Source organism: Bacteroides sp. AM16-24 (genome assembly GCF_003471885.1).
Taxonomy (GTDB): domain Bacteria; phylum Bacteroidota; class Bacteroidia; order Bacteroidales; family Bacteroidaceae; genus Bacteroides.
Genome location: NZ_QRKI01000014.1, coordinates 1 through 57671, shown reverse-complemented (window position 1 = coordinate 57671; position 57671 = coordinate 1). Strand labels below are relative to the sequence as shown.

Genomic DNA, 57671 nt, shown 5'->3' with positions numbered 1-57671 from the left:
TAAAATAGGGCCTTACCTCACCATCTGGTATCCATTCCACGGTAACAATCCCTTTCAACTTACCAGTTCCACCACATTGAGGACAAGGTTTCTTCACTCTTTCGGTTATAATTTCCGGATCAAGGACATACCCATTTCCATTACAACATGTACAGTCATAACCGGTAAAACAACCGACCGTCTCTTTTCCTACCCCGAAGAGAGGTGCTGTAATCAGCACCCCGTTCATTTTCTCGCTCATATCATTCAATATAATAGGTTTGCACAAGACTACGATTACGATATATGTGAATCACAGTTTTACCTTCATCTGTACGAATCTCAGTAGTAACCTTCTCCGCACGTATGCTACCGTGTGAACGTTGGACCGCTATCTCTGCATTAATGAAAGCCTGTAGATTCATAAAATCCCTTTCGTTTCCCTGCAAAGACATTTTTCCTGTAGCATTTTCCACTGCTTTTTGTACGGCAAGCAGCCAATGAGGCTTGTCATTTGGAATGATTGAAGTATACTTTATATGTGCCATAGCTTTACATCGCAGAAAGTGAAAGTGGAAGAGTCATGGCACTTCCATTTTCATCTTTTATTTCCACCTGGATAAATTGACAGGTGGGAACAGGACGGTAAGCCGCCTTGATAATATTTATGCCTTCAATAAAGCGGATATCCTGGGTCTTTACTGCAAGACGTTCCAGTTCCAACACTTTATTGGCTTTCAGCGCACCTTTTCGATCCTTGGCAAGCAGACTCATGACAGTTTCCACAAGATTGGCGGAGTTGTCGTCCTTAGCCAAGGTTCCCAGATATTCCTTCACTATTTCAATACCTGCTTCTACGGTATCGTCCCAGCCTTCATTAACGCGATTGCCCAATGTAATACGCATCACGCCGTCAGAAGTCGTAAAGGTGTCGCTTTGACGGTCTCCTTTCACTTTAAATAGCTCGTTCTTCATGTTGATGACTGCGGAAAATTCATTAAAAACCTCCTGTTTGTTGCGCATCATTTCGGACGATAGTTTCTGGAGTTTCGTCACGCATGCCTTTACCGTAGCATCCACCAATTGCTTGTATGCCTCACGTTCCTGTTCGATACGATTACGCTCTGCCTTTTCTTCGGCATCCAGTTGTGCCTTCAGGGCGGCACGTTCTTCTGATGATAATTTTGATAAATCCATATTTTTTATTTTTATTGGGTTAATAATCTTTTCTTTAAACAACGGCAACTTTTCTTTTTATATCCCTTAACTTTTACTTGTTCTGTGGACTGTTCTGTCACCTTCCCGACTTCATCACGCCTCACTCTATTCTGATATAGTTCAACCCGGTATTCAGCCAGCATTCTTTCATATTCAGAAATTGTTTGGGGAAGGCTAAGACGTTCTTCAAGATCATTTAAACGCTTATCACTTTCTTTGAGCCATTCTTTAAGATTGGCGCGGTGCTCGGCATTCGCAGAGCGTATTTGCTTACCTGTTTTATCCATCAATCGCCTCCTTTCCTCTTGATCCCTGTGATGATATCACGCATCTGTATCTTCACAGCGTACAACTCATCTACTGTCATTCGTGAAATGGGTTTACGGCATTTGGCATACTTCCGAGTCCATGCACTAATTTTTGCCTTATTCATTTCTATATCTTCCGGACTATCCAATTCTGAATAGTCCTTATTCAGAAAAGGTATTTTAAAGGACAAGGCATAAATTTCATGAACAAGATTACGGGCTTCAACCTGTAGCAAAGCCACCTCCGGCCTTCTACTTGCATACAAACCTGCAAGTAGACTTTTCGCTTCATCAAGAGTCAATTCCTTGGTACTTTCCACATTACGGTTTATCTGACTGTTGATATATTCTATGCGATCATTTCTGTCTGTAATGCCAATCTTACGAAAAGCAGCATGTAAAGCGGCAATCTGTTTATTACTGATTCCCCGGGTAATCGTTGTCTTCATACGCATTGTCTTTTAAAAGTTCCAAATTCATTTTCTGATATCCTTCTTCCCATATGATGTAATACCCCTTGGGACCTCCCTTGCCACGTCCCATATAGGTTGCCTTAAATTTGTCTATGTAAATCCGTTTAAAGGAGTCACGTTTTACGTCATAGGCTACCCGGCCGTCAACCTCCCTACCATCCACATGAGAGATGAATATAAATATCTTACTCCTGTACTTTTTACGAAGAGCTATCACATCCTCGGCACGTACACCAAATTGGGCGACAAAATACTGTATTGAATCGATAAAGATGACATCAGGACTGCGCTGACGACTCAGGTATTCATCCAGATCCTTAATACCGTCAAAGCTATCGCTAAGGATTATCTTGCTGATCCCACTTCGGATTCCTGCCTCCCATATTTCCTCCTTAAAGTCTTTGCTGTATCCCATTTCCAACGGAATGAACATCGTCCGGAATCCCATTCTGTCAAACTCCCGGGCCATAAGCAACGAAAAATGGGTCTTTCCTTGCCCCGATTTTCCATAGATTATCCAAATGCCGGACCTTTCCGGTCTTCCGAAGGCCTGATACCATTCACCTTCGAAAGGAATAGGATCATGTTTCATATCTTCGACGTTCTTCAAACTTAGCACTTTCATACAATCTCCCCATTTTGAAGCTGTTGATGTATCAGTTCATTTTCAATCATTACGGCAATCTCACGTAAGTCGTCACAGAAATACACTTGCCTACTCTTATCTTCTGAAGGCTGTTTCAACTGCTTATCCAGTTTCCCCCAGATATAAGCCAGAAGTGCTTTATCTGTGATTCCATTGGCTTCACACATGGCACAGGTATCTTTTTTGGTCGCCCCCAACAAAGAGATGTAATTACGGCCGAAACGGCTGTCAACTTCATCATATCCCTCAATTCTTCCTACATAGCGTTTGATATTGCGTTCCAAGGTCTCGGTTCCGGCAACCAAAACGCCCAGACGGTGTAAAGTGTCATCATACAAAGGAATAAAGGTACAGATTGCAGAATGGGACAATTTCCCGGCATCATCCAGTATCAAAACCGGATTCTTGTCCGCCATGCGGTTAAAATGAGAGACAACCAATTCCAATAGGTCATCATTATCCATGTAGCGGGTAACTGATTCTCCCAGGCATATAGCAAGCTTGGTAAGGAACTTGCGGGCTGTCCATTTACGACACTTAAGATAGATGACGGAGTTGTCCATGCTGAGATTATACAAGTCCACCAGAGACTGTGTCTTTCCACTTCCTGAACGAGAGGAAATACATATCCATTTCCGATTACGCTTTGCCACATTGAAAGCTGTACGTATCTGGCGGTAACTTGTAACACTGTCTACGATCTTCCATGTATTCTCATAAAAATTCAATGCGGAAGCTATTTTCTCGGCAAGAGCATTCTCTTTAGCACCGTACTTGCCACTTCTGAACTGGGACATTGCAGCATCAGAAACACCGCATTTACGCGCAATCTCCGCTGCCGAAGCTCCACGCTTGATAAGATTCTCGATATACTGTTTTAATCCTTGGTTATCCATTTTTAAACTGATTTTAAAAGTTATTTTAATTATCTTGAAAACTGCATGTCAGCTTGATTGAACTCATAATCATCGTCATCATAAACGGCTGCCGGCTGCATGTCCTGGGATGTGAGTTCTTCAAATTCTGCCTCGTCAGCCTCTTTTCTCATCCTTTCACGCTCATCCTTATGCTGGCCTCTGCTGTTTGTTATCAGGTAACGGTCAAGGAGAGTGTTGTTTATTAACTCGGGAATACGTTGATGAATACATTTGATGCGTTCGTCAACGCATTCCTCCTTATCCGCAATATGCTTTTTCAGCCTATCATTGAAGTCTTTCACCTTATTACGATATTCAAAATGTTCCGGTTTTTGGTCGGTCAGAGCCATCGGAACTTTCATACACCGCTGCATTATATAGCGAAGATTCCCAATTTCTTTACCCGCATCTTTCAGTCCCTTACGTACCGCATTGCTGATAAGTACCCGACTCATATCTTCGGGATCATAACGGACTATCCAGTCTTCGTTATAATGTTCTCGCAGGGAAATGTCGAAGGTATCGTAATTAATGCGCTCGCCCTGAATTTCCAAGCGAAGGCCGTCACCATTTACATGGTTGGTCCGCCCGCTGGTTTCTCCCATCAACAACAGGTATTCCTCATCGCTGAAAGGCAATTTGGAAGAATCCCCGGTTCTTTCCCAAGCTGCCATAAACTCTTCCAGATGTTTTGCCCGTTCCGCCTCAATCATGGCTTCTATCTGCCCGATGCAAGTCGCTTCGTCCGGAACCATCTTGCGATGCTCGTTCAACATCTCCAGGTTGGGCTGGTTCTCTTTTCGGGATGTGATTCCATAGCCGGACCAGTTAGCCTGCTTTTGGCAATACTCCACATTCAGATAGTGGAAATATGGCTCTATGATTTTCGCTTTTGCGTTAAACTTTGCTGCCGGCACATAGATATGGGACATAGCCTGATAAAAAGGCGTTATGCTTCCATTACCATAATTATCACTCTGCAAATTCAGAGGCTTGTAACGCTTCCCGAACAGTTGTTTTGTATGCCGGATGGCGTTGCGAAGCGCTTCACGGATCAGGTGGGAAGACTCATTGTCTCCAATAGCATATCCGACAGGGTACTTGCAACTGGCATCCAGCACAATAACCGCGGTCTTACGATGGGTGTAATTGGTAACTTTGTATCTTTTTTCGTTTCCATTCTCATTCTTTGCCCTGATGTCCTGTTTCTGGTACAACAGCTCAACCTTCCATCCGTCCAGCGTCCAATAAGTAAGGGCTTGCGTCGGAGCTGTACGATGTATCTGCATCATCCGGGTGTTGGCGACAACCTTCTTGCCACGACGTCCGGACATCGTGGTGAGCTCCATCTTCTTTTTATACCCATCTACAGTGACCGGGCTGCTGATAACCTTCAAACCCATAACTTCAGCCACCTTATTATACTCATCCATAATCTGTTTACTGTTAAGATTATTATGTAAAGAGATTAACTTGTGAAGTATTGCTTCTCCATCTTCATCCTGTACGATAGCGGCAGACTTATTCCCATAATTCTTATGGATAAGAGACCGATAGCCTTCTTCCTTGCTTATTCTCCGGGCAGCTTCATACTGGCAACATTTACGTCTGAGAGATGCGGCGTTCTTCGGCAATGTATGTGGGAAAAGAGGCTTTCCAAGAGGGTCCCGTAATGTAAGCAGGTCATTGCTGAGATTACAGAGACGTTCCCACACAGGTATCCGCTCCTTGCTGCCTACAGCCTGAGCACGATGACCTTCTTTCTCAGAAAGAATCGCTTCAATTACGCGAACATTCATGGTGTATTCATCAATCTTGGCAGGCGGAAGTTTCTTATCCTCATCGTAACGATAAGTATTTGTATAATACTCAAACGCCTCGGTGCTATAAACAATGGAATCCTCCAATACATTTCTGCACAATTGAGCTGCAAGCTGAGCACGAGGATCACCACTTTTAACTACATATTGTTTTTTTATATCATCTCTCATTGTATCGTAATCTATAATTGCGGATTTGCCAGGGGCGCTACGTTGTAAGACATAAAGCTGACCACGTTTAACCATTGATTGATATGTACCTTCTGACAAGAAACCATTTTTTCCTCCTCTATTTCTTTTAGGATTATAAATGATTAGCTCGTTGGCTAATACGCCAATTCTACCGTTATAAATTATAGCCATGTTAACTCCTCTATTTTAAGATTTTTACGAAAAGACTGTTTCTATCCTCACGAACCGAAACAGGTTCCTGCATTAAGCAGTTATTAACCAAAAATCGAGCAAAATATATCTGTATTATCCATTCGACTTGCCAGATTTCTCTGGAATAAACATGGATAGCATTATCACAAGAGACAAGGATACAATTACGAATGCAGCAGTTGCATCGTTATCTGTTGCATTTACATTGATACCAAGCCACAGGCCATAGATTATACCTATAGTAAAGGCTATTTTCTGAATTTTCCTAAAGGTTCTCATATTAAGTATATTAATCAATTAATTCATCGATTGCTTTTAAAGCCAGATGTTTACGTTCTATAAGAATATTCTCATCTTCTGAGGTAAGAGTCCATGATGGATGATATGCTTTCAATCGTTCATCATTTGTTGTATGAGATGTACTATATGCTAACACAAAACTATAAGCTACAGCATTCGATCCGTCACTTAGAGGTTCGTCAAAAGTGACTCCCCAATAAGAGTTTCTTCCACTTTTCATGCCTATAGCTTTAACAATAGTACGAATGGCAAACAATGGAATTCCACGGTCGTCATAACTATCGACAACTACTATTTCAGCATGATATTTCGTCAATTGTTGACATTCCTTTTTATAATAGACCATACTATTGCTTTTTGTTTTTTATTTCATCCAATGAATTTCCAATCCACCATAAAAGGATACATATTACAATCATCATTTATAGTTCCATTTTTGTTTGATTTCACTATATTTGTAGCTGATAATAAACCTTTAAATTATATAACCATGAATGATACTTATCAAGTAACTATTCTCTGTAAAGCTAAAAGTAAGGTCACCGTAAAGAAAGTATTAAAAATATTAGCTCAATATGGTGAAGCCTGGAAGCCAAACCTACTTTTCTATGATATTACCATTCCTGATAAGAATTCCTCCTCTAAATTCAAATTAGGAGAAATCGCTTTCTTGCTAAAAAAGAACAGCCATCTGGTACATACCTTCGTATTAGCTCTTGAACTTGTCCGGGAGAACTTACAATCATCTACCACGAACTGTGTTCTTGATCTTTACGAAATGGGGAATCTCGGAGAATAACGGTTCATTAGCCGGGGTTGTACCTATTACTGGAGTAATTGTGCGAACAATATTTACTATCTCAGAGGAATAGCCATAAATATCGTTTGGGGAGCCTTCTGTAGAGGCTACCTTATAAAGTTCTTGTGCTAATTTCTCAATCTTTTTAGCAACCCCGGCTACTTCTTTGTACTGAATGTCAAATTTCATAATTCCAGTTTTCATAATTTTGTATTTTTATGGTTATTATTCTATGATTATAAACGTGATACAGTCTCTTCAATGCATTTTACTACATTGCCTTTTGAATCAAGAATCTTTATAGATTTTACTTTTTCCTTATCTTCCACTAACTGTTTTCCACCGAGTTCACTAATAGCTACATAACGCATCTTTGCTGCCGTTAAGCTGTTGCGTTTAAAACTCATAGCAAGACTTACAGTACACTTGCTGGTATTGAACATTTTCATGAGTTGTTTATACGCCTCATTTTTCTTTTTAGGATCGCTCCATTCAATTTTCTTCATAAACTTACATTTAATAATACGCAATTTGTTAATTTGGAAATGCAGTTCCACTGTTAGTTGTATAATATAACCGAAAGAATGCCTAATATATGTTTTAAAACCTTCTTTCATATATTTGATTCTTAGGTTTAATTCGTAACTTTGGACGCTGAAAACCATTTTTTGAGTGCAAATATAAACATAATGAGAATTAAACGCAAACAAAATGAGAATTATTTCTCTATTTGTTTATAATGATATTATAGATATGGATAAAAAAAGAATGTTAGAACAGCTAATAGATTATTTCAATAACGGAAATAAGTCTCAGTTTGCCAAGAGATTAGGCATAACACCTCAAGGGCTTAGCACATGGATGACTCGTTCTACTTTTGATAATGAATTGGTTTTCTCAAAATGCGAAGGTGTAAGTGCTGAATGGTTATTAACAGGTAAAGGTCCTATGATAAATAATCAAGATTTAGTAAATAGCAGTACAGAAAATCAATTTATGATAAAAGACCAGGATGATTTAAGTGATAGTGATAAATACGAAAAAGACATAAAACTAAGTAATAAGACACTGGAAAAAATGATAGAAAGACTTCTGAAATTATTAGATGAATCAGAGAATGAAATAAACAATTTAAAAGAGCAATTAGCCAACTATACAAAGACCAATGAAGATACAGGGCATAAAAATAATAATTCTTGCGATAATTCTTACAATATTCACAATATTGCGTAAACAAATTAATGCGAAAAAGTGTTTGATAATAACTATGCGGTAGGAAAAATCTGTATTAGCAAAAAGTCTGTTATTATTTACCTTTTAATCCTTTTAATTTATGAAAATCAATTTCTATGAGCGAGTTCTTCTTCAGTTGGAAAGAAAGATTAGGAAATTAGAGAAAGAAAAACAGCTCATTATCGACCAATGCCCTCATTGTAATTCTTGCCTAATGTTCGAGTGTCCCATTGCACAAGCAAGGAGTAAATTCTTCGAAAAAATTTCATCTTAATTTATTAATTAACATAAACCCTCCCTTTCCCATAGGAGGGTTTATACTTATTAGCCATTTGAAAATAGGACTTAACGCTATTACAAGTTATCATTCCTTCATTATGTTCTAATTTCAGCTTATCGAGCCTTAAAAAAACAACAAAGCACGGTTTATTATATTTAAAAGGCTAATAATCAACATATTACCATTTTAAAAACTATTTTTACATGTATTATAGGGTATAACTCAACCTTAAAAACAATCACTTACTCCGTATTTTATGTATTATAGGGGCAAACTCAACACTACATAAACACATATTTTGAATGCGTGTTGAATGCGTGTTGTGACACATTTTGTTTTTTTTAATCATGCGTGTTGAATGCGTGTTTGTATGCCCATTGCATATTTTAACTATAAATTAACAATTAAAATCTGTTTTTGTTGGAATCCAATAATTACTGAATATTTCATATTTAAATTATGAGTTTTATCTATATTTTCTCATCTAAAAACTTCCATATTATTATTATTTGGAATATCTTTGCAATAAAAACACCCATATTATGGAATCAAACAAGGTAATTCATGTACATTTGATTTTTGAAAAGAAAGATTTCTATTTTGGCAGCATCAGTGCCATTTTTGAGGCTTTAGACGCGAATATAATTGGAATGACAAAGAATACCCTATTGCATGCAGGTCTTGCAGAAGGAAGTCCTGTATGTACTCGTAGAGCACTTATAAAGCAGTCTCATATTATTCGTAGCAAGTCAAAAGGCAGGAAATAATTTTTTGAAATGGAAAGAAATGGCTATATTTATAAATCATGTTATATTTAAAACATGTTTTGATGGACATTTGCTTTGATCGCGTTAGATAAATGTTCTATCATGTTACATTTTGTTTTGAATTTATAGTTTATACCCTAATAGCCTTCAATCGCCTTATTCATCGGGCTTTCAGCTATATTTTATATCTCTGTTCATAATGTACAAATCGTATTGAGCCCCATACTAATTAGTATGATTTTCATGTAAGAATTTAGTTTAATATCCAATTTCTTAGGGTTATAGAAGTCAGAATCTTAAATTTGCAATCTTCAATTTGATGACATGCTTGCGAAGTTACAAGGTAATGAGTCTTTATTTTTTTATAAGATAGTCACCGTTGTATTGTATTAATTATTACTTTTGTATAATTGGTAACCTCAAAAAGTCAAATCATGAAAAACAAGTTGTTTATATTTTATGTGTTTATTTTCTTGTGCTTTCCGATGGCTTTCGCACAACAAGCTACTACTGTAATTGAGCCTGATTTAAAGTATGGTAGACCCTCCAAGGAAGAGTTGGCATTGACTGCGTATGTCCCTGATACCACTGCGACTGCAGTTTATTTATTTCATAAGGGTAAGAGTGGCTTTACTTACGATGATGGTTTTCGGCTGTTTACGGAACATTGGGTGCGTATTAAGATATTGAAACCGCAGGGGGTATCGCATGCAGATGTGGCTATTCCTTACTATGCGCCTTCTGACAGAGATAAAGAAAAAGATGGTATTCGTGATTTGGACGGATGCTCTTATAATCTTGAAAATGGGAAAACTACCAAGACTCGTCTGAAGCGGGAACTGGTTTCCGATGAACGGGTGAATAGCTATTACAAAGTATTAAAGTTTTCGTTGCCTGCTGTCAAGGTTGGAACGGTTATAGAGTATCATTATAAAGTGGTTTCTGATTATTCTGTGCACATAGAAAACTGGATGATGCAGGAAGAACTTCCTGTAGTATACAACCAATATGAAATAACCATTCCTCATGTATTTGTATACAATGTTGAGTTCAGAGGCCGTCAATATATAGATGTCTTGGAAGAGAAAAGTTCGATGCAGGCTAAGCAACATACGACAAGTGGTGTAGCAAGAGTTGCCCATGACTTTTCTATTTCGGCACGGAAACTAACATTCACCTCCCGGAATTTGCCTGCTATCCGTCAGGATGAATCTTTCTGTTGGTGCCCGGAGGACTATAAAATACAGGTCAGTTTCGATCTGCAAGGCACTAATTATCCGGGTGAAGACTATAAGCCTTATAGCCAGAACTGGGAAGATGTGGACAAGCAACTGACCAGGGAAGAGAGTAAGAGTTTCGGTGCGAACTTGTTGTGGCGGAATCCATATATTGAAGAGATTCGGGAACTTAGCCGTTCAGGCAATTTGGATTTTAACAAAAAAGTAATAGGAACATTCCAATTGCTAAAGCAGAAGTTTTCATGGAATGGAGAATATAAATTGTATAGCGAAAATCTGGATAAAGTACTTAAGACCGGAACCGGCAGTAATGCTGATTTAAATTTTATATTTATCGGCATGCTCAAAAGCTTTGGTATCAAAGCTTATCCTGTTGTCATGAGTCGACGCTCTGCAGGAATGTTGCCGGTTAGTTTCCCTTCCCTTCAGAAGTTGAACACTTTTGTGGTTGCTATTTATGATGAGGTTAAAGGTAAATATGTTTATCTGGATGGCTCGATGGATATACCGGCTCTTAATGTGCTACCCGTTGAATTGTCTGTAACTAAAGCACGTATACTTTCTGCGGATATACCTGAAAATAAGAAGTGGGTGAATTTGCAGGAGATACCTACCAACCAGATTTTTATGAAGATTAGTGCGAATGCTCAGGGAAGTCAGATAACGGGGCGCCGGACTACTATTCTGAAGGGACATGATGCATTGGGATATAGGAAAGAGTACCAGACAAAAGACTCTCTTGTAAATAAGCAGGAATTGGTTAAAGAAAAGCTGGCTATCAGCAATCTGAAACGAACAGAGATGGAAGATGACTTTGCAACCATACAGGAAGATTTTGATTTTATACTTGAAGCAGAGAAGTCGGAGGACCACATCTATATCAATCCGATGCTTTTCCCGCAGTTGACCAAGAACCCCTTTATACAGTCGGAGCGAATACTTCCGGTTGAGTTCCCTTATCTGTATAGGTTGAATCTCTCTTGTGCACTGACGCTTCCCGAAGGATACGAAGTGGAAGAAATACCTCACTCGCAAGTAGTGAAGACTGAAGATGGTAAACTGCAATGCAAATATATGATTCAAAGAAACGGAAACAATGTCATTGTGAACTATTCATTCAGCTTGAATTCCTCTGTTATGCCTTCCGAGTATTATAGTCAGTTACAGGAAATATGGAATAAGGCAATTGAAATGAATCAAGCTCTCATTGTGCTAAAAAAACTATAACAGTGTACAAATGCAGATAATAAATCTTGCAGGGATTGTTATATAGTCATTGTTTTATGTGGCAAATAAATGATAATTTCATTAGTTTTGCTGCAAGAAAAAGAAAGTTGTATGGATAAGATAAAAACTGGATTGGCCGCTTTCGGAATGTCGGGGCAGGTGTTTCATGCTCCTTTTATTTCCACCAATCCCCATTTTGAGTTGACTGCGATTACGGAACGCAGCAAGGAATTGTCGAAGATGAAATATCCACAATCCCGTATTGTGCGTAGTTTTGAAGAATTAATAGGGATGGAGGAGTTGGAACTGGTTGTTGTAAATACTCCGGATAGTTCCCATTATGAATATGCCCGTCGTGCTCTTGAAGCCGGAAAACATGTTATTGTGGAAAAGCCTTTCACTACTACCGTAGAGGAAGGGGAAGAACTTGTGGCTTTTGCTGCGGAAAAAGGACTAACCCTGAGTGTTTACCAGAATCGCCGTTGGGATTGCGACTTCCTGACCGTGAAAGAAATATTGGACAAAGGACTGTTAGGCCGTCTGGTAGAATTTGAATCCACCTTTCCCCGTTACCGGAATTTCATCAAACCTAATACCTGGAAAGAAACCGGGGAGAGTGGCGGAGGCCTGACTTATAATCTGGGTGCCCACGTCATAGATCAGGCTGTGCAGTTGTTCGGTATGCCCAAAGCTGTATTTGCCGATATTGCAACTTTGCGTACCGGTGGCAAAGTGGATGATTACTTCATTATCCATTTACTGAAACCTGCCCATGCGCCGGAAGTGAAGATTACACTGAAAGCCAGTTATCTAATGTGTGAGAATGAACCTCGATTTGTACTTCATGGTACGGAAGGTTCGTATGTGAAGTACGGTCTTGATCCTCAGGAAGCAGATCTAACTAAAGGCATACAGCCGGATACTCCGCATTGGGGAGAGGAAGATAAATCCCAGTGGGGAATACTTCATACGGAAAAGAATGGGGATGTGGTGCGTGAATCCTATCCAACTCTTCCAGGTAACTATGCTGCTTTCTATGAGAATATTTATCAGCATGTCCGTAAAGGAGAGGTCTTGCAAAGTGATGCCTGCGGAGTTCTTGGTGTTATCCGGCTGATTGAAGCGGCTTGGGAGAGTAGTAGGACGGGAAGTGTTATCAGATTAATATGATATTCTTTTATAAGTTATACTTGATATAAAAGAAATTTATAGCATTTTTATAAGTCATAACCTATAAAAATGAAGTGTATGAAGAAATGGGAGCTATGAAAGAGAAAGCGATTGTTCTTTCCGTTGCCGGTTCCGACAGTTCCGGTGGTGCAGGCATACAGGCAGATATAAAGACTATCTCCGCATTGGGAGGATATGCTGCTACGGCAATCACTGCAATTACTGTGCAGAATACATTAGGCGTGCAGGCCGTCCATCCTGTGCCGGCAGAACTGGTAGGTGAGCAGATGCAGGCAGTGATGGAAGATTTACGACCGGATGCCATCAAGATAGGTATGACCGGAAATGTGGAGATTATCAGTGAAATTGCACGGTTGTTACATCAATATTCACCCCGACAGGTGGTTCTCGATCCGGTAATGGTTTCTACCAGTGGGCACAATCTGATGACGGATGAAGCAGTGGAAGCTATTTGTACGCTATTGCTTCCGGAAGTGTCTCTCGTTACCCCTAATTTGCATGAAGCAGCAGTATTGCTGCAACAACCCATCCATACGGTGGATGATATGGAACATGCCGCACATCTGGTGTATGAGAAATATCACTGTGCTTGTCTGGTTAAAGGAGGGCATCTGACAGGCAACGAAATGTGTGATGTGCTTTATGACGGGCATGAACTCCATCTCTTTGGTGCCAGACGCATTCATTCTGGAAACCTGCATGGCACGGGATGTACTCTTTCTTCGGCTATCGCAACCTTTCTGGCACAAGGATTCCCTCTGTATGAAGCGGTGGAGCTGGCTAAAACATATATAACCAAGGCCATTGAAGCCGGGAAAGATTTACATATAGGGCAGGGGAACGGACCTTTGTGTCATTTTCCATATTTGGTAAATCCGGTGAATCCCTTAACTGAGGAATAGAGATATGAAACTTATTGTTATTACGTCTCCGGATTTCATTCCGGAGGAAGCCCGAATCATCACCGGACTATTTGAAGTCGGACTGGACTTGCTGCACCTGCGCAAGCCGGATGCTACGGCTCATGAAGTCGGGAATCTTTTGCATGGGATTCCTATGGAATACAGGAAACAGATTGTTATTCATGATTTCTTTCCGCTGAAAGACGAGTTTTCTTTGGGGGGAATTCACTTGAATTCCCGTCATTCGGAAGCACCGGAAGGGTATCAGGGATTACTGAGCCGTGCTTGCCATAGCCTTGAAGAGGTGAAAACTATGGCTTCCCACTTTGACTATGTACTGATGAGTCCTGTTTATGATAGCATTTCCAAACAGGGATATCGTTCGGGATATTCTCAGGAAGCCTTACGACAGGCACAAGCAGAAAGGATTATTAATGAAAAAGTTGTTGCTTTAGGTGGAATAAGCGCGGCGAACCTTTCAGAAATAAAAGCCCTTGGTTTTGGCGGTGCAGCCTTGCTGGGAGATATCTGGAACCGCTACCGGACGTGGGAGGATGCAAAAAAAGTCCTTTCTCACTTCGGAAGACTGAAAGAAGCTGCCGGATAACGCTCCTATTTAAAATATAGTTTAATCAGGCAAGGGTTATCCTCTTCATTCCTGGATATTATTTTCTGATACTCTGCCGGACTTAGTATGGATTTGTATGCTTCGAAGTCGTCATACGAGGCAAACAGCACAATACATTCTTCTTCAAAAGCCTGTGGTCTGATGGATATATCCTCTTGGGTGTCTTTGAAGAAAAAGCTTTTCCCATCACTTTTGCGGTAGAAGAGATGTTTTATTGTTTGATTCGGGAACCATCCATACGAGAAGCAAACATAAAAGTATTTACTGTTCTGGTATTGCGATCCTAATAGATAAGGTATTGTGCCATTTTCCAGATAGTCTGTCATAAGTCTCCCCTCTTCTGCTTGGTTATCATCGGTTAGCGTAAAGTTATATTTGGAAATATCGATGTTGTCCTTCCCAAAATCCCATTTGTAAGCTAACTTCAAACTATCTTCCGTAATTTCTAAAATCTCGTTGTTGTGAAAAGCCGGAGCAAAGTAAGTTTTTCCATCATAAGTATAGAAGCTTCCTCCGGATAGGGAGTTCAATATGCGCGGGCCTTTCCATAAACTGCTCACTTCTTTACCGTTATCCGCATTTACGATGGTGATGCAAGGCTCATCACTGCTGACAGGAATAGTCCATGTCATGATATTGTCTCCTATCTGCTCCATTGCCTGATAATTACTTTTCTCCGGTAATTGGTTTTGTTTGATGAAGTTTCCTTCTAAATCGTAGGTATAAAGACTGCCGAAAGGAGAGAGTAGCCTTACCTGATTCTTACTTTCATCGACAATCATATCATATACTTCCCTGTATTCTCCGGGACCTTGTCCTCTTTTGCCTATTGTGTGCAGGTAGTGTCCTTTATCATCAAATACAAATACCTGGAAATTTTTCCAGTCAAGAATATAGTTCCGGTTGTTCCCGGTGATAACCTTTACGGGACCTCTTAGCAAACAACTATCTGTAGTCTCCAAAGGTATCACCTGAATACTATCGAAAATCTCATGGATGGATATTGTCGAGGGTTTTAAATCTACTTTTAGAATAAGTTGCTGAGCATCGTAGTTTGTATTGTTATGCTTGCATGAAGCTAATAATAAACAGAATATGATAAGAGTAGTGTATTTCATAATGTGCTGATACTAATTTGTCAAACTTCTACTGGTATATTAACTGAAAGCAAAGTTAGGCAAATTAATTATTCAGCAGATGATTGTCAGAAGAAAAATTGTGAAGTAATAAAGCAAAATAATGTCGGATCATACTCTTACAGGAAAGAAAGGTATACGGGCGAATAATCATTCGCCCGTATATACATAAGAAAAGGTAATCTGCAAAAGATTATTTCTTCAACTTCGCAATAATTTCATCAGCAACCTTCTTTCCTGACATTAACATTCCACCGAAGATCGGTCCCATGCGCGGAGTGCCTGAAACGGCAGATGCAGCCATACCGCAAACATACAATCCCGGATAGATTTCTTTCGTTCCGTTTACTACTTCATTTTCTCCTGCCACTACGTCCAGCGAACGTTCGCCAATCACGCCACCCGTTTCTGTTGCCAGACGGATACCATTTTTGCGTGCTACGGTGGCAGCTATTTCGCTGTCATGTCCTGTTCCGTCCACTACTATCTTGGCGAGAATGTTCAACGGGTCTACGTGCATGCCTTCACGCAATACGGGAGTCCAGTTTACTACCACTCCGTTCACTGTGTTGTTTTTGAAGATAACATCTTCCACAGAGTAGCAGTTGAAGATGGTGGCACCTGCATGAACAGCCTGATAGAGCAGGGCAGAAGTGCTTTCTACCGAGTCCATTACATACAGTCCGTCTTCATACTTCTCGTGGTTAATATTGAATTCCTTTACAATATCAATCGCTTCTTCTTGGATAACAATCTGGTTGAACATCATGGCACCGCCCCACATTCCGCCGCCGGGGGCAAGCTTACGGTCGAACTGTGCCACCTTTAATCCGGCCTTTGCCAGATAATAAGCTGCTACTATCCCTGAGGGACCGCCACCGACAATAGCAACGTCTAAGTCAAGATTCCTTTCTAATTTTTCAAAATAGGTACTGATGATACCTTTGGATACTTTAGTTTCAATCATAATATAATAAGTTTAAAAAGTAATATGTTATAAGCTACAAGCTACGAGCTACAAGTTACGAGTTACGAGTGGCTGCGCTATGAAACGGCAAAGCACTTGTAGCTCGTAGCTTGTAGCTTATAGCTCATTCATTGCAATCCTTCAACTGCTGACTAATGCGCATAGCACAGAAATTAGGTCCGCACATGGTGCAATACTTTCCATTCAGGTGATTGGCTTCTTTATAATATTGGAGTGCCCTTTCCGGATCAAGACTCAGGTTGAATTGGTCTTTCCAGCGGAATTCATAACGTGCCTTACTCAAAGCATCGTCCCGGACTTCCGCCCCCGGATGTCCTTTGGCTAGGTCAGCGGCATGTGCGGCAATCTTATAAGTGACTACACCTACACGCACATCCTCTTTTTGTGGCAGGGCAAGGTGTTCCTTCGGAGTCACATAACAAAGCATCGCTGTTCCGTACCAACCGATTTGTGCAGCTCCGATGGCACTTGTAATGTGGTCGTAGCCCGGTGCAACGTCTGTCACCAACGGACCGAGTGTATAGAATGGTGCTCCGTGGCACTTCTCTATCTGGCGGTCCATGTTCTCTTTGATTTTATGCATCGGCACGTGTCCCGGACCTTCGATGAATGCCTGTACATTCTTTGCCCATGCACGTTCCACAAGTTCTCCCATTGTATCCAGTTCGGCAAACTGTGCCCGGTCATTGGCATCCCGTATGGCTCCCGGACGCAAACCATCACCCAGTGACAGGGCTACGTCATATTGCGCACATATATCGCATATATCATCAAAATGCTCATAGAGGAAGCTCTCCTTCTGATGCATTTTGCACCATTGCGAAATGATGCTTCCGCCCCGGCTCACCATTCCGCAAAGTCGTTCGTTGGCGAAATGTATATTCTTCAGGCGAATGCCGCAGTGGATAGTGAAGTAATCCACTCCTTGTTCGCACTGTTCGATGAGGGTATCCCGGAATAATTCCCAGGTCAGGTCTTCGGCTTTTCCGCGCACCTTCTCCATGGCCTGATACATGGGAACTGTACCCACCGGAACAGGACAGTTGCGAATGATCCATTCACGCGTTTCGTGAATGTTCTCTCCCGTAGACAAGTCCATCAGCGTATCGCCTCCCCATTTGCAGCTCCACACAGCCTTTTCCACTTCCTCTTCAATAGTGGAAGAAGTGGCGGAGTTTCCTATATTCGTATTTATCTTGACGAGGAATTTAGAACCGATAATCATGGGCTCGGCCTCAGGATGGTTGATGTTGGCAGGCAGTGCGGCACGTCCTGCTGCAATCTCATCCCGCACAAATTCCGGTGTGATGTAAGTTTCTATGCCCAATTCCTTGCAGTTCATGTTTTCGCGAATGGCAACGTACTCCATTTCCGGGGTGACAATTCCTTTTTTGGCATAGTACATTTGCGTAACCTGCTTGCCCGCTTTCGCACGGTAGGGCAGGGTGATATGCTCAAAACGGAGAGATTCGAGGCTCTTGTCTGCCAGGCGCATCTTGCCGTATTCGGAACTGATTGCCGTCAGTCGTTCCACTTCCCGCTCCTGTATCCACGGTTCGCGGAGGCGGGGCAGACCTTTCTTTAAGTCGACTTTCTGGTTCGGGTCACTGTATGCTCCACTTGTGTCGTAGATGTACACGGGGGCATTTTCCGTGATGATTTTCTTCCCGTTTTCCACTACTACGGTAGGCGTCAGATTCACTTTTCTCATACCCACTTTCAGGTAAGGGAAAAGTTCACCCTGCATGTAGACTTTCTCGGAATCGGGATAGGTGATTTTTGTTTTATCTTCCATGGTTCAATAATTGATTGCTATTCGGTCAGTTGTATGATTGTCTCCATCTCACGCACAGGATTCCCGGCTTTCAGAATACCACCGCTCAGTGCTATCCCGCTTAGTCCTACGGCTTTCAATGCCGGGATATCTTCACGAGTAATTCCACCAATGCCGACGACGGGAATTGAAAGACCTTCTTCTTTCATCTGCGCCAGGATGGAGCGGTAACCATCCAGTCCCAGGATGGGTGATAATTTTTGTTTGGTGGTGGTGAAACGGAAGGGGCCGCAACCAATGTAGTCCGCGCCATCGGCAACATGCTGCCTGATGTCTTCAAAAGTGTTGGCGGTTCCACCGATAATGAAACCTTTACCAAGTCTCTCCCTTGCTTCTTTTATCGGCATATCCAATTTTCCTAAATGGACACCGTCCGCACCAATCTGTTTCACCAGGTCTACGTGGTCATCAATGATGAAGGTAGCCCCGTATTGGCGGCAGAGGTCCTGCACGCGTATGGCTGTGGCTTTCAGCTCATTTTCGGAAGCATCTTTCATCCGAAGCTGTACCCAGCGGCAGCCCCCTTCAAGGGCTATACGTGCGGAGTCCAAGTATGAAATAGATGCCGTAAAATGCGTAATGAATTGTACGTCAAACATTCAAACTCTGAATTTTTAGAGGTTCTACTTACAGAAAGGGATAGTAGTATAAACGAATAGTAGAATATAGAAAGAAAATTCCCTTCGACGGTACTAACCGTATCAGGTTCATTGGGTATAATCTCAGCTATATTTATAGCACCCCCTTTTCTGCCGGTAAAGTAAGGACGAATGTTTTTAACAGGAAAGAGACCGGCCTATCTTTTATGATTATTTAAACTTAACATAATTCAGCCGTGTATATTGCTTGTTTCCCGAAGCAAAGGTACATGAGATACGCGCTGAGACGATAAATACCGTCTCACCGGGTTGGAAAGCATGCTCTGTACCGGGTACTTGTCCCGATTCACGGCTTGCCGTACGGGAGCTTATCCGGAAAGTAACCAGATTACCGATAGAATCTTCCAGCGTCAGTATTTGTCGGACATAAAAATAGGGAGTTGTTCCTTTGACCATTGTTTTGTAAGGATCGTCTTCCAACCGTACACGCAGTACTTTCAGTGTTAGATTCTCTACTTTATCTCCTTCCTTGCCCAGGAAGCGGCTGGTAGAATATTTCTGCCTTGCCTGCCGTTTCTGAATATCCAGATGAACGGAATGGTATATCCGGGCTATTTCTGCGAAACGTTCCTGTTTAGGAATGCGGGGCGTGAATTTATAGGCAATCCAACTTACATAACTCGGGTCGATGCGGAAAATCTCGTGCAGAAAATGTCCGCGATACTTCCCGAAAGCAATGATATCGTCTCCCTTGCTTTGCATACGTTTAGCATTATACTCCACCAATAGCATGCAGCGGGGAGAGTAATAACATAGACTGCTTGCTACCCGCAGACTCTCATGGATATTTGTAGAAAGGTCTTGAATGTAAAAAATAGACTGGCGTTCGGGTAGTGGAGAATAAACCCATAATGAGTAACGGGGATAGCCGGGATGGGGCAACACCACCAGATAAGCACCTGCATCTTTGTAAGATGTTCTTCCCCGGTTGTATTCGTTTAGTTTCTGATACAACAGCCCTTGTTCTGCTTCGGGTATTCCCGGAATAATCGGATTTGCCATAAGCATTGAGTTATTTATTCAAATATAAGATTTTTCGGGCGAATAATCAAACTCTGTATGGAAAAGTTTAGGTTTCTTTTGTATCTGCACCGTACCTGAATTGTATCAGAGCCATACTTGCTCCGTACTATCTCCAGTCAGAGGTACCTCTACCTGAAGATAGTACGGAGCAAGTATGGCTCAAGTGCATTCCGGATACACTACAGATGCATCGGAAGTACATTCGAAATATTCGTTACTTTAACGATAATCTTATAAATTTGTCGCATATTTGTATGCAGAGATCAAAAATTGAGACTATGAGTAATCTTCGAATTTTATTGTATGTATTTATCCTTTCTTTGGTTGCATGTCATCCGGAGGGGACTAATGTGAAACAAGGATTGGACAAAGCCGCTCAATTAATAGAGCAAGATCCGGATACGGCATCCATTATTCTTGAAACGATTCAAATGAACCAGATGAATGAGGAGCAACTTGCAGAATATAATTTGCTTTGTACTCAATTCAATGAAGATAAGAATATACCTCATTCTTCTGATAATCAGATTCGTCAGGCGGTATCTTATTATGAGCAATATGGAAATGAACTTCAAAAGTCGAGAGCCTATTATTATCTGGCATGCGTAGAGAGTGATTTGAATCAGGAGAAAGACGCCGAAGTTCATTTCAAGGAAGCAATAAAATTAGCAGCACAAGCAGAAGAATATGAGCAAATGACTAAGATTTGCAAGAGATGCAGCCTGTATTATCAGAAATATGAAAACTTTGACGAGGCGCTGGAGATGGAAAGAAAAGCATACGCCAGCCAGTTGATGTTGATTGACAGCAAAGATAACTCTACTGTCATTTTATCTTCTGCTTTAGGTTTATTGGGTGTTATGTCTCTCTTGCTTGGGTTACTTTGGAAGAAACATCTGACAGTACATTCGCAACTGGATACCTTTAAGGAAGAAATGCAGATGAAAGAGGTCGAAGCTGACAAACTGGTGATGCAATGTAATTATCTTGAAGAAAAATATCAATCCCTCCAACAATATATTTATGAGAGCTCTCCGGTTGTCTCAAAAGTCCGTCAGTTGAAGGAGCGAACGGCTTTATCTTCTAAAGTATCTTTTTTCTCTGAGAAAGACTGGACCGAACTATTGCGGCTTCAGGAGAGTGTTTACGGACTTGTATCCAAATTGAGAGGGATAAGTCCGAAACTTACGGAAGAGGATTTAAGGGTATGTGCCTTTTTACGCGAAGGCGTTCAGCCCGCTTGTTTTGCTGATTTAATGAAACTGACTGTTGAGACTCTGACCCGGAGAATCTCCAGGATAAAAACGGAGAAACTGATGTTGGCAAACTCTAAAGAATCGTTGGAAGATATTGTAAAATCATTGTAAGTCTGAATTTGTCTGTAATTGGTAATGTAATATTGCTGGTTATCAGTTGACTATGCTGCCGGGATGTCCGTGCTCGTCCGGTAAATTTCTTCTCTTTTACGGGGCTGTTCTATAACTTTGCAAACAAAAAAGTTACAGAACAATGAGCAACTTATTATTTAAAAAGTGGAATGATTTTAGTGGGTGGATTGTCTTTGTGATAGCAGCTTTTGTATATGGAATGACAATTGAACCTACTGTCAGTTTTTGGGACTGTCCCGAATTTATTTCGTGTGCCGAAAAGTTACAAGTGGGGCATCCGCCGGGTGCACCTTTCTATATGCTTGTTGGAAACTTGTTTACTCAGTTTGCTTCCGACCCGTCACAAGTGTCCTGGATGGTTAATTTTCTGAATGCGTTGCTGAGTGCCGGTTGTATCTTATTTCTTTTTTGGAGTATCACCCGGTTAGTAAGGTTTCTGATCATAAATGATGGGCAGAATTTATCAACGGCGGATGTCATCATCATTCTGGGGGCAGGGTTTGTTGGAGCCTTGGCATATACATTCAGTGACACATTCTGGTTCAGTGCGGTAGAAGGTGAAGTCTATGCCTTCTCTTCTTTTCTTACGGCACTGGTGTTTTGGATGATTCTTCGCTGGCAAGATGAGTCGGATTCGGTATATGGCGACCGTTGGCTTATCCTGATAGCTTATGTCATCGGGCTGTCAATCGGAGTGCATTTGCTTAATTTGCTCTGTATCCCGGCTATTGTGTTGGTTTTCTATTATCAGAAATATCGGACGATATCGCTTAAAGGAGTAGCTGCGGCAATTACTATATCCGGTCTTCTTATTATATTTATTCTTTTTGTTTATATTCCGGGCATGGCTGACATGGGAGGCTGGTTCGAACTGCTTTTTGTCAATGTATTCGGGCTTCCTTTCCACACAGGGCTGATAAGCTTTTTAGCTTTAACATTCTTCGTACTGGCCGGAGCCATTTATCGTTTCCGAAAACGTATGTTGCATACTTCTTTATGGTGCTTGCTTATGCTCACCGTAGGCTATACCACCTATGCGGTGATACTGATTCGTGCCAACGCCAATACTCCGCTTAATGAGAATGCGCCGGACAATATTTTTACGCTCAAAAGTTATCTGAACCGAGAGCAGTATGAAAGTGCTCCCCTGCTTTATGGAAAAACCTACGCTTCCGAACCGGAATATGTGCCCGAGGGTGACTATTACAGAGTAAAAACCACAAAGGGGAGTGCTGTATATCGCCCGGATAAAGAAGAAGGCAAATATAAAATAATCCGGCATAAAGAAGATGTGTGCTATACTCAGAATATGCTGTTTCCCCGGATGTGGAGTGAGCGCATGGCTTCTTCTTACAAAAATTGGACAGGAGGAAACGAGGCCGCTCCCACACAAAAAGAAAACCTGACTTATTTCATTACCTATCAACTCAACTATATGTATTGGCGCTATTTCTTGTGGAACTTTGTAGGACGGCAGAACGATGTGCAAGGAAGTGGTGAACCGGAACATGGGAACTGGATAACAGGAATTTCCTGGTTGGATAATTTAAGGTTGGGAGACCAGAGTTTGTTGCCGGAATCCCTGCGCCAGAACAAAGGGCACAATGTGTTTTACGGATTGCCGCTATTATTAGGACTGTTCGGCATCTATTGGCAATGGAATCGCAGCAAGAAAGGCAAACAGCAGTTTAGTGTACTGTTTTTCCTCTTCTTTATGACAGGATTGGCTATTGTGCTTTATCTGAATCAAACACCCGGTCAGCCGCGCGAACGGGACTATGCATACGCCGGTTCGTTCTATGCTTTTGCTATCTGGATAGGGATAGGTGCTGCCGGATTGTGTGATGCGCTTCGCCGGAAAACGACTTCTACGGTACAAGTCGGTGTATTAATGACAATCTGTTTATTGATTCCGGTGCAAATGGCCACTCAGACGTGGGATGACCATGACCGGAGTGCCCGTTTCACTTGTCGCGACTTTGGGGCTAACTATCTGATGACTCTTCCCGATACGGGAAATCCGATTATCTTTTGTAACGGGGATAATGATACTTTCCCATTGTGGTATAATCAGGATACGGAGGAAGTACGCAAGGATGCACGTGTCTGCAACCTAAGCTACGCACAGACCGATTGGTATATTTATCAACAGCAATGTCCGTTGTATGATGCTCCCGGACTACCTATAAGTTGGAATAAGAATCAATATCAGGAAGGTAAAAACGAATATGTGGCCGTACGCCCGGAACTGAAAAAGCAAATAGAGGAATTGTACCGGAGAAATCCGGAGGAAGCACGTGACAGCTTTGGAGAAGACCCGTTTGAAGTAAAAAATATCTTGAAATATTGGATATTCTCAGAGAGACAGGAATTTAATGTAATTCCTACGGATACGATAAATATCCATATTGATAAGGACGCGCTGCTTCGTTCGGGAATCATGCTTCCTGAAGCAATCCGGCAGTTGAAGGGGGAAGAACTGAAAGATGCGATACCGGACAAACTTTATATTCCTTTAAAAGATATACGTATGCTGAACAAAGTAGATTTACTGATGCTGGAGATACTGGCGAACTGTAATTGGGAACGTCCGCTTTACCTTGCAATCTCCGTAGGGAGTGTTAGTAAATTGAAGTTTGACAATTACTTTGTGCAGGAAGGATTAGCATTCCGTTTTACGCCTTTTGACTATAAGAAGTGGGGAGATGCCGACGAAAACAGGCCTTATGCAGTAGATGTGGAAAGGCTTTATGACAATGTAATGAACAGATATAAATATGGCGGGCTGAATACTCCGGGGCTCTATCTGGATGAAACAACCCTGCGTACGTGTTGGTATCATCGCAGGCTTTTCGCGCAACTGGCCAAAGAACTGATAAAACAAGGAGACCCTGCGCGTGCAAAGAAAGTACTTGCTTATGCGGAACAGGCTGTTCCGGGGTATAATGTTCCCGAAACGTATGAAAGCGGTTCTTATAGCATAGCAACAGCCTATGCCACATTGGGCGAAAAGATGAAAACGATAACCCTGACAGAGCATTTGATAGCCGAAGCGGAAGATTATATCAACTGGGCTTTTTCATTAAAGGGGAACCGTATGGAAATGGTCCGCAATGATTGTATCTATAAATTCTGGCAATGGAACCAATGTAATGAACTCCTGAAGAAGGTAGATGAGGAGAGTTATAAAGAGAGCAACAGACGGTTTGAAGATAAATATGCACTATTTGCTCCAAACATGGGTTATAAGAACTAAAACTAAAGAAGAACATGGGAACAAAAATAATGAAGCAGAAGGAGACAGAAACGGTATTTGGCAGGAGAAATTATGTGATTCTGCTAATTGGATCGGTAATAATAATAGTGGGATATCTGTTCATGAGCGGCGAGGGGAGTACCCCCGCCGCTTACAACCCTGATATATTCAGCAGATTGCGTATAAGGGTAGCTCCCATCGTATGTTTGACAGGGTATTTGATTAATATATTCGGTATCCTGTATCGGCCTAAGCGGAGCTGATTGTCTGAGAGATTTGCGTGCATTAGAACCGAACCATCAGTTCTAATACAATCTTATCCTGCTCTGATTCTTTGGCAATGCTGTTTTTGGCATAAAAGTATTTTTCAAAGTTCAGGCGAAGGTCCGTACGGAATGCTTTGCTGAGGCTGAAAGTGACACCACCCGTCACGCGGTGCCGTTTATAGTCAGTAGTGACTAAAGCGCCTGTTTCCTCATCGATAGCTTTGCCGTCGCTCTGGCTGGTCATCATATCATAGCGTACCAGGAAAGACATTTTGTTGAAAACCTTTCGTAGAGGTAAATCGTAGTTGATGAAGCTGTTCACGGCATGCACATTGTCGTAAGCATTGTCAGCATACGTCTTGTACAGGTATTCCCCTTCAATATGGAAACGGCCGGATTCGTAGAAAACACCGATGTCATAAGAGTTAATCCGTACATCTTGCGGCTGAATGCTCTGTATGCTTAAAGCCAGATTAAGTTTTTGGGCAAACAGGAATTGCGCTTTGGCGGAGTAATTCACTTCTTTGTGCCACTCCTTCTGGTTGGTCAGTCCCGAACCATTATAAAGCCCGCTCTCTAATGTAACAGGTATTTCAGTTCCGAGTTTATATCCCAATGTAACGCCAACGTCACGTACGTTACCGACTTGTTTCGCAATGAATGAACGGTTGGCAAAATATTGCTGGTGCGGAGAACGGTGGGCGTCAATGGTGAACGGTACGCGCATTTGTCCTGCAGTTACTGTCAGGTCTTTTACCGGGAAGAGGCGGGCGTAGGCATCCAGCATCTTGATTTGTCCTTCATCGGAAAGGTCGATTTCTGCTTTATAAGCCACTATCGGTAATACATTGCCGGTAATACTAATACGCGCATTGCGCACTTCGAAGCGGCTGGCAGCCATTTCTGTCTGATACTCGAACTTGGTGCGGATAGTACCATGTATTTCCGGAAGATAATCTTTTGTTTCCAGCTCTTCTTTATCAATCTTCTTTCCGTCTTCGTTGCGGTATGGAGTTTGAGCTTTCACAGCCAGTGGCAACAAAATGATGAGCAACATCAATGCGCTTTTCTTCATAATTCTTAGTTGTAGTCGATTAATTTATGGCGGCAAAGTTCAGACATACGTGTTATGTTTTTATGTCATGTGTATTTCGTTTTAGTTACAATTCTCTTTTTTCTTTTTCATTTTAGTGGTGGTGTCAACCATAAAAAGACGTTTTCCTTCACTTTTTATTAGAGGAGGTAACATAAGCGAAAAAACTTGTAACACAGATATGGGGATTCTCTCTAAAAAAAGCATTCTTTTGCAACCGTTTCCAATAGCAAACATTAAATAATGTATATATGATATCATAGTATACGGATATACAATGAAAAACCTTTTAAATAATTATCAGATGAAACATTTATTCAAATTTTCCCTTTGCGCGTTGGCATTTGCCATGAGTGCAAATAACGGGTTCGCACAAAGCGGCGAAACAGGACTGAAGGATGCTTATAAAGATTACTTCTCTATTGGCGTGGCTGTTAATATGCGTAACATAGCAAATCCCGAACAGATTGCCATCATCAAAAAAGACTTTAACAGTATTACGGCGGAAAACGACATGAAGCCGCAACCCACCGAGCCTGCCTACGGACAGTTCAACTGGGAGAATGCCGACAAGATCGCCAACTTTTGCCGTAGCAACGGTATCAAACTTCGCGGGCATTGCTTGATGTGGCATGCCCAGATAGGAGAATGGATGTATAAGGATGAAAAAGGCGATTTTGTGTCGAAAGAGAAATTATTCCAGAATATGAAGCATCATATCACAGCCATCGTGGAACGTTATAAAGACGTGATATATGCGTGGGACGTGGTGAACGAAGCTATCTCCGATGGTGGCTGGCAGGGTGGCCGGCGAGGCATGGGAGAGCAACCAAGTCCATATCGCAATTCCCCCCTTTATCAGATTGCCGGTGACGAGTTCATTAAGAAAGCCTTTATTTATGCCCGTGAGGCCGACCCTAATGTACTCCTTTTCTATAATGACTATAATGCTGCCGATCCCGGAAAGCGCGACCGCATCTATAATATGGTGAAATCCATGAAGGAAGAAGGTGTGCCCATTGATGGTATCGGCATGCAGGGACATTACAATGTCTACGGTCCGAGTATGGAAGATGTAGATGCTGCCTTGACAAAATACTCTACGATAGTGAAACATATTCATATTACCGAGTTGGATATTCGTGCCAATCAGGAAATGGGAGGACAGCTCAACTTCAGCCGTGATGGCGGCAATATCAGTCAGGTAGTGAAAACGCTTCAGGAAGATCAGTATGCTCGCCTGTTTAAAGTGCTTCGTAAGCATAAGGATGTGGTAGACAATGTTACTTTCTGGAATCTTTCCGATCGCGACTCATGGCTCGGCGCACGCAATTATCCGTTGCCTTACGATGAGAATTACAAGCCGAAACGTGTCTATAGCATCATTAAGGATTTTGATCCGGCACGCGATAATGCTGTGGTGAAAGAAGATTTCCGTCCTTCTGTGCTTAATCAGCCCGGACAGCAGTATCCTATGGTTAATTCGCAAGGATATGCCCGCTTCCGTGTAGTTGCTCCTGATGCCAAATCAGTCATTGTCAGCCTTGGACTGGGAGGTCGTGGCGGCACAGTTCTCCGCAAGGATAAAGAAGGTGTATGGGTGGGTACTACAGATGGCCCTATGGACGAGGGATTCCATTATTACCACCTCACTATCGACGGTGGCGTGTTTAATGACCCGGGCGCCAAGAATTATTACGGTTCTTGCCGATGGGAAAGCGGCATTGAGATTCCGGCTCATGACGAAGATTTCTATGCCATGAAACAAGTGCCTCACGGCAATGTTCAGCAGGTTTATTTCTATTCCAAGAGTACGGACACTCACCGTCGTGCATTTGTTTATACACCGCCCACTTATGGCAAGGATAAGAAGAAGTATCCGGTTCTTTATTTACAGCACGGATGGGGAGAAGATGAAACGGCATGGTCCAACCAGGGGCATGCGAATCTGATTATGGACAACCTGATTGCCGAAGGCAAGATTGAACCGTTCATCATTGTAATGACGTATGGCATGACGAATGATGTGAAATTTGGGCATATCAAAGAGTTCACGGCTAAGGAGTTTGAAACGGTGCTGGTGGACGAACTAATACCTTATATTGATAGTAACTTCCGTACACAGGCCGACAAGAAGCACCGTGCTATGGCAGGACTTTCTATGGGTGGCTTTGAGACGAAACTGATTACTCTGCGACGTCCGGAAGTATTCAATTACTATGGACTGTTGAGCGGTGGTACTTATGCACCGGACGATATCAAGGATAAAAAGCAGGTGGAATCCATCTTCATCAGTTGCGGAAGCAAGGAGAATCCGGATGGTGTGACTAAGGCTGTGAACGACCTCAAGGCTGCCGGTTTCAAGGCTACGTCGTTCGTTTCTCCCGATACGGCGCATGAATTCCTGACTTGGCGTAGAAGTTTGTATCACATGGCACAGTTACTTTTCAAATAAGGATATGCCTTAAAAGATAAAAATAAAGTCCCTCAAAAGTTATTGTCCAACTTTTGAGGGACATTTTGTTTTTCTTCTCCCCGAAATCATCTATTTTTGTAAGCTAATTGAATGAACATCCTAAAATGAACAGACCTGAGAAGCGAGTATTGGTAGGCATGAGCGGCGGTATAGACAGTACCGCCACTTGTCTGATGTTGAAAGAACAGGGGTATGAGATAGTCGGACTAACCATGTGGGTGTGGGGAGATGAACCGGTGGAGGCGCGACAACTTGCCGACAGTATGGGTATCGAACACCATGTGGCTGATGAGCGTGAGGCTTTTCGCAAAGTAATTGTGCAGAACTTTATTGATGAATATTGCCAGGGGCGGACACCCAATCCGTGCGTGATGTGTAACCCTACATTTAAATTCCGTATACTTACTGAATGGGCGGACAAACTGGATTGCGCATTTATCTCTACCGGGCATTATAGCCGTCTGGAAGAAAAGAACGGGAATATATATATAGTGGCCGGAGATGACGATAAGAAAGACCAATCTTATTTTCTTTGGCGACTGGGGCAGGATGTGCTGAAACGTTGCCTTTTTCCGCTGGGCACTTATACGAAGTTGCAAGTGCGGGAGTATCTGCGTGGGAAAGGCTATCAATTGAAGGCGGAAGAAGGGGAGAGCATGGAGGTATGTTTCATCAAGGGTGATTACCGGGACTTCCTGCGCGAACATTCTCCTGAAATAGACCGTGAAATCGGTCCCGGATGGTTTGTCAATTCCGAAGGGGTGAAGTTGGGTGAGCATAAAGGTTTTCCTTATTATACCATCGGACAGCGGAAAGGTCTGGAAATAGCTTTGGGCAAACCGGCTTATGTGTTGAAGATAAATCCGCAGAAGAATACAGTGATGCTGGGTGATGCCGAACAACTACAGACCGAATATATGCTGACCGAACAGGATAACATTATCGATGAACAGGAATTCTTCTCGGCTCCTGACTTGACAGTACGTATCCGTTATCGTAGCAAACCGATTCCCTGCACGGTGAAAAGGCTGGAAGACGGGCGGCTGTTTGTACATTTCTTGTCCGAAGCATCAGCTATTGCACCCGGGCAGTCAGCTGTATTCTATATTGGAAGGCGGGTAGTGGGGGGCTCGTTTATTGCTTCCCAGCGGGGCATTGGCTTGGTTATTGCAGAAAATAAATAAGTAATGGATAGTAATAGAATGAGAAAATTATTTCTTTTTGGGGCTTTCATCCTGTTTATGACAGGTGTGTCCGCACAGCAAGATTCATTGAAGTATCGCATCAGTTTAAAAGACAAGGCTGCTACAGAGTATTCGTTAAAACGTCCTGAAAAGTTCCTGTCGGAAAAGGCTATTGAGCGACGTAAAAAGCAGAATCTTCCGATTGATTCTACTGATCTTCCGGTGTGCCGCAAATATATAGATGAAATCCGCAAGCAGGGAGTGAATATTGTGGTGGTTGGAAAGTGGGATAATTTTGTAACAGTATCTTGTAACGATACTACTTTAATAGACCGCATTGCAGCATTACCTTTTGTACGTTCTACGGAAAAGGTATGGTTTTCTCCCGGTGCTGATAAACCGACAATGTCAACGGAACGGGATTCTGTAATCAATCAACCGATCCTGCATCCGGATAGTATCTATGGGCGTGCCATCACTCAGGTTCAACTGAGCAATGGAGATAAACTGCATGAAGCAGGTTTCAAAGGTCAGGGAATGACGATTGCAGTTATTGATGCCGGTTTCCACAATGTAGATAAGATTACTGCTATGCAGAATATTCATATTTTGGGTACAAAAGATTTTGTGAATCCCCAAGCGGATATTTTTGCGGAGAGCAGTCATGGCTTGAGCGTTCTGTCTTGCATTGGAATGAATCAGCCTGAGATTATGACAGGGACAGCACCCGAAGCTTCCTTCTGGTTGCTTCGTAGTGAAGACGAATATTCGGAACATCTGGTAGAGCAGGATTATTGGTCGGCTGCCGTAGAATTTGCCGATAGTGTGGGAGTGGATGTGATTAATACCTCTTTGGGGTATTATACGTTTGATGACAAATCAAAGAATTATAAATACCGTGATTTGGATGGACGGCATGCTTTGATGTCTCGTCAGGCTTCACGCATTGCTGATAAGGGAATGGTGCTGGTATGTAGTGCTGGTAATTCCGGCATGGGTTCTTGGAAGAAAATTACCCCTCCGGGAGATGCGGAAAATGTATTGACGGTAGGAGCTGTTGATAAGAAAGGAACATTGGCCCCTTTCTCATCTATTGGTAATACTGCAGACCATCGTGTGAAGCCTGATGTAGTTGCAGTAGGGTCAGGATCAGACGTCATCCGTCCGGATGGTAATCAGGGACGGGCTAATGGTACTTCTTTCTCTTCGCCTATTATGTGTGGTATGGTGACTTGTTTGTGGCAGGCTTGTCCGAAGTTGACAGCAAAAGAAGTGATTGAATTGGTACGTCGGTCCGGTGACCGTGCGGATTTTCCCGATAATATCTATGGATATGGGGTACCTGATATGTGGAAAGCATACAATGAGTATAAGTTGAAGAATAAATAATAGATTACATACTGCTATTGGTGATGTGTGACCTGTAATACGTAAATGAACAGAATGGAAGCATTGTCTTTGTATGATTTAAACGCTTTGGTGCGTCGGAGCCTTGAACAATGCCTGCCCGATGAATATTGGGTGCAGGCAGAGCTGAGCGATGTGCGTACGAACAGTACCGGACATTGTTACCTGGAGTTTATTCAGAAAGATCCCCGTAGCAATAATCTGATAGCAAAGGCACGTGGAACCATTTGGGCAAATGTATATCGTTTGTTGAAACCTTATTTTGAAGAGTCGACGGGACAGGCATTTGTTTCAGGTATTAAGGTTTTAGTTCAGGTTACTGTCAGTTTTCATGAACTTTATGGCTACAGTCTTACTGTGCAGGATATTGACCCTACTTATACCTTGGGTGATATGGCACGCCGGCGCCGGGAGATATTAAAACAACTTGAGGAGGAAGGGGTGTTGACCTTGAATAAGGAGCTGGAAATGCCGGTCTTGCCCCAGCGTATTGCAGTAGTTTCATCACCTACAGCCGCAGGTTACGGGGACTTTTGCCATCAGTTAAAAAATAATTCCCGTGGCTTCTTCTTTCATACGGAATTATTTCCGGCATTGATGCAAGGCGATCGTGTGGAAGAATCTGTATTATCTGCTCTGGATGCTATTCTGAATCGTCAGGAAGATTTTGATGCTGTGGTTATTATCCGTGGCGGTGGGGCTACTTCTGATTTGTCCGGTTTCGATACCTATCTGCTTGCTGCTGCCTGTGCTCAGTTTCCGTTGCCCATTATCACTGGTATAGGACATGAGAGAGATGATACAGTACTTGATTCTGTGGCTCATACCCGTGTGAAGACTCCGACTGCTGCTGCGGAGTATCTTATAAATTGTATGGATCTTGCCGCTGATGAACTGGAAGTACTTATCAGTCAACTGCATGAAAGTGTGCGCTCCCGTCTGACAGAAGAACATCGTAAATTGATTTCATACAGAAACCGTATTCCTTCTGCTGTTGTCCGGCGTGTGTCCGATGCCAAACTTGCATTACTGACTACCCGGAAAGATATTTCGCTGGCTGTTCAGACTTTACTTTCGCGTCAACGGCATCGTCTGGAGTTGTTACAACAACGTCTTGCTGATGCTTCTCCCGAGAAGATGCTGGCACGTGGCTATAGTATCACGTTGAAAGATGGAAAAGTTGTAAAAAACGGGGATGTATTGCAGCTGAACGATGAAATAGTCACTCGCCTTTATCAAGGGGAGATTGTTTCTATAGTAACAGATTTATAGCTTATGGATATAATTCAAGATATCCATAATGGCGTTAATTAAAATAAAAATATAGATATGCCTGCTCCGAAGAAAAAAGAAACCTATTCCCAGGCAATGGAACGTCTGGAGAAGATTGTCCGTCAGATAGACAATAATGAGTTGGAAATCGATGCGCTTGCTGAAAAAATAAAGGAAGCGAATGAGATTATTGCGTTTTGCAGTGACAAATTGACTAAAGCCGACAAGGAAATAGAAAAATTACTGTCGGAGAAGCGAGAAAGTGAAGAATAAAGATTAAATTTGTTGCAAAATGTACGTAATGAGATTACTAATACTTTGAGATATGAAAGAAATAGATTGGTCTAATCTGTCATTCGGATACATGAAGACAGATTACAATGTGAGAATTAATTTCCGGGAAGGTGAGTGGGGAAAACTTGAAATCAGTAGTAGTGAACTGATCAATATGCATATGGCAGCTACCTGTCTGCATTATGGTCAGGAGGCATTCGAAGGATTGAAAGCATTCCGTGGTAAAGATGGTAAAGTTCGTATTTTCCGTTTGGAAGAGAATGCCGCTCGCTTGCAGTCTACCTGTCGTGGTATTATGATGGCAGAATTGCCCACAGAACGTTTCAAAGAAGCTGTACTCGCAGTAGTGAAGATGAATGAGCGTTTTATTCCGCCTTACGAAAGCGGTGCTTCTCTTTATATTCGTCCGTTACTGATCGGAACAGGTGCACAAGTGGGGGTTCGTCCGTCCAGTGAATATATGTTCCTGATCTTTGTTACTCCGGTAGGTCCATACTTTAAAGGTGGTTTTGCTGCTACTCCTTACGTGATTACTCGTAAGTACGATCGCGCGGCTCCTCTCGGAACAGGTATCTATAAGGTAGGTGGTAACTATGCAGCCAGTTTGCGTGCCAGCCAGGAGGCTCATGCAGCGGGTTATTCTGCAGAATTCTATCTGGATGCCAAAGAAAAGAAATACATTGATGAATGTGGTGCAGCCAACTTCTTCGGCATCAAGGATAATACTTATATAACTCCTTTATCTACTTCCATCCTGCCTTCTATCACAAATAAGAGCTTGATGCAGTTGGCTGAAGATATGGGCATGAAGGTTGAACGTCGTCCGATTGCAGAAGAAGAACTTTCTACTCTTGAGGAAGCTGGTGCTTGTGGTACTGCTGCGGTAATAAGCCCGATTGAACGTATTGACGATCCGGAGAATAATCATTCTTATATCATTGCCAAAGACGGCAAACCGGGACCTGTATGCATGAAGTTATACAATAAGTTGCGTGGTATCCAATATGGTGACGAACCTGATACGCATGGCTGGGTAACCATTGTAGAATAACGCATGAGTAAAGGTAAGTTAGCGAAGTTTGCCGATATGGCAAGTTATCCGCATGTGTTCGAATACCCCTATTCGGCAGTAGATGACGTGCCTTTTGAGATGAGAGGAAAATGGAATGAGTCGTTCTTTAAGAATGACCATCCCATTGTTTTGGAATTGGGTTGCGGACGCGGTGAATATACAGTAGGACTGGGACGGCTATTTCCAGATAAGAACTTTATCGGAGTAGACATCAAAGGTGCCCGTATGTGGTCTGGTGCTACGGAGTCGATGCAGGCTGGCATGAAGAATGTCGCTTTCCTGCGTACGAACATCGAAATCATCGATCGTTTCTTTTCAGAAAATGAAGTGAGTGAAATCTGGTTGACCTTCTCTGATCCACAGATGAAGAAGGCCACAAAGCGTTTAACTTCCACTTATTTCATGGAGCGCTACCGTAGATTCCTGAAACCGGATGGTATCATTCATCTCAAGACAGATAGTAACTTTATGTTCACTTATACCCGTTATATGATTGAGGAGAATAGCCTTCCAGTGGATGTGATGACAGAAGATCTGTATCACTCCGGCATGGCTGATGAAATCCTTAGCATTAAAACTTATTACGAACAACAATGGTTGGATCGTGGGTTGAACATCAAGTATATCAAGTTTCATTTGCCGAAAGAAGGTGAACTGCATGAACCCGATGTAGAAATAGAGTTAGATGAATATCGCAGTTATAACCGCAGTAAGCGGAGCGGACTGCAAACTTCAAAATAATACATAGTGATGAAGTGTTAGGGTGATAAAGTGCTGAACTGATAGTCACTTTATCACCTTACCGCTTTATCACTCTATCACAACTTTAGATTATGACACTTTATCCTAAACTGATTTTAGATGCACTGGCAACAGTGCGGTATCCCGGCACCGGAAAGAACCTTGTAGAAGCGGAAATGGTTGCTGATAATTTGCGTATTGAAGGCATGAAAGTCAGTTTCTCATTGATATTTGAGAAGCCGACCGATCCTTTTATGAAGTCTGTAATAAAAGCTGCTGAAACAGCTATTCATACCTATGTATCCAATGAGGTAGAGGTTGTTATTGCTACGGAGAGTAAGCAGGCGGCACGTCCTGAACCGGGTAAGTTATTGCCTCAGGTAAAGAATATTATCGGAATTTCTTCTGGTAAAGGTGGGGTAGGTAAATCAACGGTATCTGCCAATCTTGCAGTAGCTTTGGCAAAGTTGGGCTATAAAGTAGGTTTGCTGGATGCTGATATTTTCGGTCCGTCTATGCCGAAGATGTTTCAGGTAGAAGATGCACGTCCTTACGCAGAAAATGTAGAAGGACGTGACCTGATTGTACCGGTTGAGAAATATGGTATAAAGCTACTTTCCATAGGTTTTTTTGTTGATCCTGACCAGGCAACTCTGTGGCGTGGTGGTATGGCGAGCAATGCTTTGAAGCAACTGATAGGTGATGCGAATTGGGGCGACCTTGATTATTTCCTTATCGACCTGCCTCCCGGTACAAGCGATATTCACTTGACAGTGGTTCAGACGCTAGCCTTGACGGGGGCTATCGTAGTCAGTACTCCGCAAGCCGTTGCATTGGCCGATGCTCGTAAAGGTATCAATATGTTTGTCAATGAAAAGGTAAATGTTCCTATTTTCGGTCTGGTAGAGAATATGGCTTGGTTTACGCCTGCCGAACTACCGGAAAATAAATATTATATTTTCGGTAAGGAAGGCGCTAAGAAGCTGGCAGAGGAAATGAATGTACCTTTATTGGGGCAAATTCCTATTGTACAAAGCATCTGCGAAAGTGGCGACAAAGGTACACCGGTAGCGCTTGATGAGAATACTGTGACAGGACGTGCTTTCCTGCAATTAGCGGCAAGTGTGGTTCGCCAGGTAGATAAGCGGAATGTGGAAATGGCACCGACGGAAGTGGTGAAGATGCAGAAATAAGAAGTATCCCTTATATTTATAAAAGAAACAGTAGACTGAGTATGGATAGCTCAATCTACTGTTTTTTATTGGGACATGTTTCTATAATAATTCCGTTATGGCATCCATAATTTCTTTGTTTGTTCTTTCATTGCCATATCCCCTGATAACTTTTCTGATAATGTGGTGTTCATCCAGTATGAAGAAGAAGGGGGCTGCATTCCCTGTTTGATAGTCTTTGATTACCTGGTCGTTTGCATTCAGAATGGTGTAATTGAGCTTTTTATTATTTGCATACACTTGAATGGAATGTTCCTTCCGGCTCCAGCCTTCTATTGCTATAAGGTCGAAATCTTCATTACTGAATTTGCCTTTCAATTCTTTCAGGAAGGGAACGGCAGCCTGACAGGCACCACAGCCTATTCCGGTAAAGTTGATTAGCAACACTTTGCTTTTTTGGTTGGCAAGTGATACCGGATTGCCATTGGAGTCGTTTAAAGTCCATTCTGGGGCCTGCTTGCCTGTAAGTTCGGGTGCTGAGGCAGCTTTTTTATTACCGTATCCGTATGGCTCAACAGTATACCCCTTTGGGTAATAATCAGATACATTGAAATCATTAATGGACAACTTGTTGAATTCTACGGATGTAATAGTCGTAACTGATATATCATGCGACATTTCTCTCCGTGCTTTATAAGGTAGATTGTCCGACTTACGTATCCATAGCTCATAGATTGAGGTCGGTTCTACATAAAATGGCGGTTCCGGCATGTGATAGGCTTTACCGAAGAATTCCACTTGGGTATCTTCTTCAATAACCAATCTGAAAAAATAATCATTACCTTTATCTTGCAAGTCAACGGTTATGTTGTCCTTTGTTTGCAGGGCATATTTTATAATGTTTTTTGTATAGTTATAAAAAGGACCAATCAATGGTCTGAAAGGGAGTGACCGGGCGGTGAAGTTGTCTTCTACGATTGTTTTGTGCTCATCATACACCAGTACTCTTTTGTGCCCGTCATAGCAAAAGGTCATTTTGTCCATGTCTTTCGTTTCAAAAGAAGCATAACTCGCTCCAACGGTACTATCATTCGGATTATTGTATTCATTAGTATAATCAGAATTAGTGAATATTGGAACTGTATCACCGGGTTGCCAGGATTCATTAAAACTCGTGTAGCTTGCCGACTCTACCTTTTCGAGGTTATTGAGTACTTTCTGCAAGTATTCCTTTTGGTCTTCCTGTGCATTGACTGTGTTGATTATAAATAAGAAGGATAATAGAATAAGTAGCTTTTTCATGGTGCAAGAATTTTATGATTATCTGCATCCTCCCCTTGATGCCGGAATAAATGATCAGGGGGAGGACTTGCGGATAATCTATTGTGTAAGAGAGAATTTAAACTGAATAGAGGTTACTTTATTGTAATCTGAAAACGATAGGGAATGTGTATTTCACGTCTACTACTTTTCCTCTTTGCGTACCCGGTTTCCATTTAGGCATGTTCGTAGTAACACGGATTGCTTCTGCATCCAAAGATGGATTTACGCCCTCGATGATTTTAGGACGTGTGACATTACCATTTTTATCGACTATCATTTGTATGACTACCCGTCCTTGCACCTTTTCCTTTTGTGCCTCTACCGGATATTTGATATTTTTGGATAAATATTGCATTAATCCATTCGTGCCACCGGGGAATGAAGGCATTTCTTCCACTACTTCAAATACTACGTCTTCATTGACAGGCGATTCTTCCTTAGGGGCATAAGCCACGACTACCATTTCATCGACTTTTTCTATAGGCTTGTAGTCTTCTTTTGGGACTGCGTCATCTTTTAAGCGGAACATTACAGGAACTGTATACTTCACCCGGACAGGTTTTCCTCCCTGTGTACCGGGTTTCCATTTAGGCATTGCACTGATAACGCGCACTGCTTCACCGTCCAATTCAGGGTCTACTCCACGGATAATTCCTATGTTGGAAAGACTTCCGTCTGCGTTTACAACAAAATGTACAGTAACGCGTCCTTGTGTGCCATTCTTCTGTGCATTCACCGGATATCTGATGTTTTTCGATAAGAATTGCATCATTCCTGACATTCCGCCATCAGGATATTCCGGCATTGTTTCCACTACTTCATATACTGGATAGTCCGGATCATCAACAGGCGGATTTTGCCATTCCCTATCCATGACAATCTTCATGTTGGAGTTGTTTTCTTTGTTGACAGTGGCGGGTACCCCCATCATTTTTCCATCTTTTTTCCAAATTACTATCATTTTAGCATTCTTGAATGCTTTGAAAGAAAAATTACCGTTCTTTCCCGTGACATACGATTGACCTTGTGGTAATTTGTAGTCGCCATCAACGAAAAACTCAGCGCCTTCCACCGCTTTTCCGTCTTTATCCACTACTACCCCTTTGTAAGTCACAAGCTTGTCTTTATCCTGTTGCGGTGCCGGTGTTTCCAGCGGTGCCGTTTCAGTAGCAACTTCCATATCCGGCGCAGTTGTATCTGACGTCAGATTATCTTCCACAGCCTCTATGACCTCTCTGGCAACTTCTTTCGTGGTGCGTGCCACGGCTTCGATGTTGCTAATAATCATAAGTAAGGCTGCCAAGGGGAGGAACATAAGATACTTAGTTCTCCCTATTGCTCGGGTTCTCTTTTTGTTCATCATTTTGATGCGTTTTTTTAGAGGTAATACATTAAAACTGTTATAGATAGTTGCTGCAGCCTTATGGTGTGATAATCCTAACAGGTGATACTGATAGGCTTTGGAATCATGCCCGGTTTCAAGTACACGGTTGTCCGCCAGATATTCCAGATTGGTGCGGATTTCCCGTTTCATGAGCCAGGCAAAAGGATTGAACCAGCAAAATGTACATACAATCTCACTGACAAGTACGTCAATGGAATGCCATTGGTTGGCATGAGTCTGTTCGTGGGTTAATATTTCGCTTAGTTCATCTTCTGTATGTGAAGTCGGATGAATAAAAATCCAGTGAAAGAAGGAAAAAGGTCCGCTTGCTTGCTTAAGCAAGTGTACGTTGGTATTTCCAATCTTCGTTTTCCGGCTACGGAAAGCTAGCCGAATAATGCCTGCCAGTTGTATAAGAAAACGGGCGGCCAGTAGGGCTACTCCTCCCCAATAAATAAAACCAGCCGTTTGGAGCAGGATTGCTTTCCAGTCGAAGGTTGTCTTTTCCGGCGTCAGGGTAAACTCCGGCAAAACGATGTCGGCGTATAAATCTGCCATGGCAACCATAGGTTCCTGTGCCGTAATCCAAGTTTGTATATTTAGTAATGGATAGACGGCAGATACGGCAAAGAAACAGAGCAAAGCAACCCTGCGCCACGTGAAGAACGTGTCTTTATAGAAGAATAGCCGGTAAAACGCATAAAATAGCGCAATGGCTACGTTGATTTTTAGAAAATAGGCCAACATCTTTTGAAGTATGATTTATAGTTTATGATTTATGTGTTTCTTGAATCATGAAATATTTCCCTTATTCCGGATGTTATATATCATAAATCAAGAATCATAAATCTTCACTCTTTTCCTTTCTCAATCATATTGATGATATCTTTCAGGTCATTGGTTGAAATCTTTTGCTCTTTGGCAAAGAAAGAAACCATTTCCTTATACGAGTTTTCAAAGTAATTACGCACAAAGCCACTCATGAACGTACGTTTGTATTCGCTTTCACGGATAGCGGGTGTATATTGGTACGTATTTCCTACGCGTGCGGCTGTAACATACTGCTTGCGTTCCAGGTTCTTGACGATGGAAGCTACCGTAGTGTAGGGAGGTGCCGGTTGGGAATATTTGGCAACAATGTCTTTTACGAAGCAACTGCCCAGTTCCCAGATGTAGATCATTGCTTCTTCTTCTTGTATTGTTAATTTTTCCATGGAATAAAAGTTTTTGAATGAATTCAATACAAATCTACGAAAGTTTCGTAATAAAGCAATGAACAGTGAGTTAATTATTCTAAATACTGCTTTTTGAATCATGTGGATTGTATTATTGGGCAGTTGGAGCTAAAGTATATTGTGGGTATTTCTTTGCTGTGATATGTTTTTATGGCTTTTGTATGGAAAAAGAGGAGAATATTTGCATTTACTTTGAAGAGATTGGTTATCTTTGAGCATCAAACAAATTTGGATTTGAAATAGACTGTAGTATCGTACAGATTGATTCACTTTAAATTAAATAGAACATGAAGATTTTGAAATCATTGTTGTTGGGTATGTGTGTCGCATTATGTGCATGCACATCTCAAACTTCTACTGTGCAAACCAATGACAAGGGCACTCAGTGGGAATGGAAGAATGGAACTATTATTGTGAAAACTCCCGAGCGTCCGGCTGGGCAGCAGAGTGTGATTGGGCTGACTGCCCCGAAGATGGAAGTCGTTAGAGTAGGATTCGTAGGACTGGGTATGCGTGGCCCCGGTGCTGTAGAGCGTTTTACCCATATTCCCGGTACGCAGATCGTGGCTCTTTGTGATTATGAACAATCACGTGCTGAGGGCTGCCAGAAGTATTTGCAGAAAGCATCTTTGCCTAAAGCAGCTGTTTATTCCGGAGAGAAAGGATACGAAGAACTTTGTAAACGCGATGACATAGACCTGGTTTATATTGCTACCGATTGGTTGCATCACTTCCCTGTAGCAATGTGCGCTATGGAGAACGGCAAACATGTAGCTATAGAAGTTCCTTCGGCTATGAATCTTCAGGAGTGTTGGGACTTGATCAACATGAGTGAAAAGACTCGCAAACATTGTATGATACTGGAAAACTGTTGTTATGACTGGTTTGAAATGAATACGCTGAACATGGCACAGCAGGGAGTATTTGGTGAAGTGATTCGCGGACAAGGTGCTTACATCCATGAATTGAGCCCGTTCTGGGATCATTATTGGAAGAACGGTGAGAATGATAAACTGGGATGGCGTTTGGATTACAACAAGAAACATCGTGGTGATGTGTATGCTACTCACGGTCTTGGTCCTGTGGCGCAAGCATTTGATATTCATCGTGGCGACCGTATGGTGACGTTGGTAGCTATGGATACCAAGTCGGTTGTTGGTAAGGATCTGGTAGAAAAAAGAACCGGAGAGGAATGTGATGATTTCCGTAACGGTGACCATACAACTACACTGATTCGTACGGCAAACGGAAAAGTTATCGAGATTCAACATAATGTGATGACACCGCAACCTTATAACCGTTTGTATCAGCTTACCGGAACCAAGGGCTTTGCCAATAAGTATCCGATTCAGGGGTATGCTCTTGATGCTAAGCAGTTGAGCGCTTCGGGAGTAGAACCGCAAGTTGACAATCTGAATACCCATAGCTTTTTGCCTAAAGAGGAAATGGAGGCGCTTGTAGAAAAGTTCCAGCATCCAATATTAAAGAAGTATGGTGAAATGGCTAAGGAAGTAGGAGGCCATGGAGGCATGGATTTCATTATGGATAGCCGTTTGGTATATTGCTTGCAGAACGGTTTACCTTTGGATCTGGATGTATACGACTTAGCAGAATGGTGCTGTCTGGCAGAACTGGGTGAGCTTTCTATGGATAACAATTGTGCTGCTGTGGAATTTCCTGATTTTACCCGCGGCGAATGGAATGTTATAAAAGGCTATAAGTTTGCTTATGCAAGTCTTGAAGAAGAAAAAGAGACTATGGATAAAGCTAAAGCCTTTACAAGCAAATTGAAAGAAAAAGGAGCCGAAGACTGGAAGCAGGAATCGGGTGAGAAATAAAACGAATGGCACTGTTCATCATTGAATGTAAATGATGGGCAGTGCCATTTTTTTTTTAACAGGCTTCGTACCGTCCGGTACTTCTTTTTTATTGATCAGCTACTTTCAGAAGCTCTTCTTTCATTGTTTTAACACCGGGGAAACCTACTTGTCTGTATTTTATATTTCCTTCGCGGTCAATAATGAGGTAGGTAGGAACACCTGAAACATTGAAACTCTTGCCTAAGAAATTCCATTGGGCAGCTGTCACACGGTAATGTTCACCATGAATATCAGGAATCATATTTTCCCATGTCTTCAATGGAGATGTCTCACCGGTGATATACAAATACACAATATCCTTATCTTTTAATTCTTCCTTCATTGGAATCATTTCTTTGTTAGCCATGCGGCATGGACCGCACCAGGTAGCCCAGAAATCAACCAGCAATACTTTTCCACTGAACTTACTGATAATGGAAGCAAAGAGGTCTTCATCGCTGACTTCACCGGCTTCATTTACTGTGAATCCCGTCTTTTTCTTATTGGCTTCAATCTTTGCCAGGAGTTCATCGTTGGCTACAGTCAGCATTTCACGATAAGCGGAAGGGAAAGTGTTGATTGTGTTAATTTGCTCTTCAGTTAGCGGAGTGAAATTCTTGATGCTTTGATAAAGAGGAATAACCCGGACGATGTCAAAGAAGATACCGTTGTCTGTTCCCCAAGTTTTGGCAAGGTCATCACTTTTCTGATAATAACCGATTACGATGTTTGAGTAATTGCTGGACAGGGTGGCTTGCAGATCGTTTAGTATTGCAAAGTTAGCATTTGGAATATAGTCAGCCGGTATTTTCTGTGCCCGTTCCATATAGTATTTTTGAGCTTCTTCGCGTGTTATCTGATTGGCCTGTATGGCAGCTGATGTCAGTGTATTTGCAGCTAAACGCAATAACCCAATTGTGGACAACTTATTGTTGATGGTGAGTACTTGACGTGTTGCCAGACTGCATGGGAGTTTGTCTATTTCCGTTTGCACTTCAGCAGACAATTCCAGTACTTTTGATTTGTAAGTGTCTATATCCATACCGGCAAATGCCTTCATGTCCTTATATACCTTATCTTGTACATTGGTGTCGGGCATATCCTGGTTCAATTCTTGTGCAACAGTTGCTAAGGGGCCGTTAATGTATAGAATCTCTCCGTAAGGCTTCTCCTCGCTATGGAATTTAGACCGGCGGCGGGAGATCTCACGCAAATTGATATATGCTTCAGTCGTTTTTCCCGGTTCCATAAATAGTTGGAGGGGGGAACTGCCGGACATATATATAGAAACGGGTGTAGTACTTGCCAAGGATATTTCTTTGCTGAAACTACCATCCGGTTGGATTTCTACCAGTGCTTCCGATATATCGCCTTTGGCACTTTCCCATGATACCAGAGTCATGGTCTTGGACATGCCGGGACGGAAATCCAGTAACTTACCTTTCAAGGTAGCTTTACCATATTCGATGACAGGGTTTGGCAGGGCAGTTTCTTTGTCTGCTTTATGGATAACAGCCTCTTTCGGCAGTACCAACTTTGGCAGATTATTGCCTTTCAACTGGATTCCCCAAATACTGAATCCATTTTCAACGTCGGCACCTTCTGTGAAGTCAATGGATGTAACGGATGCGGGAAGGGGAGGAAACACTAACTGAAACTCGGCTTCACCGGATTCCGGCATCCAAAACTCTGCATCCGGTGTGATGCCTATGCCCGAACGTAGTTGGTAAGTCTTTCCGTTATTATCTTGCAAGTAACTTCCTGAAGCAATTTTTATCCAGTTTTTAGGCCGGTATTTGGCAAAAATGTGCAGGACTGTAGCCGTGTCACTGATTTCGACCTGGTTGACTTCAATAGAGGTGGTGTTACTTACGACGAACGGAGGTTGTTCAATCACTTTGTTTTTAGCTTGAATGGTGCAGCACATGCATAGTAGCAGACTGCTGAGGAGAAAATTGAGCTTTTTCATACTATATAGTTTTTATCAAAGTTACGAATCTTTCGTAATTGCAGAACATCTTGCTTGTTAATTGATGTAAAACGAATGAAAAATGTAGTTTTTCAGTGTAACTTTGGGTCATCTTAATATCTATTAAATCATGAGAACCAAAGCTTTAATTTTCGGATTGCTGCTGGCAGCTTCTACTCATGCCCAGCTTCTTTATCACGATGCTTCCGCTTTCCCCCTGTTAGGCAAAGCTACGGATGCTACTCTTACCCGTTACGAACGCCTTCCGGCTTCTTTGAAATCTGTTTCCCGCAAACCGCTCTGGGATTTAGGACGCAATAGTGCCGGACTTGCTTTGCGCTTCCGTTCCAACTCTACATGCATTGGGGCAAAGTGGGAAGTGAGGGATAACAGAAGTATGAATCATATGACTCCTACCGGAATCAAAGGACTGGATCTGTATTGCCTGCAAGATGGTAAGTGGGTCTTTGCCGGTAGCGGGCGGCCTCAAGGAAAGGTAAATGAGGCTACTATCGTGAAGAATATGGATCCTGAAGAACGGGAATATCTTTTATATCTTTCTTTGTATGACGGAGTCACCTCATTGGCAATCGGTGTGGATAGCCTTTCGACGCTTGACCAGCCTACTGTTGATTTGCCGGTACGTGAGAAGCCCGTTGTTTTTTATGGAACCAGTATTTTGCAGGGTGGTTGTGCTTCTCGTCCCGGAATGGCCCATACGAATATTCTGGAACGTTGGCTCAATCGTGAATGTATCAATTTAGGTTTTAGCGGTAATGCTTTGCTCGATCTGGAGATTGCGGAACTTATAGCTACGGTCGATGCTTCCATGTTTGTGCTTGATTTCCTTCCCAATGCCACAGTGGAACAGATGAAAGAACGGGCGGAGAAATTTTACTCTATCGTCCGTAGCAAACATCCCGAGACTCCCATCCTTTTTGTAGAAGATCCTATTTTCACTCATTCCCGTTTTGATAAAAGGGTTGCAAGAGAAGTGAAAGCTAAAAATGAAACGATTGCGGCTATTTTCCAGTCAATGAAGAAAAAGGGTGAAAAGAACATCTATCTTCTTTCTTCAAAGGATATCATCGGGCACGATGGTGAGGCTACTGTTGATGGTATTCATTTTACAGATCTGGGCTTTATGCGCTATGCGGAAGTATTATATCCGTTAATTAAAAAACATATTCGGTAACTTTTTCTATTTTATTATTCTATGAAACATGGCAGGTCTTGGCTATCGGCTTTATTGATTTCTTTTTCTATTTTGTCATTTGCTCAAAAAGAGCCGGTGGATTATGTCAATACGATTATTGGTGCTTCAACTTCGGCAGAGGCCGGAAAGTCGGGGCATGGGTTGGGAAAAACCTTTCCGGGAAGTTGTACTCCTTTCGGACTTGTACAGTTGAGTCCGGATACTAAAACAGGTGGTGATAACGGCCCCGGATATTCGTGGCATCATTCTACTATCGAAGGATTCAGCTTTACGCATTTAAGCGGTATTGGCTGGTATGGTGATTTCGGAAACTTTCTGGTAATGCCTACCACCGGACCATTACGGACATTCAAGGGAACCGAAAATAAACCGGAGGAAGGTTACCGTTCCAGATATTCCCATGATACGGAGATTACACAGGCCGGATACTATTCGGTATACTTGCAAGATTATCAGGTGAAGGTGGAACTGACATCCGCTCCTCGTTCAGGGATTCTGCGTTTCACATATCCGGAGTCGGAAAAGTCACGTATCCAGATTGATCTGGCCCGTAGAATTGGTGGTACATCTGATGAACAATATGTGGAAAAAGTAGACGAATATACGATTCGGGGATGGATGAAATGCACGCCCGCTTGTGGAGGTTGGGGAAACGGCTCGGGTAAATCTGATTATACCGTTTACTTCTATTGCTGTTTCGATCGCCCATTGACGGAATACGGTGTTTGGAGTGCTTCTATTCCTGAGGGTGTCAGCAGAAAGAATGATGCCAATGATAATCTGGCCTATTTCAATTATATTAAGGATGCCCGGATCATATCTGCTCCCGGGAAGGCACGGGGAAATCACTTGGGCTTTTATACAGAGTTTCCTACCCGGAAAGACGAACAGGTGCAACTGAAGTGTGGTATATCGTTTGTCAGTATGGAAGGTGCCCAGCGCAATCTGGAACAGGATATTCCGGACTGGAATTTTGAGCGGGTAAAAGAAAATACACGTAATCTGTGGAATCAGGTACTCTCTTCGGTAAAGGTTGAGGGAAGTGAAAGGGATAAGACTATCTTTTATACCTCTTTGTATCATACAATGATCGATCCACGTTGCTTCTCCGATTGTGACGGCCGCTATGTAGGTGCGGATAAGAAGATCTACCAGACGGAGAATTTTACTTATCGTACTGTATTTAGCGGTTGGGATGTATTCCGTAGTCAGTTCCCATTGCAAACATTGATTAATCCCCGATTGGTGAATGATGAGATAAACTCTTTGATCCAGATTGCCCAATTAAGTGGGAAGGAGTATTTCCCGCGTTGGGAAGTAGTGAATGCATATTCCGGCTGTATGTTGGGAAATCCCGCTATCTCGGTGCTGGCGGATGTCTATGAGAAGGGGATCCGGGAGTATGATGTACAGAAAGCCGTTGAGTATGCTGAGAATACACAGAAGCAGTTTGGTAATGGAGAACTGGGATATACTCCCGGCAGTCTTTCCCATACATTGGAGTATGCTTATACGGATTGGTGCTTAGGACAACTCATGGGTTCCTTGGGCAAAAAGAAAGAAGCAGCTGAATATGAAAAACGTGCCAAAGCTTACCGGAATGTGTGGTGTGACAGCGTGCAGTGGTTTCGTGCCCGCGTGAAGGGTGGAGGCTGGTTGCCTTGGCGAGGTCGCACGGCACAGGATCAGGGTACCACGGAAAGTAATCCTTTCCAGCAAGGCTGGTTTGTCCCTCATGACATTGACGGAATGAAAGCTCTGATGGGAGGACAAAAGAAGTTTGATGCGGAACTGGAAGAGTTCTTTGCCAATGTTCCGGAAGATTTTTTGTGGAATGATTATTATAATCATCCTAATGAACCGAACCATCATGTACCATTCCTTTTCAACTACTCTTCTTGCCCGTGGCTGACACAGAAGTGGACGAGAAAGATTTGTGATAAAGCTTATGGTGACGATGTTCTGGGATTGTGCGGAAACGAAGATGTAGGGCAGATGTCGGCGTGGTATGTATTGGCGGCTATGGGCATTCATCCGGTTTGTCCGGGAAATCCCCGTTATGAGATTACCAGCCCTGTCTTCGAAAGCGTAGAGATAAACCTGGATACACATTTTTACTCCGGTAAGAATTTCAAAATCATAGCGCATAATAACTCGCCTCAGAACATTTATATTCAGTCGGTATCATTGAACGGTAAGAAATTGAACCGTTTGTGGATAACGCATAATGAGATTGTGAAGGGTGGGGCACTGGAATTCGATATGGGACCCGAACCAACTGCGATGGATGAGTTAGTATTTTGATTACCAATGCGTTGCATTTACCGATTGTTTACCGTAGGATGTAAAAGCATTTACTGCCGTATGTAACGACCTTTACCCCTTATTGTAACGGCTTTTACCTCGGCATGTAACGGCCTTTACCTCGGTATGTAAACAGAGTTACCGTGTGGGGTAAACAGAGTTACCATGAAAGGTGACACTACAGTATGTTATTTGTTCTTGTATTCTTTGTATTTTTCAATCACATGTTTCCTGCTTTGGATAATCTGCCAGCGATATACCCAGCAAGTAGTCAGGAAGTAGATGCCTGCCTGTATCCATAATGCACGGTATTCAAAGGCTACTTCGCCCAGTGTAGCTCCCATGCTATTGATACGTACATAGCCATTGATGCCGAAAGTGGACGGGAAGATATAAGAGAAGTATCTCCAGAAATCCGGCATGGCGGCTCCCGGCCAGGAAACACCTGAAAGGAACAATAAAGGTACGGATGTGAAGACGAATATCAACATGCAGGTTTCACGGTTGCGTATGGCAATAGAAGCTGTCATGGCAAAGAATATACATGCTGCCAGATAAGGCAACATAAAGAGGGTCAGTACACCCGGTTGAGCTATCTGGATGAGACTGAACAGACGTGGCACTACACAGAGCACATATACGGATACAAGTGCATACACCATGAAGTAACTTAAACCTTTACCCAGCACGATACGTAATGTGCCGTTGTAGTGGCGGTTGATAGGAACTAAATCTTTGAAACGATTCTGTTCGCGGGCTGTTCCGGCAGAAAGTCCGATACCCAGCAGCAAGGTTTGCTGAATAATCAGTATCAATACCGCAGGTATCAGGAAAGCCGCAAAACCATTTGCAGGGTTGAACAAGGTAACATCTTCATATTTTATCGGATAGGCGGTAATCTCATCCTGGCGGTTGGTGGTATTGCCGGCACGTTGCATTTTGATGTCTGCATTCATATCCAATGACACGCTGGTATTGGTGTTCAGCAAAGATTTATAATAAAGCAATCCGCTCATATCGCAATACAGACTGACCTGCGTTTGCTTTCCCCGTGCAATATCTTCACTGAATTCAGCAGGTATATAGATGATGCCATAAGCCAGACGATCTTTCAGCATCAGTTTGGCTTCTTCCATGTCGGCGCAATAAGATACAATCTTCACTTCCGGACTGGAGTCCACTTTGCGCAGGTATTCGCGGCTTAACGAACTGCGTGAGTTATCCACTACCACAGCAGGTACTTCCCGTATGGTTTCATTGGTATAAATGAAAGCATAAATCAGTGGATACACCAACGGGACAAGCACAAAGAAGATGAGCACACCCTGATCGCGAAAGGTCGTGCGGAATTCCCGTATCCAGATATAGAATAGGTCGTGGATACCTTGTACTACTTTCTGTTTGAACGTCAGATGTTTCATTAGGGCACGTATTTATAATAAATCAACGCTTCTTTGAGCCGGTGTACGACAAAGAAAGGAAGCATCATAAAAATAAGTAACGCCACATAGTTTATCCATGAATAGATCATCGGATAACCGTTCAGGGCCTGATCTACATAGATCAGGAAATAGTGACGCAGCGGGAACAGATTGGCTAATCCTTGCAGAACCGGATGCATTGCCATGGCAGGGAATGATAGGCCGCACATAGAGAATGAAAGCACTCCCCATAAGGATGCAAAACTCAGTCCCAGACGCAGGGTAGGCAATGTACCTATCATCAGTACACCCATCCCTTGCGAAGCCAGTACAAGGCAGAGAGTGGCAAGAAGCATCGGCATGATGCCACTGTTGCAGGGGAAGTGCAGGAAGCCATATAGATATACGTTATACAATATACCCATCAGGAAGAAAATAGCCGTATGCGGCAACAGCTTTCCGGCAAGGGAGATATAGATGGAATTATTTCCCATGCGCAGCCATTCGCGTGCGGTACGGTCTTTTATTTCCACGCCGATGGAGTAAACCGTTATCATAAATATAAGCAGCATCAATACACCTGGTGCAAATGTGTTACACAGATATACGGAGTAATTCAGCCACGGATTGTTCAGCGGATGTGTATCGATGACGATGGGTTGCAGGAATGCCATAGCCTGGTCTTCCGTAGCACCTTTGGCATACAAACTGGTGCGTGCTGCGGCTCCCGATGCCAACTCGCTCATCATCTTCATATCTTTGTAAAGCAGAGAACCGGCGATAAGCAGCGTGTTGTTGGTATAGAACGATACGGTAGGCTGTCGTTGAGATTGCGCCTTGGCAGTGGTACCTTTCGGAATGTAGTAGAATCCGTAGATTTCTCCTTTCTGCATGGCGGCACGTGCTTCGTTGATAGTAGGATAATGGGCTACGATGGCGGTCTGCTCAAATGCATCCAAGTTTCGCATCAATTGGCGTGAAGTGGATGTCATATCCTGATCCACCACCCCTACAGGCATATTGACCGGTAAGCCCGAATCCATCAGTGTCGTGAAGAACACGTAGCAGAACAACGGCGCTATCACCATGCAGAACAGGTACAGCGGACGGGAAACGAGCCGTCGGCTTTCCCGTTTCATGACGTTCCACAAAGCTATATATTTCTTATCTCGTGCCATTCCTTATACTTATCACTAATCACTAACCGTTAATCACTTCTTCAGTATCACCGACATTCCGGGACGTAAGCCTTCCACTTTCTCCTGTGGTAAAGCTTTTACCTCAAAAGTCTTCAGATCAAATTGCCCGGTTGTTTTCGTAGCCTTCCAGGCTGCATAAGTACCAAGATCCTTCATGTAGTTCACTTTCAGGCGGATATTTTTATCCAATGCCGGAACGAAAGCTTCGAATTCAGTTCCCATTGTCAGACCTTGCAGCAAATCTTCCCGAACATTAAAAGTTATCCACATATCATCCAGTATGGCTATGTTCATGATCGGTGCACCGGTTCCTACCAATTCACCTACTTTGGGGAAGATTTCCGAAACTTCTCCGGCTGTCTGGGCTATAAGATAAGTTTCTTTGATATAAGATTCTACTTCTGCAACGGCTCCTTTGGCACGGTCTACCAAGGCGGCAGCTGCTGCTTTATCTTCTCGTTCCGCACCGTTTTTTGCCATGTCGTATTGAGCTTTGGCGGCTTTTTCTGTAGCGACGGCAGCGTCCCGCTGTGCAGTAACCTCATCCAGCTTTTGGGCTGACATCACGCCCTGATCAGCAAGATTCTTCACACGTTTGTAAGATTTCTCGGCTATTTCAAGTCCTGCTTTGGCTTTTTGCCACATCTCAAAGGCAGCTTGTACCTGTTCATGACGGGCGCCTTTCAGTGCTTTCTCATTCTGTGCCTGAGCAGCAGCTTCTGCGGCCCGAGCCTGTTCCAGCTTAGCTAACACATCCGGAGCTTCCAGTATGGCGAGGGTATCCCCGGCTTGTACACTTTGTCCTTCCTTTACGCGGAATTCCAGAATTCGTCCCGGTACTTTGCTCGATACCCGATACTCTGTGACTTCAGCTTGACCTTGTACGATTTCCGGTCCTTTGCGCAACATGAAGAAACCCACTACGGCTACAATGGCAATGACGCCTGTCAGCGTTAAGAACGCTAGTAGCATGTTACTGTTTTGTGATTTGGTATCCATCTTATGATTTATGATTTCAGATTTATGATTTATGAGCTTTCACCCTTTTAATTTTTAATATTTAATTGTCCCAATGCTTTCTTCAGGTAGATGTCAGTCAGTTTTACGTCAATCTGTGCATCTATCTTTTCGGATTGGGCAGAAAGCCAGGCTGTGTGTGCTTCGAGTACGTTGCTGGCAGCTATCACGCCTTCTTCAAATCCGAGTGTAGCATAACGGAGGTTTTCATCCGCTTTTTCCAGATTCTTTTCTGCCATAATCAGTTTCTTTGCAGCTTCATTCACTTTGAAAACCGACTGGTTGACTTGAAGCTCAATCTTTTCTTTGGCGTCATCCAACTGATATTGGGCGATACGGGCTTCTGCTTTGGCTGCTTTTACCTTATACATACCTTCTCCCCAATGCCAGATGGGTACTTGTAATACTACACCGACATTCCACATACCTTTGAATTTCTTTTCAAATCCGTTGAAAACAGAAGGATTGGTCATCATGTAGCTGCCCATCAAAGCTAATGATGGCAAGTATTCTGAACGGGTGACATTTACTTTCTGTTTGTAGATTTCCGTGGCAAGTTCCAGGCTGCGTACTTCCGGTCGTGTAGCATAAACCGTATTGAGATCAATGCCGTTGGCAGCTACCGGATCGGGCTTGAGGTCATTTCCCTTTTCATCTTTCAGGATGATGGGAGAGGAGAGGTCCAGACCACATAGTTGGCATAGTAACATTCTGGAAAGACTCAGCCCATCTTCCACTTTGGTGAGTGTCATTTCCGCTTCGTTTACTTTTACCTTTACCGACAAACCATCTGCTTTAGTTGCGACACCTTCGGCAATCATCTTGTCCACATCGCTTTCCAGTTTCTGCAATAATTTGAGATAACCTTCTGCCAACTTCTTTTTGCTGGCGAGCGATACGACTTGCCAATAAGCCTGGTCGGTACTGAGGATTACATCTTGCAAACCACTATCATGCTGTTGGCGTGCCAATTCTTCGGCATATTTGGTAATCTTGTTGTAAGCGCGAATTTTCCCACCCATGTACAGCGGTTGTGTCAGCGTCAGGGCGCCGGCGTACATGTTGCGGGTATCTGTACGGAATGCATCAACGAGGGAGTTTCCGAGACCATTGAGAGGAGAAGCAATGTCTACGTTGCCCAATGCCTGGATCAGTGCCATGAACTGCGGATTCTGTGTCAGTTCGGGGTGCTGCGTCAGTATACCTTGTATACCATTTTGCATAGCACCGCTTACTTGAGTTCCCATTGAACCTAACGCACCTTTCTGGGCATCGCTCAATAGTGAAATTTCTTTTTGGGTGCGCATATATCCACCGGTGGCGGAAATATCGGGGAGGTAATTGGTAAATGCTGCCTTTCGCTGATAATGCGCAGAGTTTATTTTCTCCTGGCTTATCAGTAGTTCTTTGTTATTGGCAATTGCCAATGAACGGCAACTATCGAGGCTTAAAACCTCTTGTGCGCAGACTGAGAAGGTCAGACATACCAACCAAGTGAAACAGAAGAACTTTCTCATTGTGTCTATACATTATTAAGGTGATTAAAATGTTGTTTTGTGACGCAACAATAATTGCATAAACAACGATGCAAATGTATAGGCTTTCAGTGAGACCTCAAAATAATTTAAACTTTTTTAGTCCAATGTAAAGGATTGCGAGCCGATAAGTGTTCCGTCAGCGAAGAGATCTACACGGTAAGTACCTGCATATAAGTATTCTTCCACGTTCCAATATACGGTTATATTTTGTTCTTCACCGTTGTATTCAATGTACTTCTTGATGGAATAACCCAGTTCGCGGTTCTCGTATGGGAAGGTATTTGCGGGATTTTTGGTCAATACATCATTGTCCGGTTTGGTGATACGTACGTAGATAATACGTTCTCCTGTCTCGGCAGTTATATTCTTGACGATTGTGAATCCTATTTTGAATTTTACTACATCTTTCACCTTCTTGGCTGTTTTGTCCCGTTTGTTGACAGCCTGTATGTTGATATTGGTAGCGTCTAACTGGGCGGCAAGGGTGACTTTTTTATTCAGATTCTTTTTCTCTTCCGCCAGATTGCTGATTTGGCGGGAAGCATCGTTATACTTCTGCGTCACTTGTGCAATCACTTCTTTCTGATGAGCAGTGAGGCGGTTCAGTGAATCTATCTGGTTGATATATCCTATCATAACCTTACGCAGAGTGGCAAGCTCCTTTTTCAGTCGGCGTATTTCTGCGGCATTACTGCTTTTTACGGTACGCAGTTCTTCCAGTAAACGTTGGGTTTTTAATTGTTCCTGTTCCAACAGTACAGACAGGGAGTCATTGGAAACTGTCAGCTTCAATTCATCGTACTGTTGTGCAAAGCGCGTATATTCGTTTTCCAGGTCTTCCTTTTCCAGTTGGAACTCCTGTACTAGTTCTTTATTGGTCTGCTTCTCTGAAATTAATAAAGCGGTAACTCCTACTAATAATAGTATAAAAATTATCCCGACGGTTATCAGAAGTTTGTTCTGTTTGTTAAGCATAGATTTCTGTTCTTTATAAATTGAGATTATACATAGCATTCTTTATGCGCCGAGGCCGGAACGTTGCTCGGCTTCAGCGTCCGAGCAGTTTGTTCCACTGCATCTGTATGGAGTGGAGTGCTACAATGATCGGATACCAGCGTGCTTCAGCCGGTGCAAGTCTCTTCATGTCTTTGCATCTGGCTGTCAGTTGTGTCAGCGTATGCCATTTTCCACTCCAATATCCTTTGGGACGCCGTTTTTTATCGGTATTGAATTTGCCGAAGTTTCCTCCTTTCCAAATGTCATTCATCAGCCACTCGCCTGTGGGCAGGTCATCCGCAGTGTAGGCTATCGGCAGGTGTTCGTCCGAAAGTCCCAAATACCTGGTGGCAATAACTCCGAATATCCTTGCTGCCTTTGTCAGACCATATTCCTGTAACAGTTGTCTTACGGCTTCTTTATCGAGTGTGTCTGCATGATGGTGCAGCAGGCAGGCCCAGTCGCATATTTGGCGCAGACCGATACCTTCATTTAAGGCATGCAACACAGAGTGGATCAGTATGTAGACAGTATCGAACGTAAGAGGGGGGACGCTGACCACGCTGTCGCCTACCTGCAATGTACGCATCTCGGCGGCACTGTGCCATCGGGCGATTTCTGCTTGGAAACTCTTGTTGGCCGAAGGTGCGTTCAGGGTATTCAATACCCGGTGGTTTTCAATCCTCACGCCGTGCCATTCAAACCCTATATGCTTGAAAGTCTCATCCCGATCCGTGTCGGTGGCATCAGGTTGTAGCAATGCATTGATCTTTTCGTAGTTCTCGCTGCCGGTAAACAAGTCGATATCACCACATTGCCGATGCAGCGGATATCGGTAGTTTTGTGCTACGCCTTGGCCTTTCAGCAGCACAGGTTCTACGTTATGCTTGCGGCATAATTCATATACATTGGTTAGTTCTTGATTCAGCACATGGTTATGTTCTTCTATTTGCAGTAGTGTATTGCACCACTTTAAATAAAGTTCGCGCTTCGGACGCAGCTCTTGTGGCAAAGTCTGCATACCGTCGAAGGTGATGCCTAACAGGGCTTGTGCTTTGGCCGACTGGTATAGTTGTGCCCAATCGGTTTGCGCATCAAATAGACCGGCATCTGTAGCAGTGCCCCATAAGCCTGATTGTACAAGCGAAAAAAACTGTTTTTGTATAGGAGTCATATCTTTCTGCTGGATTCATGTTTTCGTTTCCGGGGGCAAAGATAGTGCAAACCGGGGGCATATAAAATGAACAAGCTCATTTTTTATGTCGAATGCAGTTTATTTTCACTTTTATAGAGAAGATTCATAGATAGAAATCCAACGTATCATAATGAAAAAAATGGGGTTGTGTTAAAGCACAACCCCAAATATTAAACATTTAGATTATATAATCCTATTCAGTCAGTTTTTCCTTTTAAAGAAGAATGAATAGACTCATACTTCTTTAAGGTTTCTTTGTTCCGTATTCATTACCCAGCCAAGTAATTGTACCAGACTGGCTAACACGCATGCCACCAGAAATATACCCTTTATTGTCTACAGTGTAAGTTGTGGTATTGTTACTGTCAACTTCTGCCTGGAATTTGCCAGTCAAGACAACTTCTACATTATTCGTCAGTCTTGTACCGTATGCCAAGGTGATGTCTTTCACTGTAACTTTCGCATAACTAGCATAGTCACCTGTAGAAGCTAATTCATTATTACCTTCGAAGTACAACAGAGCTTTCGATGCTGTAAGTCCCATAGTAGAAGCCTTAGTCGGGTTAAATGTCAATTTAACATCTTTCTTTACTGTGATCTTAGTAGCATTGGTCAAGCTCCAAGCTTCAGAGTTGGCGTCAGAAGCCTTAGAAATGATATAGTGAGTTACACCATAAGAATTGGCGTTCTTCATGAAATCTGCCTTCTTTTCATTGTCACCTGTTCCAGGAACAATACCATCATTGTACTCAGCAATGAATTGACCATCCTCTACGTTAGCAATATTGACATTTTTCTTGTCTCCACTTTTAGCATAATAATAGTTGATAACATTGCTGTTGTTCAATGTTGCTGCGTTGGTAGCAGTACCTTGCAACTGAGCAGTATAGAATAAATTGATAGTACCTTCATTAGTTACGGTTGCCTTGCTGGGGAAGCTCAGGATACCCTTAACGTTCATAGTACCGTTGTTCGTACTCTTGTTTGCAATGTTCAATTCACCAGCTTTTTCATTCGTAACTAAAATGTTAGTGATTCCGTTCAAAGTTGCAATGCCAGTAGTCAATTTTGCACCGTTAACGTTCAGAATAGAGTTTTCCTCTGTTGCAAAAATACCTGTTCTGAAATCAGCGTTTACGTCCAGAGTAGCATCTTCTACAACTACTATATCAATTTTGCTATTAATCAACTGACCAGCGCCAATCTTGTTTTTACCATTAAATTTGATAGTCACTGCTTTTTCTGCGTGTTCATTCAAAGTTAATGTATTGCCTGCAGCAATGAATGCTTTGATAGCTTCGTTATTACTTTCAGCAGACCAATCGAAATCAGTCAAATCCAAAACATTGTTAGCGTCATCACCGTCAACACAGAGCGCAAAGTTCTTCTTCACTGCATTTCTGCTGTTGATACGTTCGATGGCAGCAAGCAAATCTTCCTGAGTTTTAATACAGTTGGTTTCAAATGCCAAATCATCTACATTTACTCCTATAAAACGAGTACAGAATGCTCCTGTTCTTGAAGCCCATCCACCTGCGTAGAATGCTTCAGTATCCTGGATCTTGGCAAATTTATCACCCACTTCTGCATCAGGACCTAAAACGAGCATGCCACTAGGATCGGCTTCTGTACTTCTATACCAGTCGTTTTCTGCAACTTCCACAACACCATAGTTAGTATGGATTCTCAAAGCCAATTTATAGTTGTCGTTCGTAAAATAGCTGTTTTTTTCTGTGTAAGGCATCAACAGGAAATTTACGCGACCAGTAGATTTAGCCACAGGTTGGTCGATAATAGTAGTGATGCTTGAAACGTTTTTATCATTGACAAACAGCCCTGTCTCATCATCTGTCGTAGGCAATGCGTATTTGGAAGTACCGTTCAACGATGGAATACCAAATTCATCGTATTTTCCGTTATTCCATCTTTTGATCTTACCCATGTTAAATAGACCGGAAGTCGCAATTTTGTCTCTAGGCCATTCTTGATCGGTTGTCACTACCAGGTCAACGCTTTCAATCTTTACCAATTCAGGATTTATAGTTGTCACCGTACCTGCTCTAAAGGTCACACGAGCATCCAGCATGTTGGCAAAACGAAACATCTCCATATTAATAGCTTTCGACATGCCAGCCTCTTCATTTTGCAACGGATAGATGTAAGTCGCATTTTTGTTTGTTTTTACAGTTTGCTTATCTACTCTTCTTGACACCCACGGCATCTTGTCCACAACATAAGAAAGTACCTCTGCCGGTTGGTCCAAGTCCGTACTTCTCTGATGTTGTTCTGCATCAACACTCAAGCCAAATTTACCATCTACTTTATATCTGTCAGAATAAGGATAGTAAGCAAAGTATTGGCCTTCTAATATCTGCCCATCCTGCATTCCAAAAATATTTTTGCTAGGATCGTTGCAAGTCATACGGGTATTGCTTGCCCAAAATGCAGTATTTGGCAGTACAGTCGGATCATATTGTCCTTGAGCTAATTGTGTTTGGATTTCCGGTGCATTCACCCAAACTAGCCCAACTTGGTCTCCTGCTTTCCACTTTAAATTCCAACCGTCATTTGCCATTCTGGTTGTGGCATTTGTTTCCTTATTAAAGGATAAAGTGACGTTTTCCAACGGCTTTCCTTTGTATTGTACTTCCGGTTCTACGTTCACCAGAGCCTCTTCCTGGCTACATGCTGCAAATAAAGCAGGCAGTGCACAAGCCATTAATAAATGTTTTGTTTTCATTGCAATAGTTTAAATTTTAATATTAATTAATATACGTTCGCCTAGGTTCAAAAACTTTTATTTAGTCGTCGCCACCACTAAGGTCACCGTCGTTGCCACCTATCCCAGGACCTTCAATGCCAGAAGCAGCAAAACCTAATTCTACTTCTACCTTCAGAATTTCCACTATCGGAGCTTCATACTTCATTTCCTTTTCTACTTTCATAATCATAAATTTAAATTGTTAGTAATATAAAAAATCTCTTCATTATTAATTAGTAATACACCTCTCTATTGTAAAAATCAAGCCCGTTCTTACGATCTTGCAAATATTTCTATAAAGGGGGCCAGTAAAACCTCCTTTTCAGCCTGCAAAGTAAAAAACAAATTTCCTAAATAAGCGGTGAGTGTATTTGGTTGATATACAAAGTGTTATTGGTTTTATAAAAGAGCTAAATATCCCAATAAAAGAATCTATTGAAACCTGACAATCTGAGCGAACATGCTGAACTACAATCCATTCCGAGTTCATTTCCCAATAAGCTGTTTTACTCCTCCAAGTAAATTGACACTACTTTTTAGCACCTTATTTTGTAAGAATGTACTATTATAACCCATTTATTTCCAATAACAAAGAGATTCTATTAATCAAAAAAACATTCATTAAACAGAATAGTAATGACACCATTTTCAGGCACCAATGACAAGAAATGAAGTTACAACCG

Annotated in this window: 50 protein-coding genes and 1 riboswitch (1 of these 51 running past the window's edge); of the genes, 21 read left to right on the top strand and 29 right to left on the bottom strand. The window is 42.4% G+C overall.

Annotated elements, in window-relative coordinates; all coding sequences use genetic code 11:
- From DW182_RS15730 to DW182_RS15685, 10 genes are all read right to left on the bottom strand, one after another.
- Positions 1 to 241, bottom strand: the 5' portion of a protein-coding gene (locus tag DW182_RS15730; protein ID WP_118296116.1) for a hypothetical protein. 20 nt of this gene lie to the left of the window's left edge; only the first 241 of its 261 coding nucleotides appear in the window; it begins with the start codon at positions 239 to 241; its stop codon lies beyond the left edge, outside the window.
- Between the two features lies 1 nt (position 242).
- Positions 243 to 527 (bottom strand): hypothetical protein, encoded by a 285-nt coding sequence (locus DW182_RS15725; RefSeq protein ID WP_118296115.1) that lies wholly within the window; start codon positions 525 to 527, stop codon positions 243 to 245.
- 4 nt (positions 528 to 531) lie between these two features.
- Positions 532 to 1176 carry a DUF3164 family protein gene (locus DW182_RS15720; protein ID WP_118296114.1) on the bottom strand — a complete coding sequence of 215 codons (645 nt, stop codon included), beginning with the start codon at positions 1174 to 1176 and terminating at the stop codon, positions 532 to 534.
- A gap of 11 nt (positions 1177 to 1187) precedes the next feature.
- On the bottom strand, positions 1188 to 1484 hold the full coding sequence (locus DW182_RS15715; RefSeq protein ID WP_118296113.1) for a hypothetical protein: 297 nt from the start codon (positions 1482 to 1484) through the stop codon (positions 1188 to 1190).
- Complete coding sequence (locus DW182_RS15710; RefSeq protein ID WP_147400129.1) at positions 1484 to 1954, bottom strand: hypothetical protein; 471 nt, start codon at positions 1952 to 1954, stop codon at positions 1484 to 1486. The genes DW182_RS15715 and DW182_RS15710 overlap by 1 nt, the downstream gene beginning before the upstream one ends.
- Positions 1923 to 2603: an ATP-binding protein gene (locus DW182_RS15705; protein WP_118296111.1), complete on the bottom strand. Its 681-nt coding sequence runs from the start codon at positions 2601 to 2603 to the stop codon at positions 1923 to 1925. The genes DW182_RS15710 and DW182_RS15705 overlap by 32 nt, the downstream gene beginning before the upstream one ends.
- Positions 2600 to 3520, bottom strand: coding sequence for an AAA family ATPase (locus DW182_RS15700; RefSeq protein WP_118296110.1), 921 nt, complete (start codon positions 3518 to 3520; stop codon positions 2600 to 2602). Before DW182_RS15700 ends, DW182_RS15705 begins: the two co-directional genes overlap by 4 nt.
- Positions 3521 to 3549: 29 nt before the next feature.
- Positions 3550 to 5724 carry a hypothetical protein gene (locus tag DW182_RS15695; RefSeq protein WP_118296109.1) on the bottom strand — a complete coding sequence of 725 codons (2175 nt, stop codon included), beginning with the start codon at positions 5722 to 5724 and terminating at the stop codon, positions 3550 to 3552.
- Positions 5725 to 5838: 114 nt separating this feature from the next.
- Positions 5839 to 6024 (bottom strand): hypothetical protein, encoded by a 186-nt coding sequence (locus DW182_RS15690; RefSeq protein ID WP_118296184.1) that lies wholly within the window; start codon positions 6022 to 6024, stop codon positions 5839 to 5841.
- 10 nt (positions 6025 to 6034) lie between these two features.
- Entirely contained in the window at positions 6035 to 6391 is a 357-nt protein-coding gene (locus tag DW182_RS15685) for a hypothetical protein (RefSeq protein WP_118296108.1), read from the bottom strand.
- 144 nt (positions 6392 to 6535) lie between these two features.
- Between DW182_RS15685 and DW182_RS22070 the strand changes: the two genes are divergently transcribed.
- Positions 6536 to 6844, top strand: a complete 309-nt coding sequence (locus tag DW182_RS22070) for a hypothetical protein (RefSeq protein WP_147400128.1) — start codon at positions 6536 to 6538, stop codon at positions 6842 to 6844.
- 236 nt (positions 6845 to 7080) lie between these two features.
- Here DW182_RS22070 and DW182_RS15675 read toward each other — a convergent pair whose 3' ends face one another.
- Positions 7081 to 7350 (bottom strand): hypothetical protein, encoded by a 270-nt coding sequence (locus tag DW182_RS15675; protein WP_118296183.1) that lies wholly within the window; start codon positions 7348 to 7350, stop codon positions 7081 to 7083.
- Positions 7351 to 7555: 205 nt separating this feature from the next.
- On the opposite strand from DW182_RS15675, the gene DW182_RS15670 reads away from it, so the two are divergent.
- The 6 genes from DW182_RS15670 (at position 7556) to DW182_RS15645 (ending at position 14289) form a co-directional block, all read left to right on the top strand.
- Positions 7556 to 8077, top strand: coding sequence for a helix-turn-helix domain-containing protein (locus DW182_RS15670; RefSeq protein ID WP_233564171.1), 522 nt, complete (start codon positions 7556 to 7558; stop codon positions 8075 to 8077).
- An 822-nt stretch (positions 8078 to 8899) separates the two neighbouring features.
- Positions 8900 to 9124 carry a hypothetical protein gene (locus DW182_RS15665; protein ID WP_118296106.1) on the top strand — a complete coding sequence of 75 codons (225 nt, stop codon included), beginning with the start codon at positions 8900 to 8902 and terminating at the stop codon, positions 9122 to 9124.
- 434 nt (positions 9125 to 9558) lie between these two features.
- Positions 9559 to 11589, top strand: coding sequence for a DUF3857 domain-containing protein (locus DW182_RS15660; RefSeq protein ID WP_118296105.1), 2031 nt, complete (start codon positions 9559 to 9561; stop codon positions 11587 to 11589).
- A gap of 111 nt (positions 11590 to 11700) precedes the next feature.
- Positions 11701 to 12759 carry a Gfo/Idh/MocA family oxidoreductase gene (locus tag DW182_RS15655; RefSeq protein WP_118296104.1) on the top strand — a complete coding sequence of 353 codons (1059 nt, stop codon included), beginning with the start codon at positions 11701 to 11703 and terminating at the stop codon, positions 12757 to 12759.
- Between the two features lie 95 nt (positions 12760 to 12854).
- On the top strand, positions 12855 to 13682 hold the full coding sequence (gene thiD / locus DW182_RS15650; RefSeq protein ID WP_117694399.1) for a bifunctional hydroxymethylpyrimidine kinase/phosphomethylpyrimidine kinase: 828 nt from the start codon (positions 12855 to 12857) through the stop codon (positions 13680 to 13682).
- A gap of 4 nt (positions 13683 to 13686) precedes the next feature.
- Positions 13687 to 14289, top strand: coding sequence for a thiamine phosphate synthase (locus DW182_RS15645; RefSeq protein ID WP_118296103.1), 603 nt, complete (start codon positions 13687 to 13689; stop codon positions 14287 to 14289).
- Positions 14290 to 14294: 5 nt separating this feature from the next.
- Here DW182_RS15645 and DW182_RS15640 read toward each other — a convergent pair whose 3' ends face one another.
- The 5 genes from DW182_RS15640 to DW182_RS15620 form a co-directional block, all read right to left on the bottom strand.
- Complete coding sequence (locus DW182_RS15640; protein ID WP_118296102.1) at positions 14295 to 15428, bottom strand: 6-bladed beta-propeller; 1134 nt, start codon at positions 15426 to 15428, stop codon at positions 14295 to 14297.
- Positions 15429 to 15639: 211 nt separating this feature from the next.
- Complete coding sequence (locus DW182_RS15635) at positions 15640 to 16413, bottom strand: sulfide-dependent adenosine diphosphate thiazole synthase (protein WP_117694155.1); 774 nt, start codon at positions 16411 to 16413, stop codon at positions 15640 to 15642.
- A gap of 124 nt (positions 16414 to 16537) precedes the next feature.
- On the bottom strand, positions 16538 to 18229 hold the full coding sequence (gene thiC / locus DW182_RS15630; protein ID WP_117694158.1) for a phosphomethylpyrimidine synthase ThiC: 1692 nt from the start codon (positions 18227 to 18229) through the stop codon (positions 16538 to 16540).
- Positions 18230 to 18246: 17 nt separating this feature from the next.
- Complete coding sequence (locus DW182_RS15625; RefSeq protein ID WP_118296101.1) at positions 18247 to 18867, bottom strand: thiamine phosphate synthase; 621 nt, start codon at positions 18865 to 18867, stop codon at positions 18247 to 18249.
- A gap of 61 nt (positions 18868 to 18928) precedes the next feature.
- Positions 18929 to 19023: riboswitch (TPP riboswitch) on the bottom strand.
- 54 nt (positions 19024 to 19077) lie between these two features.
- Positions 19078 to 19929 carry a hypothetical protein gene (locus tag DW182_RS15620; protein WP_118296181.1) on the bottom strand — a complete coding sequence of 284 codons (852 nt, stop codon included), beginning with the start codon at positions 19927 to 19929 and terminating at the stop codon, positions 19078 to 19080.
- 299 nt (positions 19930 to 20228) lie between these two features.
- On the opposite strand from DW182_RS15620, the gene DW182_RS15615 reads away from it, so the two are divergent.
- The 3 genes from DW182_RS15615 to DW182_RS15605 all read left to right on the top strand — a co-directional run bounded on the left by DW182_RS15615 (position 20229) and on the right by DW182_RS15605 (position 24857).
- On the top strand, positions 20229 to 21317 hold the full coding sequence (locus tag DW182_RS15615; protein WP_021967562.1) for a hypothetical protein: 1089 nt from the start codon (positions 20229 to 20231) through the stop codon (positions 21315 to 21317).
- A 142-nt stretch (positions 21318 to 21459) separates the two neighbouring features.
- Complete coding sequence (locus tag DW182_RS15610) at positions 21460 to 24594, top strand: DUF2723 domain-containing protein (protein ID WP_118296100.1); 3135 nt, start codon at positions 21460 to 21462, stop codon at positions 24592 to 24594.
- 14 nt (positions 24595 to 24608) lie between these two features.
- Positions 24609 to 24857 carry a DUF3098 domain-containing protein gene (locus tag DW182_RS15605; RefSeq protein WP_118296099.1) on the top strand — a complete coding sequence of 83 codons (249 nt, stop codon included), beginning with the start codon at positions 24609 to 24611 and terminating at the stop codon, positions 24855 to 24857.
- A 22-nt stretch (positions 24858 to 24879) separates the two neighbouring features.
- Here DW182_RS15605 and DW182_RS15600 read toward each other — a convergent pair whose 3' ends face one another.
- Complete coding sequence (locus tag DW182_RS15600; RefSeq protein ID WP_118296098.1) at positions 24880 to 25935, bottom strand: porin; 1056 nt, start codon at positions 25933 to 25935, stop codon at positions 24880 to 24882.
- Between the two features lie 322 nt (positions 25936 to 26257).
- Here DW182_RS15600 and xyn10D/fae1 point away from each other — a divergent pair, with 322 nt between their 5' ends.
- The 8 genes from xyn10D/fae1 (at position 26258) to DW182_RS15560 (ending at position 35592) form a co-directional block, all read left to right on the top strand.
- On the top strand, positions 26258 to 28408 hold the full coding sequence (gene xyn10D/fae1, locus DW182_RS15595) for a bifunctional endo-1,4-beta-xylanase/feruloyl esterase (protein WP_115503200.1): 2151 nt from the start codon (positions 26258 to 26260) through the stop codon (positions 28406 to 28408).
- 125 nt (positions 28409 to 28533) lie between these two features.
- Positions 28534 to 29613 (top strand): tRNA 2-thiouridine(34) synthase MnmA, encoded by a 1080-nt coding sequence (gene mnmA, locus DW182_RS15590; RefSeq protein WP_044534035.1) that lies wholly within the window; start codon positions 28534 to 28536, stop codon positions 29611 to 29613.
- Between the two features lie 18 nt (positions 29614 to 29631).
- The gene (locus tag DW182_RS15585) at positions 29632 to 31002 is read left to right on the top strand and encodes a S8 family serine peptidase (protein ID WP_115503201.1); all 1371 of its coding nucleotides are present in this window, start codon (positions 29632 to 29634) and stop codon (positions 31000 to 31002) included.
- A gap of 54 nt (positions 31003 to 31056) precedes the next feature.
- Complete coding sequence (gene xseA / locus DW182_RS15580; protein ID WP_021967565.1) at positions 31057 to 32292, top strand: exodeoxyribonuclease VII large subunit; 1236 nt, start codon at positions 31057 to 31059, stop codon at positions 32290 to 32292.
- 57 nt (positions 32293 to 32349) lie between these two features.
- Positions 32350 to 32565, top strand: coding sequence for an exodeoxyribonuclease VII small subunit (gene xseB / locus DW182_RS15575; RefSeq protein ID WP_007659652.1), 216 nt, complete (start codon positions 32350 to 32352; stop codon positions 32563 to 32565).
- A gap of 52 nt (positions 32566 to 32617) precedes the next feature.
- Positions 32618 to 33637: a branched-chain amino acid aminotransferase gene (locus tag DW182_RS15570; protein WP_118296097.1), complete on the top strand. Its 1020-nt coding sequence runs from the start codon at positions 32618 to 32620 to the stop codon at positions 33635 to 33637.
- A 3-nt stretch (positions 33638 to 33640) separates the two neighbouring features.
- The gene (trmB, locus tag DW182_RS15565; RefSeq protein ID WP_007659654.1) at positions 33641 to 34399 is read left to right on the top strand and encodes a tRNA (guanosine(46)-N7)-methyltransferase TrmB; all 759 of its coding nucleotides are present in this window, start codon (positions 33641 to 33643) and stop codon (positions 34397 to 34399) included.
- Between the two features lie 92 nt (positions 34400 to 34491).
- Positions 34492 to 35592 (top strand): Mrp/NBP35 family ATP-binding protein, encoded by a 1101-nt coding sequence (locus DW182_RS15560; RefSeq protein ID WP_118296096.1) that lies wholly within the window; start codon positions 34492 to 34494, stop codon positions 35590 to 35592.
- Positions 35593 to 35673: 81 nt separating this feature from the next.
- Here DW182_RS15560 and DW182_RS15555 read toward each other — a convergent pair whose 3' ends face one another.
- The 3 genes from DW182_RS15555 to DW182_RS15545 all read right to left on the bottom strand — a co-directional run bounded on the left by DW182_RS15555 (position 35674) and on the right by DW182_RS15545 (position 39492).
- Positions 35674 to 36873: a peroxiredoxin gene (locus tag DW182_RS15555; protein WP_117707866.1), complete on the bottom strand. Its 1200-nt coding sequence runs from the start codon at positions 36871 to 36873 to the stop codon at positions 35674 to 35676.
- A 118-nt stretch (positions 36874 to 36991) separates the two neighbouring features.
- Complete coding sequence (locus tag DW182_RS15550) at positions 36992 to 39025, bottom strand: M56 family metallopeptidase (protein ID WP_118296095.1); 2034 nt, start codon at positions 39023 to 39025, stop codon at positions 36992 to 36994.
- Between the two features lie 104 nt (positions 39026 to 39129).
- A complete protein-coding gene (locus DW182_RS15545) occupies positions 39130 to 39492 on the bottom strand; it encodes a BlaI/MecI/CopY family transcriptional regulator (protein WP_115503207.1) in 363 nt (120 codons plus the stop codon).
- Between the two features lie 308 nt (positions 39493 to 39800).
- Between DW182_RS15545 and DW182_RS15540 the strand changes: the two genes are divergently transcribed.
- Complete coding sequence (locus tag DW182_RS15540; RefSeq protein ID WP_021967566.1) at positions 39801 to 41351, top strand: Gfo/Idh/MocA family protein; 1551 nt, start codon at positions 39801 to 39803, stop codon at positions 41349 to 41351.
- 88 nt (positions 41352 to 41439) lie between these two features.
- Here DW182_RS15540 and DW182_RS15535 read toward each other — a convergent pair whose 3' ends face one another.
- Positions 41440 to 43341 carry a TlpA disulfide reductase family protein gene (locus DW182_RS15535; protein ID WP_118296094.1) on the bottom strand — a complete coding sequence of 634 codons (1902 nt, stop codon included), beginning with the start codon at positions 43339 to 43341 and terminating at the stop codon, positions 41440 to 41442.
- 130 nt (positions 43342 to 43471) lie between these two features.
- On the opposite strand from DW182_RS15535, the gene DW182_RS15530 reads away from it, so the two are divergent.
- Both DW182_RS15530 and DW182_RS15525 read left to right on the top strand, forming a co-directional pair.
- On the top strand, positions 43472 to 44536 hold the full coding sequence (locus DW182_RS15530; protein WP_117707869.1) for an SGNH/GDSL hydrolase family protein: 1065 nt from the start codon (positions 43472 to 43474) through the stop codon (positions 44534 to 44536).
- Positions 44537 to 44557: 21 nt separating this feature from the next.
- Positions 44558 to 46861 (top strand): GH92 family glycosyl hydrolase, encoded by a 2304-nt coding sequence (locus DW182_RS15525; protein ID WP_118296093.1) that lies wholly within the window; start codon positions 44558 to 44560, stop codon positions 46859 to 46861.
- 188 nt (positions 46862 to 47049) lie between these two features.
- Here DW182_RS15525 and DW182_RS15520 read toward each other — a convergent pair whose 3' ends face one another.
- From DW182_RS15520 to DW182_RS22320, 8 genes are all read right to left on the bottom strand, one after another.
- Positions 47050 to 48282, bottom strand: coding sequence for an ABC transporter permease (locus DW182_RS15520; protein WP_007210520.1), 1233 nt, complete (start codon positions 48280 to 48282; stop codon positions 47050 to 47052).
- Positions 48282 to 49460, bottom strand: a complete 1179-nt coding sequence (locus DW182_RS15515; RefSeq protein ID WP_007659676.1) for an ABC transporter permease — start codon at positions 49458 to 49460, stop codon at positions 48282 to 48284. Before DW182_RS15515 ends, DW182_RS15520 begins: the two co-directional genes overlap by 1 nt.
- Before the next feature lie 33 nt (positions 49461 to 49493).
- Positions 49494 to 50480, bottom strand: a complete 987-nt coding sequence (locus DW182_RS15510; protein ID WP_118296092.1) for an HlyD family secretion protein — start codon at positions 50478 to 50480, stop codon at positions 49494 to 49496.
- 47 nt (positions 50481 to 50527) lie between these two features.
- Complete coding sequence (locus tag DW182_RS15505) at positions 50528 to 52015, bottom strand: TolC family protein (protein ID WP_021967568.1); 1488 nt, start codon at positions 52013 to 52015, stop codon at positions 50528 to 50530.
- A 117-nt stretch (positions 52016 to 52132) separates the two neighbouring features.
- Entirely contained in the window at positions 52133 to 53011 is an 879-nt protein-coding gene (locus DW182_RS15500; RefSeq protein ID WP_118296180.1) for a hypothetical protein, read from the bottom strand.
- A 73-nt stretch (positions 53012 to 53084) separates the two neighbouring features.
- Positions 53085 to 54206, bottom strand: coding sequence for a nucleotidyltransferase family protein (locus DW182_RS15495; RefSeq protein ID WP_118296091.1), 1122 nt, complete (start codon positions 54204 to 54206; stop codon positions 53085 to 53087).
- 265 nt (positions 54207 to 54471) lie between these two features.
- A complete protein-coding gene (locus tag DW182_RS15490) occupies positions 54472 to 56967 on the bottom strand; it encodes a hypothetical protein (RefSeq protein ID WP_147400127.1) in 2496 nt (831 codons plus the stop codon).
- A 61-nt stretch (positions 56968 to 57028) separates the two neighbouring features.
- Positions 57029 to 57178: a hypothetical protein gene (locus DW182_RS22320; RefSeq protein ID WP_199678597.1), complete on the bottom strand. Its 150-nt coding sequence runs from the start codon at positions 57176 to 57178 to the stop codon at positions 57029 to 57031.
- Positions 57179 to 57671 lie beyond the last annotated feature (493 nt).

Coding starts and splice junctions, on each gene's coding strand:
- DW182_RS15725 (WP_118296115.1), bottom strand. CDS start 527: ATGGCACATATAAAGTATACTTCAATCATTCCAAATGACAAGCCTCAT.
- DW182_RS15720 (WP_118296114.1), bottom strand. CDS start 1,176: ATGGATTTATCAAAATTATCATCAGAAGAACGTGCCGCCCTGAAGGCA.
- DW182_RS15715 (WP_118296113.1), bottom strand. CDS start 1,484: ATGGATAAAACAGGTAAGCAAATACGCTCTGCGAATGCCGAGCACCGC.
- DW182_RS15710 (WP_147400129.1), bottom strand. CDS start 1,954: ATGAAGACAACGATTACCCGGGGAATCAGTAATAAACAGATTGCCGCT.
- DW182_RS15705 (WP_118296111.1), bottom strand. CDS start 2,603: ATGAAAGTGCTAAGTTTGAAGAACGTCGAAGATATGAAACATGATCCT.
- DW182_RS15700 (WP_118296110.1), bottom strand. CDS start 3,520: ATGGATAACCAAGGATTAAAACAGTATATCGAGAATCTTATCAAGCGT.
- DW182_RS15695 (WP_118296109.1), bottom strand. CDS start 5,724: ATGGCTATAATTTATAACGGTAGAATTGGCGTATTAGCCAACGAGCTA.
- DW182_RS15690 (WP_118296184.1), bottom strand. CDS start 6,024: ATGAGAACCTTTAGGAAAATTCAGAAAATAGCCTTTACTATAGGTATA.
- DW182_RS15685 (WP_118296108.1), bottom strand. CDS start 6,391: ATGGTCTATTATAAAAAGGAATGTCAACAATTGACGAAATATCATGCT.
- DW182_RS22070 (WP_147400128.1), top strand. CDS start 6,536: ATGAATGATACTTATCAAGTAACTATTCTCTGTAAAGCTAAAAGTAAG.
- DW182_RS15675 (WP_118296183.1), bottom strand. CDS start 7,350: ATGAAGAAAATTGAATGGAGCGATCCTAAAAAGAAAAATGAGGCGTAT.
- DW182_RS15670 (WP_233564171.1), top strand. CDS start 7,556: ATGAGAATTATTTCTCTATTTGTTTATAATGATATTATAGATATGGAT.
- DW182_RS15665 (WP_118296106.1), top strand. CDS start 8,900: ATGGAATCAAACAAGGTAATTCATGTACATTTGATTTTTGAAAAGAAA.
- DW182_RS15660 (WP_118296105.1), top strand. CDS start 9,559: ATGAAAAACAAGTTGTTTATATTTTATGTGTTTATTTTCTTGTGCTTT.
- DW182_RS15655 (WP_118296104.1), top strand. CDS start 11,701: ATGGATAAGATAAAAACTGGATTGGCCGCTTTCGGAATGTCGGGGCAG.
- thiD (WP_117694399.1), top strand. CDS start 12,855: ATGAAAGAGAAAGCGATTGTTCTTTCCGTTGCCGGTTCCGACAGTTCC.
- DW182_RS15645 (WP_118296103.1), top strand. CDS start 13,687: ATGAAACTTATTGTTATTACGTCTCCGGATTTCATTCCGGAGGAAGCC.
- DW182_RS15640 (WP_118296102.1), bottom strand. CDS start 15,428: ATGAAATACACTACTCTTATCATATTCTGTTTATTATTAGCTTCATGC.
- DW182_RS15635 (WP_117694155.1), bottom strand. CDS start 16,413: ATGATTGAAACTAAAGTATCCAAAGGTATCATCAGTACCTATTTTGAA.
- thiC (WP_117694158.1), bottom strand. CDS start 18,229: ATGGAAGATAAAACAAAAATCACCTATCCCGATTCCGAGAAAGTCTAC.
- DW182_RS15625 (WP_118296101.1), bottom strand. CDS start 18,867: ATGTTTGACGTACAATTCATTACGCATTTTACGGCATCTATTTCATAC.
- DW182_RS15620 (WP_118296181.1), bottom strand. CDS start 19,929: ATGGCAAATCCGATTATTCCGGGAATACCCGAAGCAGAACAAGGGCTG.
- DW182_RS15615 (WP_021967562.1), top strand. CDS start 20,229: ATGAGTAATCTTCGAATTTTATTGTATGTATTTATCCTTTCTTTGGTT.
- DW182_RS15610 (WP_118296100.1), top strand. CDS start 21,460: ATGAGCAACTTATTATTTAAAAAGTGGAATGATTTTAGTGGGTGGATT.
- DW182_RS15605 (WP_118296099.1), top strand. CDS start 24,609: ATGGGAACAAAAATAATGAAGCAGAAGGAGACAGAAACGGTATTTGGC.
- DW182_RS15600 (WP_118296098.1), bottom strand. CDS start 25,935: ATGAAGAAAAGCGCATTGATGTTGCTCATCATTTTGTTGCCACTGGCT.
- xyn10D/fae1 (WP_115503200.1), top strand. CDS start 26,258: ATGAAACATTTATTCAAATTTTCCCTTTGCGCGTTGGCATTTGCCATG.
- mnmA (WP_044534035.1), top strand. CDS start 28,534: ATGAACAGACCTGAGAAGCGAGTATTGGTAGGCATGAGCGGCGGTATA.
- DW182_RS15585 (WP_115503201.1), top strand. CDS start 29,632: ATGAGAAAATTATTTCTTTTTGGGGCTTTCATCCTGTTTATGACAGGT.
- xseA (WP_021967565.1), top strand. CDS start 31,057: ATGGAAGCATTGTCTTTGTATGATTTAAACGCTTTGGTGCGTCGGAGC.
- xseB (WP_007659652.1), top strand. CDS start 32,350: ATGCCTGCTCCGAAGAAAAAAGAAACCTATTCCCAGGCAATGGAACGT.
- DW182_RS15570 (WP_118296097.1), top strand. CDS start 32,618: ATGAAAGAAATAGATTGGTCTAATCTGTCATTCGGATACATGAAGACA.
- trmB (WP_007659654.1), top strand. CDS start 33,641: ATGAGTAAAGGTAAGTTAGCGAAGTTTGCCGATATGGCAAGTTATCCG.
- DW182_RS15560 (WP_118296096.1), top strand. CDS start 34,492: ATGACACTTTATCCTAAACTGATTTTAGATGCACTGGCAACAGTGCGG.
- DW182_RS15555 (WP_117707866.1), bottom strand. CDS start 36,873: ATGAAAAAGCTACTTATTCTATTATCCTTCTTATTTATAATCAACACA.
- DW182_RS15550 (WP_118296095.1), bottom strand. CDS start 39,025: ATGTTGGCCTATTTTCTAAAAATCAACGTAGCCATTGCGCTATTTTAT.
- DW182_RS15545 (WP_115503207.1), bottom strand. CDS start 39,492: ATGGAAAAATTAACAATACAAGAAGAAGAAGCAATGATCTACATCTGG.
- DW182_RS15540 (WP_021967566.1), top strand. CDS start 39,801: ATGAAGATTTTGAAATCATTGTTGTTGGGTATGTGTGTCGCATTATGT.
- DW182_RS15535 (WP_118296094.1), bottom strand. CDS start 43,341: ATGAAAAAGCTCAATTTTCTCCTCAGCAGTCTGCTACTATGCATGTGC.
- DW182_RS15530 (WP_117707869.1), top strand. CDS start 43,472: ATGAGAACCAAAGCTTTAATTTTCGGATTGCTGCTGGCAGCTTCTACT.
- DW182_RS15525 (WP_118296093.1), top strand. CDS start 44,558: ATGAAACATGGCAGGTCTTGGCTATCGGCTTTATTGATTTCTTTTTCT.
- DW182_RS15520 (WP_007210520.1), bottom strand. CDS start 48,282: ATGAAACATCTGACGTTCAAACAGAAAGTAGTACAAGGTATCCACGAC.
- DW182_RS15515 (WP_007659676.1), bottom strand. CDS start 49,460: ATGGCACGAGATAAGAAATATATAGCTTTGTGGAACGTCATGAAACGG.
- DW182_RS15510 (WP_118296092.1), bottom strand. CDS start 50,480: ATGGATACCAAATCACAAAACAGTAACATGCTACTAGCGTTCTTAACG.
- DW182_RS15505 (WP_021967568.1), bottom strand. CDS start 52,015: ATGAGAAAGTTCTTCTGTTTCACTTGGTTGGTATGTCTGACCTTCTCA.
- DW182_RS15500 (WP_118296180.1), bottom strand. CDS start 53,011: ATGCTTAACAAACAGAACAAACTTCTGATAACCGTCGGGATAATTTTT.
- DW182_RS15495 (WP_118296091.1), bottom strand. CDS start 54,206: ATGACTCCTATACAAAAACAGTTTTTTTCGCTTGTACAATCAGGCTTA.
- DW182_RS15490 (WP_147400127.1), bottom strand. CDS start 56,967: ATGAAAACAAAACATTTATTAATGGCTTGTGCACTGCCTGCTTTATTT.
- DW182_RS22320 (WP_199678597.1), bottom strand. CDS start 57,178: ATGATTATGAAAGTAGAAAAGGAAATGAAGTATGAAGCTCCGATAGTG.